This is a genomic window from Nonomuraea sp. NPDC050451, assembly GCF_044458585.1.
Window position 1 is genome coordinate 171791 of record NZ_JBITHZ010000005.1, and the last position, 55543, is coordinate 227333.

A 55543-nucleotide genomic window follows, 5' to 3' on the forward strand; every position below is an offset into this window, starting at 1 on the left:
TTGTTGTTTAACTGTTGTTTTTTTTTGGGGGCGGGGTCCCCGGGCCCCTTTAACACGGGGTGGGTGTGTTAATGGTGGTCCCCCTCCCCCGCCGGGGGGGGGGCCCCCCCCGCCCCGCCACGGCTCCGGCGAGGCTCCGACAAGGCGGGACACCCGCGCACAGGAGGCACGCATGTCGCATGTGGATGAGACGCTGGCCGCCTACGAGAGCATCGCGGCCCGCTACGACGAGCTGAACGCGCGGATGGACACCTCCAGCCTGGTGGCCTGCTTCGTGGAGGCGGTCGATCGGTACGGGTCGGGCGGTCGGCGGCTGCTGGACGCCGGCTGCGGAACCGGCCGCAGCAGCGTGGCCTTCCGCGAGCGCGGGTTCGAGGTGACCGGCTACGACCTGTCCCCCGCGATGGTCACGATGGCCCGCCGCCGGCCCGGGGCCGAGGACCTCCGGTTCCTGGTGGGACGGCTGCAGGAGCCCCCGCCCGGGCTGACCGGCTTCGACGTGGTCGCCTGCGTGGACGTGCCGATGACGTACCTGACCGGCACAGACCAGCTGCGACAGGCGCTGACGGCCGCGCGCGACCAGCTCGCCGAGGACGGGGTGCTGGTCTTCGACCTGAACACCATCGGCTACTACCGCCGCATGTTCAGCGTCCCCACGGTCGCCGACCGGGGCGACCGGTACGTGGCCTGGTTCGCGGAGTCCCCGCGGATCGAGGTGGACGCGGTCGTGGTCACGCAGTTCGACCTGTTCGAACGGAACGGTGCGGGCTGGGAGCGGCTGTCGATGCGTCACGTGCAACAGCACCACTCCGACCGGACGGTGCGCAAGGTGGCCGAGCAGTCCGGACTGCGCATCGTGGCCGCCCACGGGCTGGTGGGGACGTCGACGCGGGACCCGGCCGACGAGGACGACCACGACCGGATCCTGTACGTCGCCGGCCGGGCCGGGTGACGCCACGGCACCCCGGTCACACTTCCGTCTCGTGGGTCAGGTGGGCGCGGGCCGCGATCGGCGTCGGCTGCCCGGGACGCCCGCGCCCGAGCGGGCGATCAAGCCCTGATGGCGGTGCCCTGGGCGGAGACGAGGCGCCAGGCGCCGTGGGCGTCGGCGGCGTAAACGTGGGTGTAGCGGCTTCCGGCACTGAACGTGGCGCCGTCGGGGTTGGTGAAGTTCATGCCGGTACGCCCGACGACGATGCCCACGGTGCCGATGACCCGGACGATCGCCTCGTCCGGGAACGATTGGATGCGGGGGAACCGTAGGGAGCCGGAGGCCACCAGGTCGAGCAGGATCCCCCTCTCGGCGACGGCCCCGTCCTCGACCCCGACCAGGAGGAAGTCGTCCGCCAGTAGCTCCTCCAGAACGGCGAGATCACTTGCCACCAGGGCGTCGAAGAAGCTCTGGTCGTGCTTGAGGAGGGTGTCCCGATCCAAGCTGCTCATGTTGCGACGGTAGACGTTGACGCTGGTGACAAGGTCAAGCCGGCTTCGGGGGTGCGCTGCAAGCGCGATCGAGTCCCCGCCCACTCACGGCCGGTGGACGGGGACGGCTCGCCGTCAGATGGTGTACCCGCCGTCCACGGCGAGGGCGGTGCCGGTGACGTACCGGCCGCCGGAGCCCGCCAGGTAGGCCACCGCGGCGGCGATGTCCTCGGCTTCGCCGTACCGCCCCAGGGCGGTGAGGGAGCGTTGGAAATCGGCAGTTTCGCCGTCGGCCGGGTTCATGTCGGTGTCGATCGGGCCCGGGTCCACGATGGTGGCGGTGATCCCGAGCGGCCCCAGCTCCCGGGCAAGTCCCTTGGTCAGCCCGATGAGCGCGGATTTGGCCATCGCCTGCAACACGAAGTTCGAGCCGGGAACGCGTCCGTTGAAGCACGACCCGATGCTTATGATCCGCCCGCCGTCGCCCATGTGCCGGGCGGCGGCCTGGGCGGCCAGGAACACCGACCGGACGTCCACGTCGAGCACCCGGTCCAGTTCCGTGGCGGACACCTCCGCCAGCGGGCCGTAGGCGAGGAAGCCCGCGTTGTTCACCAGGATGTCGATCCGGCCCAGCTCCCGTACCGTCTGCTCCACCGCCTCCGCCGCGGACTCCGGACGGGCCAGGTCGGCCTGGATGACCGCGGCCCTGCCACCGTCGGCCTCGATCCGCTTGGCTACCTCGCGCGCCTGGTCCACCCCCTGGACGTAGGTCAGCGCAACCGCCGCCCCCGCGTCCGCCAGCTCTTTCGCTATCGCCGCGCCGATCCCGCGGCTGCCGCCGGTCACCAGCGCTACCTTGCCGGCCAGATCATTCATCGCTGCTCCTCCGTAGATGGCTGCTCATCACGCCGGCATGGTAGAAGTTGACATCAATGTCAGATTCAAGTCGTCATCAGGCGAGGCGAGGAATGCGGATCGGCGAGTTGGCCCGGCGCACCGGGGTGAGCGAGCGTTCCCTGCGCCGAAGCTGGTCCGCGAGCTCACCGCGCAACGCGACCGCATCGACCGCATGATCATGGATCTGATTCGCTCCCGCGATGTCCTGGACGAAGTGATCGACACAGCGTCGCAGAGCGCGACCACTGGCCCGGCTTCACTCGGCGGTCTCGGGGCCGCTCGTACTCGGCTGCCCAGCGGCGTGGGGCCGGACGGGCTCGGCCCTGGCCAGCACGGAGGATGACGCTGGAGGCCCGTGCTACTCCAGCTCTTCGACACGGTCGGCGAGGCGTTCGTGGCGTTGCCTGGCGGCTTGCGCGGTGCCGAGCCCGAGCCCGAACGCGATCTCCTGCCAGGTCATGCCGCGACCCCGCGCCATCTGCAGCAGGCCGGCCTCCAGCGCGTCCAGTTCCCCGCGCACCAGCGGGAGGAGGCTCAACGCCGCGGTGATGTCGGCGTGATCGACCTCCGGCTCGCCGTCATCGAGCCGTGCGGCTCCGCTGAGCAGGAACGCCACGAGCCTGACGGCTTCGTGCGGGCCGATGGCCGACGCATGGACCTGCCGACCGCGCTGCTCATCGGTGGCCGCGTGCCGCTCGGCGATCCGGAACAGGGACGCGTGCACGCGTTGCGCGCGCGCCTGCTCCGGATGCGGAGGAGTGAAGGGATCGAGATCGGTGTCTGAAGGCATGGGGCTCACGATGCCGCAGCACTCGAACCGATGTCAACTTCCCGTTTTAAACAGAGTGTTTACATGGCGGGCCGGACGTCAGCGAAGGAATTGTCGGTTGCTCATGACAGTCTGGGCCGATGCCCTCGACGATCTCAGGCTTCGATGAACACACGGTCCGGGTGGACGGGCTTGACCTCCATGTGGCTTCAGGCGGAGAGGGGCCGCCGCTGCTGTTGCTGCACGGCTTCCCGCAGACCCATCTGACCTGGCGGTATGTCGCTCCGGCGCTGGCAGACCGCTTCCGCGTCATTTGCCCCGACCTGCCCGGCTACGGGGCCAGCGCCAAGCCAGCGGGTGGCCACGAGCAATACGCCAAACGTGCGACCGCGGCGACCATGGTGGCGCTGATGCGACAGCTCGGCCACGAGCGTTTCAGTCTGGTCGGCCATGACCGTGGAGCGCTGGTCGCCTTCCGAGCCGCGTTGGACCACCCCGACGCCGTCGCCCACCTCGGCGTGATCGACGTCATCCCCACCGTCGACATGTGGGAGTCGCTGGCGGGCGTGGGTGGCGTCTTCGGGTTCCACCTGTATTTCCTCGCGCAGCTCAACGACCTGCCCGAGCAGATGATCGGGGCCGGACCCGACACGTTCTTCGGCTACTTCCTCGACGCCTGGGCCCCGGCCGGCACGTTCGACGCCGGGGTTCGTGAGGCATACCTGGCCGCGACGCGCGATCCGGAGACGATCCACGCCATCTGCCAGGACTACCGGGCCGGCGCCTTCGTCGATGCGACCCACGACAGCGAGGATCGGCAGGCCGGCCGGCGCGTCAAGGCCCCTACCCTGGCGATCTGGCAGGACCCCGGCGACCTGGTGCTGCCGTTCGACCCCTCGGCGGTCTGGCACGGCTGGGCGCCGGATGTCCGCACCCTGATGTTGCCGGGCGGGCACTTCCTGCCGGAGACTCAACCCGACGCCGTCACGGCGGCGATCAGAAACCTGATCAGTTGATCTCCGACACTCCAGCGACACTTCGCGACCGCACCACCCGGACGCCTCCTGAAGAGGTACGAGGATGCGGCGCGGTCGCGGCTTCCGACCGGCAGGCCCTGCGACACATTCGGCGGCAGCCGAATCCAGAGGACCCCGGGGCATGCTCACGCTGCCGTTCTCCGCGTACGACCTGACCGGCTACCCGCCGGCGCTGCTGGTCACCGCGGCCCTGATGGCGCTCGCCGGCATCCTCATCCCCCGGGCCCGGAGAGCCCCCTCGACCCCTGTGGATGCATGATGACGTGACTCGCCTCGTTTCTGCCCTCGCGGACCTGGGCGGGGACGACGGCGCCCAGACCGAAGCGGCGCGCCGATCTGCGTGCGCCCGCCACAGCTGGGAGAGGCTCAGAGCGCCGTCAGGATGTCGTCGATCCTCGCCGGCGTCAGCGGCCGGTCGAGCATCGCGTGCAACCGGGCGCGGGCCCTGCCGCGATTCTCCTCCGTCTCCTCCGGGGACAGGGCACGCCTGGCGTAGAACTCCAGCAGATGCCCCTGCACCACGATCGCCATCGAGAAGTCGGCCGGCTCGGCCACCTGCGCAGGCCCACCCGCGCCCCGATAGGCGCGGTAGGCCGCGGCCGCGTCCTCCAAGGGCAGATCGACGAGGATTCCCGCCAGCTCCCACGCCGGGCGCGCCGGCCCGCAGTTCTCCCAGTCCAGCACGATCACGCCGCCATCGGCCGCCCTGCGCACGTTCTCTGTGTTGACGTCGCGATGGCAGGTGGTGACGAGGGAGCCGGGCGGGGCAACCAGGGCGTCCAGCGCGACGAGATCGGCGAGCGCCCGCTCCAGCTTCGGCGCCCACTCGCCCCCGGCCGCCGCCAGCTCCTCCCATGCGGCCCGGCCGACCGGCTCGCAGAACCACGGGGCCACCGCCCCCGACGCCGGATGCCCCACCCGGTGCAGCCCGGCCGTCACCATGCCGAGCTCGGCCGCCGTGACCACCTCGCCCGCCACCAGATCCACCCATTCGTAGACCCGCCACCTCCCGTCGAGCAGCACGTCGCCCTCAGCCGTCGTGACGTGCCGCGGCAGGCGCACGCCTGCCTCCCTTGCGGCCAGCTGGAACGCGGCGTCCTGCCGCGCGGCACTCTCCTCGGCGGGTACGAGCAACTCCTTCACGGCCCACGAACCGCGCTCGGTGTCCAGCCGCCAGATCCGGCCCAGCTCGCCGCGCGCCGCGTACGCGGCCGGCCCGATCGGCTGCCCCAGCCCGTACGCCCGCGCCACTGCCCGCATCGCCTCGTCCACGATCCCTCCCCACGGCACCCGGGCCATGGTGTCCTCACTCGCGGCCACCGGCAACCCGGAAGGTGCCGCACGGTGAGACGCACGTCGTACGGGCCGCTGTCCGGCAGGACGCAACAGCGTTGACGATCCGGCGGCGGACGGCGTTCATGCCCCTGCCCCCGCCGTGGCACCCGGCGCCTTCAACCGGGAGCGTTCCGCACGTCGGCCATCGACCGTTGCTGCGAGGGGAAGCAGCGGATCGCGGAGCTGCGTCACCGGCTGACTGCGGCCGCCTCGGCGTGCCGGGCGGGCAGCTGCAGTGCCTGCGCGCAGGTGCCGCCCCGGCCGGATATTCCGTGGCGGACGTCGCGGGGAGCGATCAGACTGAGCGGATGGACAGGACGGTCAGCGCGTGGGTCACATCGGGTGGCGAGCGGCTCGGTGTCATCGGCCCGTTCGCGGTGGATGTGCCGTGGTGGGCCGAGGTGGAGCCGGTCGTCGCGCACCTGCGCCAGGTGCTCGGCGTGGATGTGCTGGTGCTGCGCCTGCTGGACGTGGACGGCGGCGAAGGCGGCCGCGACGGTCATGTGACCTATCACGTCGAAGCGCTGGAGCGGCCCGCGCCGGGGCGGCTGACGGCCCCGCTGCCCACCGATCACGGAGTGCTGGACAGGCCCGAGCGGCTGCGGGCGCCGTGGGCGCGGATCGACGGGCTGCGGGAGCTGTTGAGCTGGGCGGCGGACGTGCTGAGGACGGCCGGGCGACCGCTGACCGGGCCGATCCGGCAACGCAAAACCTGGAATCTGGCCGGACTGTTCCTCCTGCCCACCGCCCAAGGACCGGTATGGCTGAAGGCCACGCCGCACTTCGCCGCCGACGAGGCCACCGTCATCGGCATGTTCGCGGCACTGGACCCGGGGCTGGTTCCCAGGATCGTGGCGTCCGGACCGGGGCGGATACTGCTGGAGCATCTTCCCGGCGAGGACTGCTGGGACGCCCCCGTCGAGATCATCGACAGCGCCGTGACGCGGCTGGTCGCCGCGCAGGCCCGTCTGGCGGGCGCGATCCCTCCCGGGTTGCCGGACCGGCGCGGACCCGTCGTCGCCGACCGGGTCCGCGACCTGCTCGCCGGTGACGTGGGCCGCGAGCTGACCGCCCAGGAGCTGGCGGAAGCGTACGAGCTGGTCGAACAGTGGCCCCTGCTGGCCGAGTGCGGCCTGCCCGACACGATCGTGCACGGCGACTTCCACCCGGGAAACTGGCGCAGCGACGGCGGCCCGCCTGCCGTGGTGGACTTCGCCGACGCGCACCTCGGCAACCCGGTGCTGGACGGAATCCGGGCCCGTGACTGGCTTCCCCCCGCCAGACAACCCGCCGCCGCCGACGCCTGGATCGAGGCCTGGACCACCCACGTCCCCGGCTGCGACCCGGCCCGGGCACTCGCGATCGCCGAACCGCTGTCCCACCTGGACTATGCCGTCCGCTACCAGGAGTTCCTGGACGGCATCGAACCGTCGGAGCGGATCTACCACCACGACGACCCGGTCACCAGCATCCGCGCCGCCCTGCGTTCCGCCATGATCATGGATTGACGATCCCGCCGACGCGACACCGGCACCTTCTCTGACCTCCAGCCGGCCTGGGCAGTGGTCTGGCCCAACCCGGCCATCACCGTCATGGCCAAGCGACTTCAAGACGGCCTCCTGCCATGTTCCACTCGGGTTCGTGGGCAGAAGGGAAGCTCCGCTCGACGCCTCCGACGGTCCGGTGCGGGCGTTCGCCAGTGACCTTCGCGAGTTACGCCGGGCCGCGGGGAATCCGCCGTACCGTTCCCTGGCGACCAGGGCCTACTGCTCGGCGTCCGCGCTGGCGAACGCGGCGAGCGGGAAGGACCTGCCATCCCTCAACGTCACGCTCGCGTACGTCAGGGCCTGCGGCGGCGATGTGGAGGCATGGGAGCGGCGGTGGCATGAGGTGAACGCCGGCCTCACGCGTCCGACCGCCGCCGTCACCGTCCCGAACCGCGCTGTCTCCAAGACCCCGAGATGGCGATGGGTCGCCGGTGTCACCGGGCTCGTGGTGGCGGTCGGCGGGTTCCTCCTTCTGCGCGAGAGTGCGCCGCCCGCGCCCGTCGACCTCATCCAACTGGCGGAGAAGGCGTCCTGGCGGTCCGGCCAGGGAGCCGTGGCCTGGGGTTCGGGTACGCGCGTCCAGGCGGGTTCGGCGAACCTCGCCCTCCAGGCACCCATGGAAAGCGGCGTGAGAGTCGGACGGGTGCTGGCCACGCATCCGCAATGGGTCCCGCAGGGCTACCTGGAGGGCGACTTCCGGCTGCCGCGCCCCGTCGACAGGCGTGACCGGCTGGTGGGCACAGTGGGTTTCTTCGTCGACGAACCCGGTTTCGCCACCGGTCTGCGAGTGGGCGGCGAGGTGGACTTCTCCGTGTACGTCCTGGACGAAGCCGGGCCGCAGCGCGTGCACGTCGTCCGCGATGTGGGCAACGACTGGCGGACCCCGCGTCTCGACGTTGACATGTCCGCGTACGAGGGCGCGACCAAGCTCCGGATCCGGGTCGACGCCGGGGACACCGCCGCCCAGGACTGGGCCGGCTGGTGGGACCTGCGCCTGGAGCCGCGCGAGTGATTGTCCGCGGTTTGTGCAGCCGCCCGCTGGACAACGAAAGCGCAGCTAGAGAGGAGGCATGGACGACCTGTACACGGCCATCGCCGAGACCCTGGCCAGACGCGAGCAATTGATCCCGAGCATCCTCCGCACGCTGTCAGCGGCGCTTCTGCTGGCGGCAGTTCTCGTGGGACTACCCATGCACACGCCGATCGCCCGCGCGGTCGCGCCCGTCGATCCGATCTGCCGGCTGAACTTCTCCATCACCACGGGGAACGACGGACTGGGCGAGGGCTCGGCGGTGTCGATCCTGTTCGGCGGCCAGCGCGTGATCTTCCGAGAAGGCGGCGGAACCATCCACCGGGGCGGCACCGGCGACCATCCGCACACGACGTTCCTCTGGGAGACCCGGCTGGAGGAACCGTGCGTCACCAGCGAGGAACTGCTGGACGGCTTCACCATCGAACACTCCGGCGGTGGTGACGACTGGGACCTGGCCCGCATCGTGGTCACAGACCCGACACGGGAGGAGCCGGGCGTCCGTCTCCCCGTCCCCCAGCCGCATGAGCCCTTCCAGCTTCTCTTCCTGAGCGGGACGCCCCTGCACCACTTCGAGAGCGACGACACCTTCGGCACCGTCGAGCGCTGGACCGCCCGCCAGGACCTGGCGCTCGACACCGACGGTGACGGCCTGACGGACCTGGACGAGCTGCGTGGTTTCGTCACCGGCGCGGGGCCGTCCCTCCGCGTCGACCAGTGGCTCGCGCAGAACAACGCCGATCCGTGCCGCCTGACCATCGCGGTGGAGATCGACTGGTTCGTCGACGATGCCACCGGCGTGAGCGACGAGCCGTCCGACCTGGCCCTGCAGGAGGCCCGGACCATGTTCGACCGGGCGCCGCTTCCGCTGCGGCCGATCCGGTGTCCGTACTATCGCCAGGACCGGCCGGGCGTGCAGTTGCTGACCCACAAGTCGGACGCCATCCGCCTGCCCACGGCCGACCGTACGCAGGCGCTGTCGGCGACGTGGGCCGGCAACCGGACCTATTTCGACTACTACCGCGACGGAGCCGTTCCAGGTTTCGGCCACTTCACCCCGGGCCGGGGTGGGCGCTTCTTCTACAGCCTCTGGGGCTACGCGTGGATGAACGCCAACGACGGCGTCAGCGGCTGGTGCTGCGCGGACCCGAACGACAACAGTTTCGCGATCACCCTCGGCAGCTGGACAAACAGGACCGACCACATGGCGGCCGCGGTCTTCGTTCACGAGCTCGGACACGCCCTCGACCTGTCGCACGGCGGGAGCGGCGAGGAGCCGAACTACAAGCCCAACTACCTGTCCGTGATGAACTACCGGTACGGCGCCATCGGCCTGCCCAGATTCCAGGACTGGGCGAACCTGCTCATGCGCATGCCCGCCGACACCGACTACCAGCCGGACAGCCCCGCCATGAGAGCGGTCCTCGACCAGGTGAGCGATCTGGACTATTCACGCGAGCGGCTGCCGCTCCTGGCGAGGGAGGCCGGCGGCAGATGGCACCTGGACGAGGCTGCCGGCATCGGGACCTCGCGCGGCGCCGCGGTCTTCTGGTACGACCCGTCCGGCACCCTACGCGTCGGCGACTCCACCCAGGGCCTGGACTGGAACATGAACGGCAACCCTCAGGAGTCCGACGTCGACGTCAACATCATGGGCGGCCGGGAGATCTGCGTGACCGACAACGGCGACAACGCCCTGTCGCCGATGACCCGGAGGGCGGGCGACGACCAGGTCGTCGGGACCACGATCATCGCCGGGCAGGACGGCCTCTGCGACACCTCGTTGATCGACGCCACCGACGACAAGATGATCCCGGACTCGTGGGACGCGGGCACGACCACCCGCGTGGCCTCGCCCGGCTTCGACTATCCCGCGAGGTTCGGCTACGCCGGCGGCGTCGCGGGATTCTCGGACTGGGAGGCCGTCCGCTTCCGCATCGGCGTCTCCCCCGACGCCGGCCGCCCCCTGCGCTCGGCCGACAGCATGGGGATCAGCCAGTCGCAGTTCGACCGGAACGTCACCGAGATGATCCGCGCATTCATCACCAGCCGGTTTCCGCAGGGCCTGCCCGCCCAGGGCACGGTCATCGACGCCGGCGCGCTGCAGGCCCCGGCGTTCGCTGTCAGCGGGGTGAGCGGCTGGCTGGACGCACGTAAGCGCCACACCCTGCGGCTCGCCCCCGGCCGGCACACCCTGTCGTCTCCGGGAGCCACACCCATCGCCTTCACCGTTGACGACACCGGCGTGGTCGACTACGCCCCCGATCTGACCGGAGTGTCCGGCCGAGGCACCCACACCCTGACCGTGACCGGACTGCCGATCCGCCTCGACGGCACCGGCCTGAGCTACCCGCACATCGGGCTGAGCGGACTGGGCTGGCTCAGCTCCAGCCAGGTCCAGGACGTGCGATTGCTTCCCGGGGACTACACGCTGGTCGTGGGTGGGGTCGGCGGGTGGCCCTTCCGCGTCACCGCCGAGGGCAAGATCACGTACGGCGAGCCGTACGCGCGGATCCTGTCCGGCGCGGGCACCGGCACGCTCACGATCGCCGGCATCCCGGTCACCCTCGACGCCACCGACCTGTCGTGTCCGTACATCGGCCTGGCCGGGCACGGCTGGCGGAGCACCCGGCAGGTCCAGAACCTCCGCCTGCTGCCCGGCACCCACGCCTACGTGGCGAGCGGCGCCCCTGGCACCCAGGGGTTCCGGGTGACGGGCGCGGGCCTGATCGACTACGACGACCAGGCGGACCCCATCCTGTCCGGCCGCGGCACGGCAACGCTGAGAGCCGCACCCTGAGGAGCTTCGTGAACACCTGTCGTGCGCAGCGGGAAACGGATTCGTGAGGTGCGGCGCTCTCGCTGGTCAGGAGGCAGGGGGAAGAACCCGAACCAGGTAGTCGGCCAGCTCGCCCGGCCGCGACAACATCGCCATATGGCTACCGGACATCTCATCCGGGGTGATGCCGAGCCGCTCCCTGACGTGGCGGCGTACGAATTCGGGGGTGAACAGACGGTCGTCGCGGCAGAGCAGGTATCTCGTCGGAACGTCCGGCCAGGCGGGCAACGGCCAGGGCTCTCGACCCGTCCGGTCCATGCTGATCTTCTCGGCGAGCGCGCCGTCGTGGGCCAGTACCCGCTGGGCCAGTTCGCGGGGGACGTCGTGCAGGTAGAGCTCGTAGTCGTCGTCGCTGCCGGACGAGGGGCGGCCACTGCGTTCCCACCAGTCGTCCGGCGTCTCGCCTGGACTCGGGATCATGGCGGTCACCAGGACAAGCGCGGCGGCTCTGGCACGTACGCAGACGAGAGGGCCGACGAAGCCGCCCCAGGAGTGGGCCACCACCACGAGAGGCCGACGCTCGCCGGCTGCCTGGACGACGGCGTCGGCGTAGTCCCAGAGCCCCGCCTGAGGGTCGGACATCGGCAGGTCCACCGCGACCGTGTCGTGCCCGCGGCTGCGGAGTTCCGCTTCGAGCAGGTGCCAGTCGAAAGCGCTCCCGCCGGCACCGTGGATGAGAGCGAAGGTTGTCATGACGGTTGTGACCGTCGGAGGCGCGGAAATTCATCGGGGGTCGCGGGGCCAGGAGCGGCCCGACCCTGCCGGGGATGTCCACGATGGTCGTAGGCGCCGTCCCAGACCGCTGCGACGGCGTCGGCAAGCTGGAGGGCTTGCGTCATCAAGAGAGGGACGCGCGATGCCAGATCATGCGGCCGGTACGAGGTCGAAGCCCGGCCAATGCGTGGCCGAAGATCGTCGTCACTTATCCCTTCACCTCCGCCGGCGCCAAGAAGTGCGCGATCGACCTCAAGACCGCGCCGTCGGGCTACTTCTGCAAGCACATCTACAACCCCGGCCGCTGGGCTCTCATGACCTACTAGGGAGTACAAAGCTGCTTCGGGGGTTGGCGACGGGTCTCCTTGGCCCGCTCTCGGCGTGGCGTACCTGAGAGAAGGTCGGCAGCACCGGCGCATGCGGGACATCTTCGTGGGGACGTCCCGAAAACGTCTTGGCACCCCTATGCGTCCCCCGTAGTCAACGATGGAGCCTGGGCGCGAGTTCGCGCGCCGATGGCTGCGGCAGCGCCAGGCGTGTGGGAGCCGGCAAGGGGTCTACGGCCTCCCACACGCACCTGGCCCGGCATGGAAAACCGGTACGGGCGGTGGCGGTGGGCCAGCGGCTGCGACGACCAGGTGATGAGGATCGGCTCGCCCGCGCTCGCCGCGCCGGCACGACACCGAGCACTGGCTAAGCTGCGCGCATGGCGCGAATTCTCCTCCTGCACTCGATGTACGGCCTGCGGCCCGGCGTCCACCAGGCCGCTGACCGATTCCGGACGGCCGGCCATGAGGTGCACGTCCCCGATCTGTACGGCGGCCGGATCGTCGACACCCCCGAGGAGGGGACCGCGATCAAGGAGGAGATCGGACGGGATGAGCTGCTGAAGCGGGCCGTGACCGCGGCCGCCCCGCTGTCCGCCGACGGCCTCGTGTATGCGGGCTTCTCGCTCGGCGCGGCGATCGCGCAGAACCTCGCCCTGGGCGACGAGCGGTCTCGAGGGCTGCTGCTGATGCACGGCACCTCCGACATGGCCGACGGTCTCTCGGCCGACGACCTGCCGGTCCAGCTGCACGTGGCCGATCCCGACACCTACGAACCCGCCGACTGGTTGAACGCCTGGTACTTCCGGATGCGCCGGGCGCGGGCCGAGGTGGAGGTCTTCCGCTATCCGGGCGTCGGCCACCTGTTCACCGAACCTGACCTGCCCGACTACAACGCGCAAGCCGCCGAACGCGCCTGGGCCATCGCGCTGGACTTCGTCGCCGACCTGTAACCGATCGCGACAAAACGGGCAGGTGTCGGTTCCGTCGGGTTCTTGCCGTAGCCCTCGAGCAGCCTTCCCACCATGAACGCGATGTACGGTATGCCCGATTCGGGCCCGCGGCTGGAGATCCGGCCCAGGTTCGCGAGCTGGGACGCCGCGGAGCGCCCGAGCCAGGTCCGGCTGGAGAAGTTCCTCTCCGAGGCGTGCCAGGTGTGCGCGCCGCAGCTCGACCAGCTCCCGGACCTGCTCGCGTTGCGGCTGGACGTGGGCCTTCCCGGAGGGACGCCGCTGCTGGAGCACCATGATGCAGGAGATGCAGTCCAAGACCACCGGCTCTTGCAGAGAGCTGACGACATCAGTGACTCGAACGACCTTCATGGCCGTGATGCCGGGCCGTCACCCAAGCACCTCCGACGTCCGGCGGGTGAAGGCGTAGCCGAAGCGGAGGGAAATCGCCGGCCTGCGTGTTGCAACCTGCGCCCGGGCCGGACCCATCTCTTGGGATGTGAAGTCATCTATCGGGGAGACCAATGAGCCTTGACGAGGAGTACACCGCCTATGTGAGTGGCCGGCTGTCCTGGTTGCGGAAGATCGCTTATCCGTTGTGCCAGGACTGGCACCGCGCCGACGATCTGGTGCAGACGGCGATAACGCGGCTCTACGTCAAATGGCGCCAGGCACGGGCCGCCGACGACCTCGACGCGTACGTGCGCACGATGCTGATCCGGGTCTTCCTCGCCGAGCAGCGAGGCGGCTGGTTCTCCCGCGTACGGGTGACGTCCGAGCTGTCGGACCAGCGGGTAGAAGGCGGTGACCGGGACATGGTCATGGACGTCAACCGGGCTCTGGCCGCCGTTCCCGCACGCCAGCGCGCCACTCTCGTGCTGCGTTTCCACTGCGACCTGAGCGTGGAGCAGACCGCGCACGCGCTGGGCTGCTCCACCGGGACCGTCAAGAGCCAGACCGCGCGCGGTCTCGCCACCCTGCGCTCGATGCTCGGCGCGCCGGAGTCCCGTTTCGCACGGACGGAGGAATCTTGATGGATGTCAAGCAGGTGTTCGACTCGCTGGCGCGGCAGGTGGAGCCGCCGAGCACGGTGAACGTGAACCGGGCCATGGCGGCGGGGCGCGCCAGGCGCAGACGCCGTCGTGCCGCCGTTGCCGCGTCCTCGGCGGTGGGGGTGGCCGCGGCCGTTCTCGTGGCCTGGTCGGTTCAGCCGTGGTCGGGGCGGCAGAACGGCGTCGTCGCCACCGTGCCGTCCGTCACGAGCTCGCCGCGGCCCGTCTACAAGGGGTTCGCGGAAATGAAGAAAAAGTATCCACCCAAGGGCAAGGTCGCCTCTGTACCACCGCTGATGATGTGGGTGAGCGACTCGCCCCGCAAGGGTGGTCTCCTCCTTTGCGAGAGCGGGCCGAGCGGTAGCTCCTGCGCCTCATTTCCGCCGCTCACCGGCAAGGAGTTCGCCCGTACGCAGGGCAGGGGTAAGGACATCTGGTTCGGTGTGGCCAAGGGCGAGGTTCACGGAGTGACGGCTGTCACCAAGGGCGGGCGGAAGCTTCCGGCGAACCTCGAGAGGGATGTCGGAGCTGGGCTCGGGCTTTGGGCCATCGAATATCCCCCAAGAACGGACGTGCTGAGGCTCGTCATCACCGACGCCAACGGGAGGACCCTGCAGAGGATCGCCGTGTCACGAGCCTGACGGTCCTCGTCTACTCCCGGCGTCGTAGTCCGGCGGGTCGTTGATCCCTGTGCGGTAGTGGCAGATGACTCCGCCTGTGGGACGCCCTCCGAACGGCAGCCGGGCGACAATTTCCGGTCATGAGGGCGTGGCCGTTGACCGGCTTCGATCCTGCGGAGCTGAGGTCCGCAGGTCGAAAGGGCCGGAGCGACCTGACGACGACGGAGACGGGACAGCGATGACCACCACTGACCTTGCCGAGGCGAGGGAACAGTCCACATCACCACCGGAGGACACCGATCCCAGGGCGGGACAGAGCATGGCAAGGCTGCTGCGCCCGTACGGATGGAGTTTCGCCGCAGTGGTGATCTCGCAGGTCATCGGCGCTGTCGCGGGGCTGGCGCCGTTGCTGGCGGTCGTCGAACTGGGTCGTACGCTGTTGTCGCCCGGCCCGGCCGATCACGGTCACGTCTGGACCGTCGTGATCGCGGGTACTGTCGGCCTGTTCGTCCGGCTGCTGTTCACGGCCGCGTCGTCCGGGATCGGGCACATTCTCGACGGCCAGGTGCAGCTGTCGTTCCGCCGGCAACTGGCCGCGCGGCTGGGGCGCGTACCGATCGGCTGGTTCTCCCGGCGCCGCACCGGCGAGCTGGCGAAGGTGGTCGGGGAGGACGTGAGCGCCGTGCACCCGTTCATCGCCCACACCCCCGGTGAGCTCATCGCCGCGTTCGTGGTGCCGCTGGTGTCGCTGATCTACCTGTTCACCGTCGACTGGCGGCTCACGCTGATCGCGCTGATACCGGTGGTGCTGGCAGTGGCGCTGGTCCCCTTGATGATGACTCCGATCCGGCTGCGCGAGCAGAAGGAGTTCGACGCGGCCATGGGAAGGATCGCGAGTTCGGTCGTCGAGTTCGTGCAGGGCATCTCGGTGGTCAAGGCGTTCGGCGGATCGGAGCGCGCCCACCGTAGGTTCCGCATGGCCACGGACGATTTCGTCGGCGCCTTTTCCCGGTTGGTACACGGTCTGTCCGCGGTCGCCGCGGGGATGCAGCTGGCGCTGTCGCCGCCGTTCGTGCTGCTGGTCGTGCTGATCGGCGGTGTGGCGCTGATCGCGAACGGTGGCATGACCCCGGCCGACCTGCTGCCCTTCCTGCTGCTCGGGCTGGGCCTGACCGCTCCCGTGGCGGCCCTCGGCCACGGCTTCGACGACATGCAGGCCGCCCGGCGGGCGGTCGGCCGGATCCGGGACGTGCTCGCCGTGCGGTCGCTGCCGGAGCCCGCGCGTCCGGTCGCGCCGCGGGGCCACCGGGTGGAGCTGCGTGACGTGCGATTCGGCTACGAAGCCGACCACGAGGTGCTGCGCGGGATCGACCTGGTGCTCGAACCGGGGACGGTCACCGCGGTCGTCGGCCCGTCCGGAAGCGGGAAGTCCACGCTGGTCCAGCTGTTGCCGCGGTTCTTCGACCCGACTCACGGCTCGGTCCTCCTGGGCGGTGTCGATCTGCGCGAGCTCGGCAGCCAGGAGCTGTATCGGAGGGTCTCCTTCGTCTTCCAGGACGTTCGCCTGCTGCGCGCGTCGGTCGCGGACAACATCGCGCTCGCGGTGCCGCACGCCGGCCCCGATGACGTGGTTCGCGCCGCCCGGCTGGCGAACATCCACGAGCGGATTCTCGAGCTGCCGCGCGGGTACGAGACGGTGATCCACGAAGAGGCCGGGCTGTCGGGCGGCGAGGCCCAGCGGATCTCGATCGCACGCGCGCTGCTCGCCGCCACGCCCGTTCTGGTGCTCGACGAGGCGACCGCCTTCGCCGACCCGCACACCGAGCAGGCCGTACGCCGGGCCCTGGCCACGCCGGCGGGCGATCGGACCGTCCTGGTCATCGCCCATCGCCTGGAGACGGTCGCCGACGCCGACACCGTCGTGATGCTGGAGAACGGGTCGATCGTCGAACGCGGCGCGCCCGCCGAGCTGCTGGCACAGAACGGCAAGTTCGCCGCCTTCTGGCGATCCCACCGATCGGCGGTCGCCGACGAGATCGAAACCGTACTGCAGGGAGACGAGCCCCGATGATTCGAATGCTGCTGCGCGTGCTCGGAGACGAGTACGCCCGGCCGGTGCGTCGCACCGTGGCCCTGATGACGACGACCGCGGTGGCCGAGGGGTTGTCCTACGCGCTGCTGGTTCCCGTGCTGCGGGCGCTGTTCGGGAGCACGCCCGCGGAGGCCGGGCCGTGGCTGGTCGCGTTCGGGGCGGCGGTCGCGGTCTACGCCGTGCTGCGCTATCGCAGCGACCTGTCCGGTTTCCGCGTCGGGACCGTGCTGTTGCGTGGCATGTACCACCGGCTCGGCGATCACCTGGCCCGCCTGCCGCTGGGCTGGTACGGCGCCGGCCGGGTCGGCGAGGTGTCCGTTCTGGCCAGCCGCGGCGTGCTGCAGGCGATGAGCGTGATCGCGCATCTGCTGGCGCCGTTCATCTCCGCCTGCGTGACTCCCCTGACGATCATCGTCGTGATGCTCGCCTTCAACGCGCAGTTGGGGCTGGCCGCGCTGGTCGCCGTTCCGGTCGTGGCGGCGGTCCAGATCTGGACGGGACGCTCGATGGCCGCCACCGATGCGGAGCGCCACGAACGCGACCACGAGGCGACCGGGCGGGTCATCGAATATCTCCAGGCCCAGCCGGTGCTGCGTGCCGGCGGCCGGGCCGGCGAACGTTTCGAGCTGCTCGACGACTCGCTGCGGCAGGTCCAGCGCGCCTCTCGCCGTACCGTGATGTCGGCGCTGCCCGGCACCGTGGGCCTGGCACTCACGGTGCAGGCGATCTTCACGGCGCTGCTGGTCCTGGGCGCCTACCTCGCGCTCGGCGGGGGCATCGGCGCGGCGGAGGTCCTGACGATCCTGGTGCTCGCCGCCCGCTGCGCCGATCCGCTGCTGTCGCTGGCCGACATCGGCGGCAAGCTCCGCGGCGCGCGATCCGAGCTGACGAGGCTCGACGCGGTGTTGCGCACCGAGCCGCTGCCCGAACCCCGCGAGCCGATCCAGCCAGTTGGCCATGCCCTCGAGTTCGAGTCCGTCGTGTTCAGGCATGGGGACCGTACGGTGATGGACGGCGTGTCGTTGTCCGTGCCGGAGGGGCAGCGGCTCGCCGTCGTCGGACCGTCGGGCGCGGGCAAGAGCACGTTGCTGCAGTTGCTCGCGCGGTTCTACGACGTGGAGGCGGGCGCGGTGCGCGTGGGAGGCGCGGACGTGCGCGCCATCAGCACCGATGCGTTGATGGCGCGGATCGCCATCGTGTTCCAGGACGTCTATCTCTTCGACGGCACGATCGAGGAGAACGTACGTCTCGGCCGTCCCGACGCCGACGAGGCCGAAGTGCGGGCGGCGGCGACCGCTGCGCGGCTGGACGAGGTGATCGAGCGGCTGCCCGGCGGATGGGCGACGAATGTGGGCGAGGGCGGCACACTGCTGTCCGGCGGCGAACGCCAGCGGGTCTCGATCGCGCGAGCGCTGCTGAAGAACACGCCCATCGTGCTGCTGGACGAGGTGACCTCCGCCCTGGACCCGGTGAACGAGGCGGCCGTCCACGAGGGCATCGAGCGGCTGATGGCGGGCCGGACGGTGGTGATGGTGGCGCACCGGCTGCGCACCGTCCAACGCGCCGACCGCATCGCCTTTCTGGACGGCGGCCGGATCGTGGAGGAAGGCAGCCACGACGAGCTACTGAGCCGCGGCGGTCGCTACACCGATTTCTGGAACACCGCATATGCCTTCACGCCATTCGGCTGAGTCATTATTCTGGAAGACCCTACAACCCGGCCATAAATGCGCCATACGCCCACCATGCAGCCCCTCACCTGCGCAAATGCATCAATAAATTAAACATAAGGCATAGCTCCGTAGGCGATTTGAACACCCTTCCAGGAAATTGTCCAGACCTTGTCGAGCGGTTTGTCAGCCCTTACTCTCCAGGTGATCAAATCACTTTCTCCCTTTACCTGGAGGCACCTCTTGCGCCGATTAGCGCTCCCCGTCGCCGTCTCGGCGATCCTGCTCCCCTTCCTCTCCCCGGAGGTCTCCGCCACCGCGCTCGACGACCCGCCACCGGCCAACGTCCAGGAGATCGGCCCCGGCCAGTACTCCTCCGACACCAAAACCTTCAAGCTCACCGAACTGGACGTGCCCGCGGGCGCGATCAGCCGCAAGCACGGCGTGGTTCTGGCCGCCGACGATCTGGCCCGGCCGCAGTCCGCCCCGGCGACCCGCCCCGAGCTGGGCGTCTTCGGGCCGGGCTGGCAGGCCGAGTTCGCCGGCGGAGAGATCAACCGGAAACTGGAGAACCAGAACGGCACCATCGTCGTCACGGTGCTCGATGAGGGGACGTCGACCAGCTACCCCCTGAAGAGCAGCGTCTCCTTCCCCGACGGCGGCGGCGTCCAGACGTACGAGGCCGCCAGCGGGTCCAAGATCACGCAAACCACCAGGTGGGACGCGAACATCGGAGCGATGCGTACCACGACGACCGAGACGCTCGTGACGGACCCGGGCGCCGTGGAGGCGGGTGACGACACCTTCACCACGAACGACGGCACCCCCATCAGCACCAGCGACCTCCAGCTCACCTACACCTGGGCCCGGCCGGCCGGGGCGCCGAGCGCCGACCCCTGGCGTGTGACCGAGGTGGGCAGCACCGCCCTCGGCAAGTCCACGATCACCTACGACGCCCAGGGCCGTGTCAGCACGGTGAAGGAGCCGGCCGGCACCGCGACCCCGGCGTCCGTCACCAGGTTCACCTACGCCACGACCACCACGGCCACCGGCACCTCCAGCGGCGACTACGCGGGCCGGCTCAAGGAGATCGCGGTCACCTACGGAACCGAGGCACCGCAGACAGAGGCGAGCTACGCCTACGACCTGAGCGGCCTGCTACGCACCGTGAGCGATCCCAGCGTCGGCGCCGTCCAGGGGACCTACGCCTACGACTCGGTGGGGCGCCTGTCGTCGATCGAGTCCGTCACCAGCGGCGGCTGGCAGCTGTCGTTCCCGGCGGGTGCCGCCGCTCCCCAGGTGGTCGCCACCGGCACCGACATGCCGGAGAACGGCGGGACGACCACGGGCGCGGCCGGGCTCGACGACCCCGACGCCACCGAGCCGCCGGCCGGCGACTTCCTGCCGGACGGCGTGGATCCCCCGCAGTCCTACCCGAAGAAGTGCAACACGGCCGTGACCTGGATGTGGTACACGAAGTCGGGCTGCTCGGCCTGGGCATGGCACGGCGGCAAATGGCGGAAGCCCGACTGGAAACGGACCGCCAGCGGCTTCAAGGTCAGGGGTATCTACTACGACCACTGCACGAGTTCTCCGGACAAACCCCACAATTTCGATATGCGGCCGGCCTGTGACTCCCACGACTACGGGTACGGCCTGATAGCCAACCAGAAGAAGCACTACAAGTACTACCTCGACAACACCCGTGCGCGAAAGCTCGACGTGGACAACCGGTTCTACATCACCATGCGCGACAAGGTATGCGGTGGCTACTTCATCCTGTTCCGGCCCGACTGCAGGGCATGGGCATGGACGTATTACCAGTTCGTCAAGAAGTACGGCAACCCCTGAGAACGGCGCTAGCTGAACGACCCCGGCAACCTTCCTAGGGCCGGACGGCGGCACCGGCCGCCGTCCGGCCCTGACCCGGTCAGAGGCGGATGAGCGCCGCGGCCAGCTCGGCATTGCGCCGGGCGAACTCCGCCCATTCGGGCGGCGTGCCGGCGCTCGCCCGGGCGACGGCCGAGCGGCCGCACTCACGCTGTTCCCATCCGTTCAGGCGCCCGCCGCGGATGGCGAACGTGACGGCGAGGCCGTCCGCCCACCCGCACAAGTCCTGGTCGCCGCCGCCTTCGACGGTGACGCGCTGCACGCTCGTCACCCATTCGAACGCGGCCAGCTCTTCCTGGATCCGGGCGGCCAGTTCGAAGTTGAGCGCCGCCGCCGCACGATCGCGCGCCGCGCTCAGCTCTTCCCGCATGGCTCCGGCGTCCGTCCCGTCGAGCGCGGCGATGACAGCCGCGGCCAGCCGCTTCCTGGACTGCGGGCCGATGCCGCGCCTCGCCGCGATGTCGCGTTCGGCGCCGGTGAGCCGCTCACGCGTGTACGACAGCGGGAACGCCCGGTGCAACCCCGAGATCGCCAGCCGTGCTCTCGTCCCGCCGAGGTAGGGCCCGAAGCCGACGACCCCGTCGAACCGTGCGACATGGCTCGTCCGCACCCCGGCGGTGCGCGGGCGCGGGTCGACCACGATGTAGATCGACGTCTCCACGCCGTGCGTGCGGTTCCAGGGGGGCAGGCCGGCCTCCAGCAGGTTGCGTTCGAGCCATGCGGCCTCGTGCACCGAGTCGCACGCCACCGCCTCGACGCGGGCGATCCGGGCGACCATCTTCGTCAAGTGCAGGCGATCGCGCAGGTCACCCCAGTAGGACTGCACCCGGCTCCGTAGGTCGGTGGCGCGCCCCAGATAGAGGATCTGGCCGCGCCGGTCCCGGAACCGATAGACGCCGGGCTCACGAGGCAGCCGCGCGGCCGATGATCTGGCGGACACCCGGCCGAGTCAAACATCCGTCGCCCGCCGGCGGCAAGCGCTCAGGCGAACCGCCAGCGGGTCGCTCCGTGCGGTTCGGCGGTGGCGACACCGAACGCGACTCGCATCGAGAAGCGATAGAGGTGCCACGGCGCCGGGCCCGCGCTGGGTGCGCTGTACGGCGCCGTGATCGCGTCGCCCTCGGCGGTCGCGGGCCAGCCGAGCTCGGCGTACAGCGCGGCCACGCCCCGAACCGCGATGGCGCCGACGCCCGCGGCGTGCGGCCGGCCGTCGGGCCGCACGGTGCCGAAAAACCACGTGATCCCGGCCGGCGGGACGGAACTCATCGCCGCGGTACGGGGGTCACATCGTCGTTCCGCCCGAGACGTCCAGGCGGTGTCCGGTCATGTAACGGCTGTCGTCTCCGGCCAGGAAGGCCACCGCGTCGGCGACGTCCTGCGGCGTGCCCAGCCGGCCCAGCGGTGACTGCGACGACAGCCAGGCCAGGGCCTCGCCGACCAGGCGCCCCTCGTGCATGTCGGTGTCGATGACACCGGGTGCCACGGTGTTGACCGTGATGCCGCGCGGCCCGAGCTGCTTGGCCAGCGCGGTGGTCAGCACGTCGAGCGCCGCCTTGGACATGGCGTAGCCGATCGCCCGGGGCATGGCCGCGCCTCGGGTCAGCATCGTGCCGACGGTGATGATCCGGCCGCCGTCCCGCAGCCGCGGCACGGCGAGCTGGGTGATGAAGAACGGAGCGGTCGTGTTGACCGCGAACAGCCGCTCGAAACCCTCCCTGGTCACGCCGTCGATCTCGCTCTGGTCACCGAGGATGCCCGCGTTGTTGACCAGGATGTCCAGGCCGTCGGCGTGGGCGTCGAAGCCGGCCCACAGCGCCTCGGCGTCTCCAGGCACGCCCAGCTCGGCCCGTACGGCGAAAGCCTGCCCTCCGGCCGCTTCGATGGCCGAGACCGTCTCCTTGGCAGCAGCCTCGTTGCTGCCGTAGTGGACGGCGACCCGGGCGCCCTCCCGGGCGAGCCGGGTGGCGACGGCCCGGCCGATCCCCCTGCTGGCGCCGGTCACGAGCGCCGTCTTGCCGGTCAATGTCGTCATCGCCGATCACGCCTTCCGTATTTCGCGTACTTCGTACTCGAAATGGGACCATAGCCATTCGAGTACTGTGTACGCAAGTTAAGGAGGGGCCGGCGGGATGTCCGACGAGGAACTGATCAGCATCTGGATGCGGCCCGAACGCCTGGAGCGTTCGGGGCCCGGGCGGCGGCCCGGCTACAGCCGCGAGCAGATCACCCAGGCGGCCGTCCGGATCGCCGACGCCGAGGGGGTGGAGGCCGCGACCATGCGCCGGATCGGGGGCGAGCTGGGCACCGGCGCCATGTCGCTCTATCGCTACGTACCGAAACGCGATGATCTGTTCGATCTCATGATCGACCTCGCGATGGGCGAGCTCGACCTCCCCGCCGAGCCGTCCGGCGACTGGCACAGCGACCTCTCCCTGGTCGCCCACGAGACCCGGGCCGCCGGCCTGCGCCATCCCTGGCTGATCCCCCTGCTCAGCGGCCGCCCGACCCTGGGCCCGAACCTGCTGCGCGTGCACGAGTTCGCCCTGGGCGCGCTCGACGGGCTCGGCCTCGACATCGACGAGATGACCGGCTTCGTCAGCATGGTGAACGACTACGTCCACAGCGCGATCCGCCGCGAGATCGGCTGGCTGGAGGAGGCCCGCCGAACCGGCCTGGACCCGGAGCGCTGGAAGCGCGACTACATCGGGCCGTACGTGCGCCAGATCGTCGAGTCGGGCGCCTACCCCCTGTTCAGCCGATCCGTACAGGAATCCAGGACCGCGCACCTTGCCCCGTCCGAGCGCTTCCGGCACGGACTGGATCGTGTGCTCAACGGGATCGGCGCGCAGCTGCCAGCAGGCCGCGCAGGACATAGGGCATGATTCCGCCGTGCCGGTAGTAGTCGGCCTCGCGAGGCGTGTCGAGGCGGAGGCGGGCCCGGAAGGTGACGCTGCCGGCGGTGACGGTCAGGGTGGACGGGAGCCGCGGTCCGTCGAGCGCGGTGAGGCCGGTGACGCCGATGACCTCCCGGCCGGTGAGGCCGAGCTCGTCCGGGCCCTCGCCGGGGAGGAACTGCAGCGGCAGGACGCCCATGCCGACCAGGTTGGAGCGGTGGATGCGTTCGAACGACTTGGCGATGACGGCTCGCACGCCGAGCAGCGCGGGGCCCTTGGCGGCCCAGTCGCGGGAGGAGCCCGCGCCGTAGCCCTCCCCCGCCAGCACCACGACCGGCACGGCGGCCTCCTGGTAGGCGCGGGCGGCCTCGTACACGGTGGTGATCGTGCCGCCGTCCAGGAAGTCGGCGGTGAGGCCGCCCTCGGTGCCGGGGGCGAGCCGGTTGCGCAGGCGGACGTTGGCGAAGGCGCCGCGCATCATGACCTCGTGGTTGCCCCGGCGGGAGGCGTAGGTGTTGAGCTGGTGGCGCGGCACGCCGAGTTCGGTGAGGTAGCGGCCGGCGGGGCTGGACGGGAGGATGGCCCCGGCCGGTGAGATGTGGTCGGTCGTGATGAAGTCGCCCAGCTTGACCAGGACGCGGGCACCGGTGAGGTCGGTGACGGGCGGCGGCTCGGGCGACATGCCGTCGAGGTAGGGGGCGCGGCGCACGTACGTGGAGGCGGGGTCCCAGGGGTAGGTGGCGGAGCTGGAGACCTCCAGGCGCCGCCAGCGTTCGTCGCCGTCGAGGACGTCGACATAGGCGCGGGCGAACATCTCCGGCCTGATCACCCGCTCGATGACCTCGCGCACCTCCTCCGGGTCGGGCCACAGGTCACGCAGGTAGACGGGACGACCGCCGGGGTCGGTGCCGAGAGGTTCGGTCGTGAGATCGAGGTCCATGGTGCCGGCGATCGCGTAGGCGACGACGAGCGGTGGCGAGGCGAGGTAGTTGGAGCGGACCTCGGGCTGGATGCGGCCTTCGAAGTTGCGGTTGCCCGACAGGACCGCGGCCACGTCGAGGTCGTGCTCGGCCACGGCCTTCGACACGTCTTCGACGAGCGGACCGGAGGCGCCGATGCAGGTCATGCAGCCGAACCCGGCCAGGGTGAAGCCGAGCCGCTCCAGGTAGGGGGTCAGGCCCGCTTCGCCGTAGTAGTCCATGACGACGCGCGAGCCGGGTGACAGGGTGGTCTTCACCCATGGTTTGGCGCTCACCCCGCGCTCGGCGGCCTTCTTGGCGAGCAGCCCGGCGGCGACCATGACCGAAGGGTTGGAGGTGTTGGTGCAGGAGGTGATGGCGGCGATGGCGACGGTCCCGTGCGTGATCTCCCGGTCCCCCTCGACGGGAGGCCGCTCCTGCGCGCGGAAGGCGCCCTTCACCCCCTCAAGGGGAATGCGGTCCTGCGGGCGGCGCGGGCCGGCGACGGACGGGACGACGGTGGCCAGGTCGAGGTCAAGATCGGCGGTGTACGCGGGCGGCGCGTCCGGCTCGTGCCACAGGCCCTGCGCCTTGGCGTAGGCCTCGACCAGGTCGGCGTGGTCGCCGTCGCGGCCGGTGAAGCGCAGGTAGCGGATCGTCTCGGCGTCGATGGGGAACAGCGCGGCGGTGGAGCCGAACTCCGGGCTCATGTTGGAGATCGTCACCCGGTCGGTCACCGGCAGCACGGTGACCCCCGGCCCGTGGAACTCGACGATCTTGCCGACCACCCCGTGGTCGCGCAGCAGCTCGGTGAGGGTCAGCACGAGGTCGGTCGCGGTGGCGGCGACCGGCAGCTCGCCGTGCAGGCGCACGCCCACCACGTCGGGCACGAGGATGGACACCGACTGGCCCAGCATGGCCGCCTCGGCCTCGATGCCGCCGATGCCCCAGCCGAGCGTGCCTAGCCCGTTGACCATGGTGGTGTGCGAGTCGGTGCCCAGGCACAGGTCCGGGTACGCCTCATCGCCGCGGGTCATGACCACCCGGGCCAGGTATTCCACGTTGATCTGGTGCATGATCCCCTTGCCCGGCGGCACCACCGTGAAGCCCCGCAGCGACGCCTGGCCCCAGCGCAGGAAGCGGTAGCGCTCGGCGTTGCGCTCGTACTCCCGGTCGGCGTTGCGGGCCAGGGCGTCGGGGCGGCCGAAGACGTCGGCGATGATCGAGTGGTCGACGACCAGCTCCGCGGGTATGGCCGGGTTGACCGAGGCGGGGTCGCCGCCGAGCGCCGCCATGGCGTCCCGCATGGAGGCCAGATCGGCCAGCACGGGCACGCCGTTGGTGTCGTGCAGGAACACCCGGGCGGGATGCAGGTCCACGGCGGCGGTCCGCGCGGCCTGCGGCCGCCATCCGGTCAGGGCCCGCACCTGCTCGGCGGGTGCGGCGTGCCGGAGCAGGTTCTCCAGCATGATGCGCAGGCTGTACGGCAGGCGCGCGGGTGCGTCGGCGGTGTGGATGCGGTAACGGCGAGATCCCACCGTGAGGAAGTCGGTCACGTGGCCTGCCCTTGGAGCGAGACGGGATGGCAGAAGGTGTTGCGGTGCTCGATCACGCACGCCTCGGCCACCTGGCGCCAGGCGGCGTAGTGCGGCGCGGCGCGGGCATTGGCCCGGATGCCGTCGAGGAAGGTCTCCAGGCGGTCGGGCCGCACCTGGAGACGGACGATCACGACGAACATGCGCTCATCCAGGCAGGCCGCGGGATGTCGCACGCCTTGGCGAGCCGGCGCAGGCCCCGCAGGGTTTTGTCCGGCAGGCGCACTCCGGTCATGGCGGCCTCGGCGGCGTTGCGGGCCTCGATCTCGCCCGGATGGAAGATCTCGTCGAAGCCGGGGGCGAGCGGCACGGCCTTGGTGCGGTCGATGAGGTCGTCGAGGCGGCGGGCGTAGTCGGCGGGGTCGGCCACGGCGTCGAGGCGCAGCGCGAGCAGCAGGTGGCCGCAGCCGCTGCGGCGGTCGGGCACGTAGGGGCCGGCCACGTCGGTGGCGTAGGAGCTGCCGGTGAGCACGCCCGACAGCACGTCCATCATGAACGAGATGCCGTACCCCTTGTGCCCGGCCATGGGCAGGATGAGCCCGTCGACGGCCAGGGCGGGGTCGGTGGTGGGGACGCCGTCCGCCGTCTGGGCCCAGCCCTCGGGGATGGGGTGTCCACGTTCCAGGGCGGCGTAGATCTTGCCCCGGGCGACGACGGTGTTGGCGATGTCGAGCACGACCGGGCCGCGCCGGCCGCCGGGCACCGCGATGGACCAGGGGTTGGCGCCCACGCTCTTCTCCCGGCCGCCCCACGGGGCCATGGCGGGGCTGCCGTTGGTGGTCAGCAGGGCGACGCAGCCCTCGTCGGCGATCATGCGGGTGAAGTAGGCGGCGGTGCCGAAATGGTTGCTGTTGCGCACCGCGACCACGCCCACGCCGTGCTCGCCGGCGCGGCGTACGGCGTCGCGGGCCGCGTACGCGGTGACGACTTGGCCGACGCCGTCGCGGCCGTCGAGGACGGCGACGGCGCCGCCGTCGAGCACGGTGGCCACGTCGGTGACCGCGCGCATGGCCCCGGAGCGCAGGCGGTCGGCGTACCACTCCAGGCGCAGCATGCCGTGCGAGGGGTGCCCCCACGCGTCGGCCGTGACCAGGCTGTCGGCCACCAGCCGCGCGTCCGATTCGGGGACGCCGAGCGAGGTCAGGACCTCGATCCCGAAGGAGATCAGCTCGGAGGCAGGGATCACGACAGGCTCCTGATCTGGTCGGGGGTGAGCGGCCGGATGGGACGGTCACGCAACAGCAGCCACAGCCGCGCGGTCTCCTCCAGCTCCTCGACGACGTCCGCGGCGGAGGCGAGGTCGGCGCCGGCGGCGATGGGCCCGTGGTTGGCCAGCAGCAGCGCGTGCGCGGTGCGGGCGGCCCGTTCGGCGATCGGCCCCAGCGCCGGGTCACCGGGCGCGTGGTACGGCAGCATCGGCAGCCGCCCGACGCGCATCACGTAGTAGGCGGTCAGCGGCGGCAGCACGTCGTCCGGGTCGAGGCCGTCGTGGCAGGACACGGCGACGGAGTAGGTGCTGTGCAGGTGGACGACCGCGCCGGCGTCCGGGCGGGCGCGGTAGAAGGCGGCGTGCAGGAAGGCTTCCTTCGACGGGCGCGGCCCGTCCAGGTGCTCGCCCGCCAGGCTGACGAGCGACAGACCATCGGGTGGGACGTCGCCGAGGGAACCGCCGGTGGGGGTGATGAGGAAGGCGTCGCCGGTGCGGGCGCTGAGATTGCCGGTGCGGCCGTGCGTCAGCCGCCGGTGGAACAGGGACGCGCCCAGCTCGGCGATCTGCGAGGAAATGTCGGTCATGGTGCTTCCAGAGCTGTGACGAGCAGGTCGGCGCGACCGAAGTTGCCGGACTTGAGCAGCAGGGCCAGGCTCGGGTGGCCGGTGGTGAGCAGCCAGGGGACGCCCCGGTCGGCTTCGGCGCCCACGACCGCCCCGGTCACGCCGAGCGCGTTGACCACGGCGCCGGAGGTCTCGCCGCCGGCGACGACGATGCGCCTGGCGCCGAGCCGGGCGGCGCGGGCGGCGACGGCCGCCAGTGCGCTCTCCAGCAGCCCGGCCGCGCCGGGTGAGCGCTCCTCGGGAGGGGCGGAGGAGTAGACCATGGCGCGGCCCTGCGCCGCGAGGTTGGCCTCCAGCCAGGCGAGGGCCTCCTCGACCAGCCCGTCCTGCTCGGCGCGCAGGTGGTAGGAAGGCATGTGCCGGCGGGCATGGGCCACCTGCTCCAGCGTGGCGGCCGAGCAGCTGCCCGCGAGCACCACCCCTGGCCCCGTGGGGAGGGCGGGCATGGCCGGGCTGCCCGGTTCGTGCCGGGCGGTCACCAAGGCTCCGGCCAGCCCGGCCGCGCCCGTGATGACGGGCAGGTGCTCGCCGGCGCGGGCGATGACGTCGAGGTCGCGGTCGTCGAGGGCGTCGGTGACCGCGTACCGGACGTCCTGGGCCTGCAGCGTGTCGAGCGCCGCGCGTACCGCGTCGGCTCCGCGCCGGACGGTCTCGTGCGCGACCAGCGCGACGCGGTGCGGGGTCTGCCGTCCCAGGACGCGGACCAGGTCGGGGTCGGTCATCGGCGTGAGCGGGTGGTGGCGCATCGACGACTCCGACAGCAGCCGGTCGCCGACGAACAGGTGCCCCTGGTAGACGGTGCGGCCGTGCTCGGGAGCGGCCGGGCACACCACGGTCAGGCCGGCCCCGCTCGCCTCGGTCAGCGCGTCGGCGACCGGGCCGATGTTGCCCTGGTCGGTGGAGTCGAAGGTGGAGCAGTACTTGAAGTACAGGCGCCGGGCACCTCGCTCGCGAAGCCACCGCTGAACGGCGAGCGACGCGGCGACCGCCTCCCCGGCCGGGATCGAGCGGGTCTTGAGCGCGACGACGACGGCGTCGCTGTCCGGGAGCACCGTCGCGGGCCCGGGGATGCCGAAGATCAGCACCGTGCGCAGGCCGGACCGCCGCAACGCGGCGGCGACGTCGGTGCCGCCGGTGTAGTCGTCGGCCACGCAGCCCAGAAGCAGGCTCATGCCAGCGCCTCGCGCAACGCCCGGGCCGCCGCCAGCGGCGGGCTCAGCACCAGCAGGCCGAACCGGCCGGCCAGCTCGGCGTGCACCGGGCTGATCGAGTACTGCCCGAGCAGGACCAGCTCGACGCCGTCGAGGTGGGGCACGGCGGTCCGCGCGAGCGCGTCGGTCAGGTCCGGCCAGTCGCGGGCGGCGGCCGCGGCCGCGGCTCCCGGCGCCGCGATCGCGCGCACCTCGACGCCGTCCGCCACCTCCTTGAGCCGCCGCGCCGAGTCCGCCGCCGCGGAGCCGAGCGAACCGAGCACGAGCACGGTGCCGGGCCGCCGCCGGGCGACTTCGGCGAACATGGCCTCGTCCGAGCCCGTCACCGGCACCTCGTGCAGCCGCCGGGCGAGCCCGGCGGCCGGGCCGTACATCGAGCAGGACAGCAGCACCGCGTCGGCGCCGCCGCGGACCGCGTAGTCGATGAGGGCGAGCATGCGACGCGTCAGCGCCGGTGTCATGCCGCCGGCCGCGTCGGCCTCGGTGACGAGCCGGTCGTCGAGGAGGTGCCAGGCCCTGGCCTCGGGAAACCCCTCGCCCAGCCCGTCGGCGGCGGGCTGGATGGAGGCCGGGGTGGCGTTGACGACCGCGATCGTCGGGTTCATCGCTTCACACCGGCCGCGACGGCCTCGGCGAACGCCCTGGTGCCCGCCGTGCCGCCCATGTCACGGGTACGGGTGCCGCCCCGGACGGTGTCGGCGACCGCCGCCTCGATCAGGGCGGCGGCCTGGGTCAGGGCGGGGTCCTGGTGGCGGGCGCCGAGCCAGTCGAGCAGCATGGCGCTGGACAGGATCATCGCGATGGGGTTGGCGACGTCCTGGCCGGCGATGTCGGGGGCGGAGCCGTGCGCGGCCTGGGCCATGGCGCGCTCGTGGGAGGCGTTGATGGACGGGGCGATGCCGAGCGACCCGGCGATCTCGCCGGCCAGGTCGGACAGGATGTCGCCGAACATGTTCTCGGTGACGATCACGTCGAAGTCGTTCGCCCGCCGCACCAGGTGCACGGTCATCGCGTCGATGTGGAAGTCGTCCACGGTCACGTCCGGATAGCGTGCGGCGACCTCGCGGCAGACGTCGCGGAACATGCCGGTGGTCAGCTTCAGCACGTTGGCCTTGTGGACGATGGTGAGCTTGCCGCGCCTGCGGGAGGCGAGCTCGAACGCCTCGACGGCGATCCGCTCGACGGCGGGCCGGGTGATGATGCCCATGGCGATGGCCACGTCGGGGGTCGGCATGAACTCGCCGCTGCCCTTGTAGGTGCTGCGGTCGGCGTAGAAGCCCTGGGTGTTCTCCCTGACGATGACCAGGTCGGTGCCGGGGACGACGGCGTCGGCGCCGTCGAAGGACTTGGCCGGGCGGATGTTGGCGAACAGGTCGAAGTGCTTGCGGATGGTGCCGCTGGGGTTGAGCTTGGAGCGGTGCGGCTCGGGGTAGGCGGCGCTGTCGTGCGGGCCGAGCAGCCAGGCGTCCAGCTCGGCGAGGGCGGCGAGCGTCGTTTCCGGTGCGGCGTCGCCGTGGGTGTCGATGGCGGAGGCGCCGAGCGGCAGCTCGACCCACTCGAAGGGGGCGGCGCCGGCGGCGGCGAGCGCGGCGTCCACGACCAGGACGGACGCGGGGACGATCTCGGGGCCGATGCCGTCGCCTTCGAGTACGCCAAGACGGTAGGAAGTCACGAAATTTACGTCCTTACGAGTGCTTCGACGTCCTCGGGCAGGGCGTCGGTGGTCGGGTAGAGCAGGCAGGCGGCGGGCTCGACGACGAGCGTGACCTCGCCGCTCAGCCCCGGGCGGGCGGTCTCGGCCTGGATGACGTGGTCGCCCAGGCGCAGGTCGTACTCGTGGCGGGAGCCGATGTAGGAGCTGGTGAGCACCTCGGCGGTGAGTACGTTCACGCCGTCGGGAGCGCTGCGGCCGGGCGGGAGGATCTCCAGCCGCTCGGGGCGGACGGCCACGGTGACCCGCTGACCCGGCGTGGCCTCCGGAACGGCGATGGTCTGCCCGGTGCAGTCCAGCCGCACCTCCGCCGGGCCGGTCATGGTGCCGGTGAGGAAGTTGCAGCGGCCGACGAACGCGGCCACCTCGGCGGTCGCGGGGGTCTCGTAGATCTCTTTCGGGGTGCCTATCTGCACCATGTCGCCCTTGGACATCACCGCGATGCGGTCGCTCAGGGCCAGGGCCTCCTCCTGGTCGTGGGTGACGTACACGGTGGTGATGCCGAGCTCCTCCTGCAGGCGCTTGAGCCAGGCGCGGGCCTGCTCGCGCAGCTGCGCGTCCAGGTTGGACAGCGGCTCGTCCAGCAGCAGCACGCTGGGCGAGTAGACCAGGGCGCGGGCCAGGGCGACGCGCTGCTGCTGGCCGCCGGACAGCTGGTGCGGGTAGCGGTCCTTCAGCTCGGCCAGTCCCACCTTGCCGAGCGCCTCGGTGATGAGCTCGTCCTGCTTGCGCCGGTCGACCTTGCGGATCTTGAGCGGCATGGCGAGGTTCTGGGCGACCGTCATGTGCGGCCACAGCGCGTACGACTGGAACACCATCCCGAGGTTGCGCCCCTCGGGCGGCACGAACGTGCCGGCGTCGACGAACGTGGCCGGGCCGACCGCGATGCTGCCGGCGGTCGGCCGCTCCAGGCCGGCGATGCACGCCAGGGTGGTGGACTTGCCGCAGCCGCTGGGGCCGAGCAGCGTGAAGAACTCGCCGTCGGCGATGGTGAAGGAGATGTCACGCAGGACGGCGTTGTCACCGAACCGCTTGGACAGGTTGGCGACCTTGACCTCAGGCATCTGTGCCTCCTTTCTGGGGGCGTCCCTTGAGAAGTAGTCCGGCGAGCCCGACGAAGGTCGCCGTGATGGCGATCTGCAGGCTGGCCAGCGCGGCCACGGAGCCGGTGTTGCCCTGTACCCACAGCTCGAGCATGGTCGTGCCGATGATGTTGGAGTCCGCCGAGCCCAGGAACACCGCGGGTGAGTACTCCTTGAGCAGCGTCACGAACGTCAGGATCAGGGCCCCGGCGAAGGCCGGCCGCAGGAGGGCCGCCAGGATGCGGGTGAACGTGCGCACCCAGTCGGCGCCGGAGACCCGGGCGGCGTTGTCGAGCTCCCGGCCGATCTGCATGATCGACGGCGAGATGGAGCCGAACCCGCTGGGCAGCGCGCGCAGCCCGAAACCGATGATCAGCGCCCACAGCGTGCCCTGGATCAGGGTGCCCAGCCCGAACGGGGCGAAGGCCAGCGCCCAGAACAGGCCGATGCCGACGATGATGCCGGGCATCGCCTGCGGGGCGAGCGCCAGATACTCCACCGCGCGGGCGAAGCGGAAGGTCGAGCGCCTGGCCACCATGACCGCCAGCAGCGACAGCGCGCTGACCAGGACCGCGCCGATCGCCGCGACCAGCAGGCTGTTGACGATGGACTGCACGTACACCGGATAGGTGAAGATCCGTTCGTAGTTGTCCCCGGTGAGGGTCTTGAACGGCGACTGCAGCGGCGTGAACACCTGCGTGAAGGAGCGGAAGACCAGCCCGCCGATGGGCACCAGGGCGCCCATCACCACGTAGAAGGCGATGGCGGCCATGCTGATCCACTTCAGCCGGCCGAGATCCAGCGGTCGCGGGCGGGTCGCCTTGCCGCGGACGGAGACGAACCGCTGGGCGTTCTTCAGCAGCTTGGCCTGCAGCGCGACCAGGCTGACGGTGACCAGCAGGATGATCGCCGACGCCGCGCCCAGCACCCCGTAGTCCGGATTGATGGACTGCAGGCCGTTGCGGTAGAGGAAGGTGGAGAAGACGTCGATGCGGACCGGCTGGCCGAACAGCAGCGGCACGCTCAGCGTCTCCACCGACATGCTGACCACCAGGATCGAGCTGTAGACGACGGGCGGGCGCAGCAGCGGCAGGATGACCGAGCGCAGGATGCGCAGCGGCCCGGCCCCGCACACCTGGGCGGCGGCCTCCAGCGAGGCGTCGCTCTGGCGCAGGGCGTTGGCGCAGAAGGTGTAGACGATCGGGGCCAGAGCCACGGCCTCGGTCAGCGCCATGCCGGGGATGGAGTACAGGTTCCACGGCAGGAAGCCGAGCAGGCGGCGTACCTCGACGCTGACGAACCCGGCCGGGCCGTACATGGTGATCCAGCCGAAGCCGAGGATGAGCGAGGAGATGAAGAACGGCCACTGCATGGCGGCGGCGAACACGCGGCCGCCGGGCAGCTTGGTGCGTACCACGACCACGGCCATCGGCACCGCGATGAGCAGGCTGAGCACGGTGGTCAGCCCCGCGAACAGCGCCGTGTTGAGCACGACGCGGCCGAATCCCGCCTCGGTGAACAGCCGCACGTAGTTGCCGGCGCCGAGCACGCCGCCCGCCTCGTACAGGGGACGGTCGAGGAAGGACTGGTACAGCGTCGGGACGACCGGCGCCAGCACCAGGACCGCCAGCAGGAGCAGCACGGCGTACTGCAGCCAGCTCTCCCGGGCCAGCCCCAGCGGCCTGCGGTAGCGCGGCGGAGGATGCGCCGGCGGACGCGGCGGGGAAAGGGTGGTCACTTTCGATCCTTTCGCGGGTCAGCGACCGAGCAGGCCGTTCCACTTGGCGGTGAACGACTTGACCTCGGCGTCGGGGACCTTCGCGTACTTGGCGAGGATGATGTTGGCCTGGCCCACGGCCTTGACCAGTTCCTGGTAGGTGTGCAGGCCGTCGCCGGTCGCGATGCCGTCGCGGTAGGAGGTCAGCCCGCCTTCGGCCACCGCCCGCTGGCCCTCCTGCGACAGCACGAAGTCCACGAACAGCTTGGAGGTCGCCGGATGCGGCGCCTTGGCGGCGATGCCGACACCGCGCGGCAGCACGACCGTGCCGTCGTCGAGGAAGGAGATCGCCAGCAGGCCGCCGCTCTTTTCCACCACCGGGTACGCCGGGGCGGCGCTGACGAAGAAGCCGGCCACGTACTCACCGGACGTGATCTTCTCCAGCTGGGTGCCGGACGACGTCTCCGGCCTGGCCAGCGGCAGCACCGACTGCAGCGAGGTCCAGGAGTCGGGGCGGGCCTCGGCGAAGGCGTGCGAGACGGTGAAGCCGAACGCGCCGCTCACGTCCCGCGTGGTGATCTTGCTCTTGTACTGGGCGGGGTCCTTGCCCAGGATCGCCGCCAGGCTCTTCAGCCCGGTCGGCTTCTCGGGCAGCAGCGAGGTGTTGTACGCGATCGACATGGGGTCGGCCGACATGGCGTACACGTTGGGCAGCAGCTCGCCGAAGTCCGGCAGCTTGCTCTTCTCCGGTGAGGCGTACTCCATCAGGGTCCCCGGCCGGGCGGCGAAGTCGGCCCAGGCCTGGGCGGCGTTCGACACGACCAGGTCGGCGGGCGAGTTGCCGGTGGCCTGCTCGCTGAGCACCCGCTGGAACACCTCGTCGCTGTCCAGGTTGTTGGCCGCGATCTTCGTCACCCAGGGGTACTTCTTCCCGAAGTCCCGGAAGATCGGCGCCCAGTTCTCCTGGTCGGTGTTGGAGTAGATGGTGAGGGTGCCGCCCTCCTTCTTGGACGCCTCGATGAGCTGGGCGTACACGCTCGGGTAGTAGGACGGGGCCTGTCCCGTCGCGATCGAGTTCGGCGGCGGCTGTTTCGCCGCCCCCTCTCCATTACTGCCTCCACCGCCGCAGGCCGTGAGGAGGCCGAGTGCGAGTACGGCGACGCCCAGGGCGCGGAACGTGGGGTGGAAGGTGGTCATGTGCTTCCTCCTAGAACAGGCGCGACCGACCAGCCGTCGCCTGCGATGCCGCACACTCTGCTTCGTTATAACCTATGACGTCAAGCCCTCGTTTCCGGAATGTAACGCGAAGAGCCTCTTAGATGCCTTATAGCGGCTACGGCCTGGCGTACTGGCTCTCTGACAGGGAGTCCGGACTCTTGCCGATAAGGCCGGGCGGCGGTGTACGTTATAACGGTCACCGACGAGACAGGACAGCGATGAGCGAATCAGCGGCCGAGCTCTACACGACGAAGGCGGACTTCGCCTATCTGCGCGTCAAGGAGCTGATCCTGTCCGGGAGGCTGCTCCCCGGCTCCGTCATCGCGCAGGCGCAGCTGGCCCGCGACATCGGCATCAGCACCACTCCCCTGCGCGAGGCGCTGCGCCGGCTCAAGAGCGAGGGGCTGGTCGAGCTGGACGCCCACCGCGACGCGCGCGTGGCTCCCCTGGCCGCCGAGGAGGCCCGCGACCTGCTGGAGCTGCGCCGCTCCCTCGACCCGCTGGCGATCGGGCTGGCGGCCGAACGCCGCACCAAGGCCGACATCGCCGCCATGCGGGCCGCCCACGAGGGCCTCAAGCCGCTGCCCGGCAACCCTGACTACGAGCAGCTGGTCGCCCACCGCAAGTTCCACGCCGCCCTCTACTCCGCCTCCCACAACGATCTGCTCATCCAGACCCTCGACGGCCTGTGGGACAAGGCCGACCGCTACCGCCGCCTGGCTTTGGAGGTGGAGCGCGGCCAGGCGGCCCGCGATCGCAAGGCCGCGGAGCACGAGGCCCTGCTGGAGTACGTGATCGCGGGCGACGCGGAGTCGGCCGCGGCCGTCATGCGCGAGCACATCGACACCAGCCTGGGCGCCCAGGCCGCCTGGCGCCTGCGCAAGCACCACGCCGAGCCCGGTTCAGAAGCTTCGCCCTGATACCCGTACTGCGCTCGAAGGCCGCGCCCGGCTCGTCCGGCTCGCCGACGATCGTCAACCACCGAGATCGCTTCGAGTTCGCCCTCGACGCGCTGCTGAACGGGCTCGCCCCTCGGCACCCCTGACCAAGCCGCGGCTGCCCCTTCGACTCAGACGTCGCCGAACATCCGGTGCTTGTCGCTTTCCGGAGCATCAAGCGCATGAAGTGCGTGGCTCAGGGAGCCTTCCTCATAGCCGAAATGGGCCTTCATCACGGCCTTGATGTCGTTGATCTGCCGGAAAAGCTGCTCCGGCGATGATTCCGGCGGGTCCAGGCCCGTCGCGCAGTTCGGGCTTGAGAGTTTCGGCGCGCTTGCCCGAGCGGATGGCCCTTCGAGCATCCTCCAGGGCCTTCTCCAAGCGGTGATGAACGCTTTGCAACTCGCGGTGCCAGGCGAAAATGCGGTGACGCAGCATGATGAGTTCTTCCTCCCGCAGGTCAGCCGCGTTGATGAGCTTTGCCGTGCTCGAACCGGACACCGCTCCGAGTCTTTCCCTCGGTGATCAGCTCGGGGAGCTGCGATGCCAGCTGTTGATGCCAGGCGATCTCCGCTCGCAACCGCACGACGCGGTGCCGCATCGCGAGTGATTCCGCCAGGGTCAGGTAGCGGGCGATCGACCGCGCATGCGCTTCGTACTCGGTGAGCGTCGCCTCCAGTGACGCGATCCGCGCCTCGATCACAGGGGGCAGGTCATCCAGACGGTCCGGATCGAGCCGGGTGAGGACGAGGTCGAACGGGTCGGGCTTCAGAACGATCTCGCGCAACCCGCGGAGCCGGAGCGACGACAGCGTCTGCCCGCCGGCATCGGTGATCTGCCAGACCTTGCGTTGCGGATATGAGCCGATCTGCTCCGTCCGTACCTCCTCGATCAGCCCTTCGGCGGCGAGGCGCTTGATCGCCCCGTAGAGCCCTCCGATGGTGATGTCGGTCCACAAGTCGAGGTGCTCCTCCTCGGCGAGAAGCCGTAGCTGGTGACCGTGCATCGGGCCGCGCTCGGACAGCGCTCCGAGGATGAAGATACGTATTGATGACACACGACTAGTCTCGCGAGAGTAGTCGCCGTGATCAAGAGCCTGAGGCTGTGCCTTAAGCATCGAGTGCAGGCGGCGGGTGGCGTTCGGGCAGCCAGTCGCAGACGGGGTCGTATTCCAGCCACCGGCTCCGCTCGGCCTCTGCCACGAAGGCGCCCACCAGGGCGTCCAGCAGCGGATGACCGCCGTCGCCGCGCCAGAGCAGCGACCAGGCGTACAGGGGCGTGGGGCTCACCAGCGGCACCGAGCGGATCGCCAGATCAGGCGGAAGGGGCACGTCCGCGGGCAGCAGGCTGAAGCGGCGCGCGTCGGCTGCCAGGTCGGCCAGGAAGTGGTCCAGTCCCAGGTTCGTGCCCTCGGCGCGGTCGCGGATGCCGAAGGACTCCGCGAATCGGTGCAGGAAGTCCAGCCGGTGCAGCGCCCCAGGAGTCCACAGCACGCTGTCGCGCAACTGCGACGGCCGGATCGCCGGCGTGTCCGCCAGCGGGTGGTCCACGCTGAAGATCACGTCCACCGGCTCCAGCCGTACCAGGCGATGCGTCAGCCCGGCGGGCAGCGGCGCGTGGACGCGGCCGAAGGCGGCATCGATGTCGCCGTGCAGCAGCGCGGCGATCACCGAGGGCAGGTCGCGGCCGTGGCCCAGCTCCAGCCGGGGCTCGCCGGTCGTCACCTGCGCCAGCGTGCGCATGGGCGCGTACAGGTGACCCCACACATCGATCCGCAGCGGACGGTGCGCGTCCAGCACCGTCGCCACGGCCAGGTCCGCGGCGGCCAGCGCCTGCCGGGCGGGCTCCAGGAAACGCCGCCCCGCCTCGGTGAGCCGCACCCCCTGGCCGCCGCGGTCGAGCAGGCGCAGGCCGAGCCTCGACTCCAGGCGGGCGATCCGCTTGGAGAGCGCCTGCTGGGAGATGGACAGCTCCTCGGCCGCATGGCCGAAGTGCAGCTCTTCGGCCGCCAGCACGAACGCGCGCACCTGCGCCAGATCGAGGTCCACGCCTGTCACCTTAGGCGACAACCGGTGGTTGTCGGCCTGTCGCGCCCGTTGTTGGATCACGCGACCCGGATGCCAGTTTCATTGCCGCATGCGTAGATTGATCCCCACTGGGGAGGCGACGCGGCCGGTGGAGTTCGCCCAGGACGCCCAGCCCGTGCCCGCCCCGGACGAAGTGCTGGTCAAGGTCGAGGCGTTCGCGCCGAACCGCGGGGAGACGTTCCTGCTGGAAGCGCCGAAACCCGGCCTGACACCGGGGAAGGACGTCGCCGGCCTCGTCGTGCAGGCCGCCGCCGACAGCTCGGGGCCGCCGGCCGGCACCCGAATCGTGGGCCACCCGCCGATGGGCGGCTGGGCCGAGTACGCGACCGTGCCCACCCACTCGATCGCCGTCCTGCCCGACGAGATCACGACGGTCCAGGCGGCCGCCCTGCCGCTGGCCGGGATCACCGCGCTCCGGCTGCTCCGCGCGGCCGGCGCCGTGGCCGGCAGGCGGCTGCTGCTGACCGGCGCCTCCGGCGGGGTGGGGCACTACCTGACCGAGCTCGCCGCGGCGGCCGGGGCGGAGGTGACCGCGGTGACCGCGACGGCGGAGCGCGGCGCGCGCCTGCGCGAGCTGGGCGCCGCGGTGATCGTGCACGACGTGGGCGCGGCGGACGGGCCGTTCGACGTGGTGCTGGAGTCAACGGGTGGCGACGCTCTGGCGGCCGCGCTGGCCAGGCTGGTGCCGGGTGGCACGCTGGTCTGGTTCGGCCAGGCCGGGCGTACGCCGGCGACGGTTGACTTCTTCGACCTGCTCGCCGGGCCTGAGAACGCCGTGATCCGGCACTTCCACTACGCGGGCGCACCGTACGGTCCCGACCTGGCCACCTTGGTACGCCTGGTGGCCGGTGGCCGGCTGCACCCGGAGATCGGCCGTGCCGCTGACTGGAGCCGGACCGCCGAGGTCCTCATCGACCTGCGGGAACGCCGCATCCGCGGCAAGGCCGTACTGACGATCGGAGCATCACGATGAGCGCCGCGGACTTCGCCGCCGCCAACCTGTCGCGCGCGACCGGAGCCGGGCTGGACCCGCACGAGTACCTGCGCGTCACGGGCGAGCTGCCCGACCTGGATCGATGGGGCGAGGCCTTCATGCGCGCCGCGCGCGGCCACCTGGCGCGCGCCGGGCGGGCGGCCACCGCGATCTCGGCAGGCGAGCACTTCCGGGTGGCGGCGCGCTGGTTCCACTTCGCCACGCTGGGGCCGAACCCTGAGCGGGCGCTCGCGGCCGCCGAGGCGGACACCGCCATGGGTCGCGCGCTGGACCTGCTGGAGCCGGTGGCGCGCCGGGTCGAGGGACCGGACTTCGCCGGCTGGCTGCGCGGCCCGGCCGACGCCGCGGCCACGACGGTGGTGGTCCCGGGCCTGGACTCGAGCAAGGAGGAGTTCCACAACGTGATCGACGCCCTGCTACGGCGCGGCATGGCCGTGTTCGCCATGGACGGGCCGGGACAGGGCATGCTCGCGGCCACCACCACCGTGCGCGCCGACTACCACCGCGTCCTCGGCCAGGTCATCGACGCGCTCGGCGCCGAGCACGTGGGACTCGTCGGGCTCAGCCTCGGCGGCTACTACGTCGTGGAAAGCGCCGCCCGCGAACCCCGCGTCGCGGCCGCCGTCACCGTCAGCGGTCCCTTCCGTCTGCACTGGGACGGCCTGCCGCCCCTCGTACGGGACCTGCTCGTCCAACGCGCCGGTGGAGAGGAAGCGGCCCGCCGCTTCGCCGGCCAGGTGGACCTGTCCGCCCTCGCCCGGCGGATCGCCTGCCCGCTGCTGGTGGTGGACGGCGGCCAGGACGTCATCCCCGGCGTGACCAACGGCGAGCCGCTGGCCCGCCTGGCACGGCACGGGCAGTACCTGCACGTCCCGCACGGCGATCACCTGCTCGGCAACGCCCGCCCCGACTGGCTGGCGGCGGCCGCCGACTGGATCTCCGCGGCGCTCAGGGAGCGGGTGGAGTGTGGGGCTCGGGCCGGGGATGTGCCTGCCGCTGTGGCGCCGTCCAGCTGGTGAGGAGCTGGAGGGCCTGGGCGGTCGGGGAGCCCGGTTCGACGTTGTAGACGCACAGGGTCTGGTCGACGTCGCCGGGTGCCTGGAAGGACTCGTAGGCGAAGTGGAGCTCGCCGACGAGCGGGTGGTGGTAGGTCTTGGCGCCGTGGGTGCGGCGCAGCACGCGGTGGTCGTTCCACCAGGTGGAGAACTCGGGTGACTTCAGGGTGAGCTCGCCGACGAGGTCGGCGAGCTGGCGGTCGTGGGGGTAGCGGCCGGCCTCCAGGCGGAGGACGGCGACGGTCTCGGCGGCGATCCGCTCCCAGTCTCCGACTCGTTCGCGGGCCTGCGGGTCCAGCAGGTAGTAGCGGGCCAGGTTGCGCCGGGGCGCGGGCAGGGCGTCGAAGTCGGTCAGCACCTCGCGGGCGAGGCGGTTGGAGGCCAGGACGTCGGTGCGGCGGCCGAGGATGAAGGCGGGCACGTGGTCGAGGGTGTGCAGCATCAGGTGCAGGCCGGGCCTGACCCGCTGCGGGCTGACCGGGGCCCGGCGCCCGGCGGCGGGGCGGATCAGCAGGTTGGTGAGGTGCTCGCGTTCGGACGGGTTGAGCTGCAGGGCCTGGGCGAGGGCCTCGACGACCTCGGGCGATGGGGAGCCGCCGCGGCCCTGCTCGAGCCGGGTGTAGTACTCGGTGCTGACCCCGGCCAGGCGGGCCACCTCGTCGCGGCGCAGCCCGGGCACCCGGCGGGTGCGCCCGTCGGCGGGCAGCCCGGCCCCCTCAGGGGTGATCCCGGCGCGCCGTGAGCGCAGGAAGTCGGCGATCTCGCTGCTTCGGTCCATGTCTCCAGTGTGGCCAAGCCTGGCACGGCCATCCGTCGCCAGGGTGGCCCTGACAGTACCAGTTACGCGGAGACCTGCCTGGTGAGGGCTCATTTTGACGGCCTACGGGGGCCTGGCGGGTGGTGTTCTGGTTGGGGAGCTTGCGGCGATACGAGCCGCGGCCACCTGTAATTCACCCACCTTGGAAGGTACGCAACATGACCACGCAGACTTCTGCCCGTCCCCTCACCGGCCGCGTGGCGGTCGTCACCGGCGCCTCCAGCGGCATCGGCGAGTCGGCGGCCGAGCACCTGGCCGAGCTGGGCGCCCGCGTCGTCGTCCTGGCGAGGCGCGCTGACCGGCTGGACGGCCTGGTCGCCCGGATCGAGAAGAACGGGGGCCGGGCGCTGGCCCTGGCCGTCGACGTCACCGACGCGGCGGCGGTGCGGGCGGCCGCCGACCGGGTGGCGGCCGAGCTGGGCGGCGCCGACCTGCTGTTCAACAACGCGGGCGTCATGCTGCCCGCCCCGATCGAGGAGCTGGCCACCGACCAGTGGCAGCGCCAGATCGACCTCAACATCACCGGTCTGATGAACGCCATCGCCGCGTTCACTCCCCAGCTGGTGAAGGCCGCCGCCGAGCGCGGAGTGGCCGACCTGATCAACACCTCGTCGATCGGGGCCCAGAACATCTTCCCGAACTTCGCCGTCTACTGCGGGACCAAGGCATACGTCACCCATCTCTCCCGCCACCTGCGGGTCGAGCTGGGCGCGAAGAAGGTACGGGTCTCGGCGATCGAGCCGGGCATCGTCGAGACCGAGCTGCAGAGCCACGTCACCGACGAGGGGGCCCGGGCGTGGCTGGAGGGCGCGAAGGGGACGATGGAGTGGCTCACGCCGCAGGACGTCGCCCAGACCGTCGGGTTCCTCGCGAGCCTGCCGCCGCGCGTGAACCTTCAGCAGGTCACCATCATGCCCACCGGCCAGCCCAGCTGACCGTCCGCCCCCTGCTGCTCCTCAGCGGTCGTGAGCCGCGTTCGATCGCTGAGCGGGCCGCCGGTCGAGCGGAGACCTCTCGGTGATCTGCTCGCGGGGCAGCTGGTAGAGGGCCTGCAGGGCGCGGAGGAAGCCGTGACGGTCGGCCGCGGGCAGGCGTGCGAGCAGGCGTTCCTCGTTGGCCTGGATCTCGGCCCGCACCGACCTGCGCACCTCGCGGCCCTCGGCGGTGATCGTGAGGATCCTCGCGCGGCGGTCGTGCGGGTCCGGGTCGCGGGTGATCAGCCCGGCCGCCTGCAGTTTGTCGAGGGTGCCGATGATGCGGGTCTTGTCGGCGCCGATCGCCTCGGCCAGCGCGGCCTGGGTACGTACGGAACCGTCGTCCAGGGCGCCGAGCACGGTGTAGCCCCACATGGAGACACCGTGCGCCGCCAGCACCGGCAGCTCCGCCGCGATGAGCGACTGCAGGAGAGGATGCAGCATCTCGGCGAGATCACGGCGGGCCGTCACAGGTCCAAGATATCCGGTTGACAGATCATAAGCATATGCAGATCATATGCGAATGCATATGAATGAGCATGTGGTCATGCTCGACGCGCAGGCCGTTCGCGCCAGCGTCGAGCTGGCGGAGCGGGTGCGGCCCGCGGACCTGTCCCGTCCGACGCCCTGCCTCGGATGGACCGTGTACGGCCTGCTCGCGCACATGGCCACGCAGCACTACGGCTTCGCCGCGGCATCCAGGGGAGACGGCGATCTCGCCCGGTGGAAGCTGCGTTCCCTCGGCGAGGATCCCGTGGCGAGCTATCGGGCCTCGGCCGAACATGTCATGGCGGCCTTCGCCGCCGACGGCGTGCTGGAGCGCATGTTCCCGCTGCCCGAGTTCGCGAGCGGGAGCCCCTTCCCCGGGTCGCAGGCGATCAGCTTCCACTTCATCGACTACGTGGTGCACTCCTGGGATCTCGCCAAGGCACTGGGCGTCGAGGTCGACTTCCCGCCGGACCTGCTGGACGTCGCCCTCGCTGTGGCGCAGGCCGTACCCGGCGGTGAAGCACGCCTCGCGCCCGGGGCGGCCTTCGCGCCGGCGCTCCCGCGGCCAGGCGGGTCGCGGCTGGATGAGATCGTGGCAATCCTGGGCCGCTCGCCCAGCTGGCCCAGGTGAACTCTTCGGAATGGAGTACGAAATGAGCAGCAGCGTCAGATTGATCCGCAACCACCAGCTCACGCAGCAGGTGGACTACGCCTATGCCGCGGTCGCCGACGCGCCGGTGCGTTCCATCTGGGTGGCCGGCGCGTGCCCCCTTGATCTCAACGGTGAGACCGTCGCGGTCGGCGACTACGCCGGCCAGGCGCACCAGGTGATGCGCAACCTCGTGACCGCGCTGGAAGGGGCGGGCGCGTCGCTGACCGATGTCGTCAAGACCACGGTCTACGTGGCCTCCTCCCGGCAGAGCGACCTGGTCGCGGCGTGGAAGGTGTACCGGGAGTACATGGGCGAGCACGACGTGCCCAGCACTCTGCTCGGCGTGACCGTGCTCGGCTACAAGGACCAGCTCGTCGAGGTCGAAGCCGTCGCCGTGCTCCCATCAGCGCACAACTGATTCCACCGCTCCCCGGACTTCACGGAGCCCGGCGACTCATCTCCTCGCGGGCGCGGCTTGGGGAGGTTGCCGAATTTCCGGTTTTGCACCATCTATACCCTTGCCGACGTGGAATTCCAGAGAGGGTTGGCCTTACTGGTCGCCGGCACGTTCTTCATGGAGATACTCGACGGCACGGTGATCACCCCCGCCGCGCCGCATATCGCCGCGGAGCTCGGGATCGCGCCGATCGACGTCAACATCGCGATCACCGCGTACGTGCTCACCATCGGGGTGCTGATCCCGATCAGCGGCTGGCTGGCCGACCGGTTCGGCCCGCGCCGGGTGTTCACGGTGGCGATCGCGCTGTTCGTGGTGGCCTCGCTCGGCTGCGCACTGGCCCCGACACTGCCCGCGCTCACCGTCGCGCGGGTGGTGCAGGGTGCGGGCGGGGCGCTGATGGTGCCGGTCGGGCGGCTGGTGGTGCTGCGGACGACGGCCAAGGCCGATCTGGTCCGGGCGATCGCGTACCTGACCTGGCCGGGCCTGCTCGCGCCGGTGCTGGCGCCGGTCGTCGGCGGGTTGCTGGCCGACTACGCGTCCTGGCGGTGGATCTTCGTGATCAACGTGCCGCTCGGGCTCGCGGCGTTCGTCGTGGCGCTGCGGATCCTGCCCGACCTGCGCGCCGACGCCCCTGAGCCGCTGGACCGCCCGGGGTTCGTCTTCATGGCGTTGGGCGTCGCGGGGCTGATCGTGGCCTTGGAGGGGCTCGGCTCGGGCTTCGGCCAGGCGACGGCGGTGGCGCTGGTGGTCGCCGGCGCGGGCCTGGGGCTGGCGGTACGGCACCTGCTGCGCACTCCGCGCCCGATCGTCGACCTGCGGATCCTGCGCGTGACGACGTACCGGGTCACGGCGGCGAGCGGGTCGGTCTACCGCGGCGTGATCATCGCGATCCCCTTCGTGCTGCCGCTGCTGTTCCAGGTGGGTTTCGGCTGGTCGGCGGCGCAGGCGGGCCTGGTGGTGATCGCACTGTTCGTGGGGAACGTCGGGATCAAGCCCGCCACCACGCTGCTGATGCGCCGGTTCGGGATCCGCACCGTCCTGCTCTGGTCGATCATCATCGGTGCCGCGTGCCTGGTCGGGATGGCGTTCCTCGAGCCCACGACACCGCTGTCCGAGGTCCTCGTCCTTCTGCTGGTGAGCGGCATCGTACGATCGACGGGGTTCACCGCGTACAACAGCGTGGCCTTCGCCGACGTCGACCAGGACCGGATGAACCACGCCAACACGCTGCTGTCGACGCTGCAGGAGTTGGGCGCGGGCCTCGGCGTGGCGATCGGCGCGCTGCTCGTACGGCTGGGCGAGACGATACCCGGGGTGACGGGCGCCGCCGGGCCGTACCGCGTGGCCTTCGTCCTCCTCTCGATCATCTTGGCGCTCCTGGCGATCCCCACGCTCCTTCTCCCCCGAACCGCAGGCGACGAGGTGACCGGCCGCGCCTAGCCACTCATTTCAGAGCCGGCCGTCCTGCTCAGCAGCCCGCGCGACCGGCTTCATGGTGATGTCAGGCGATGGCACTGGCATTCTGCGGTTGGTGCCGCTTGCTCGGGCTGTCACGGGGCGAACCGCTCCGGACGGAAGTCCGCAAGCATCTCGTCTCTCTTCCCGCCGAGGATCTCCGAAGCAAGCAGCCGGCCGATCACCGGCCCGAGCGTGATGCCGCTGTGGGAAACGGCCTCGTAGTAGCCCGGCACAGACGGCACCGCTCCCACCGAAGGGAATCCGTCGGCGGGGATGGGCCGGTTGGCTACCCGTGTCCGCACGATGCGCGAGTTGCCGAGTTCGGGAACGACGTGCCGCGCCGATTCGTGGAGCAGCCGTGCGAGTTCCGCTGGATCTTCGCCTGTGTCGATGAGTGCGTCTATCTCGCGGCTGTGGAGGACCACCGAAGCGTCTCCGTCAGGCCGGATCTCGATGTGAGGCGCGTGCATGGCCCGGCGAACCGGGACCTGAGCACCGCTGATCCGGGTGACGACGCCGGGTTCCCGGCGCATCGGCAAGTGCCGTGCGATGAGCTCGGCGACGTGGGAGGCGCTGGGGCCTGCCGCGTTCACGACGATGTCGACGTCGAGACGGCTCCCGTCGGACAGAGCAACCGTCCGGATGCTCCCGTCGGCACCGGTGCCGATGCCAGAGACCGCGGTGCCGAACCGGTGCTCGGCGCCGGCTGCGACGGCCTGGCCGACCAGGCGGCCGACGAGATGACGGCCGTGCACCCAGGCTTCGTCGGGGTAGAACACGACTGGAACCTCGCCGGGGATCGTGAGAGCAGGTTCGAGCCGGCGGCGCACCTCGGCCCCCGTGCGCACCTCGACCCGGTAGTCCCAGCCGGCCAGCAGTTCGGCTGTTTTCAGGAGCTTCGCCTCCGCTGCGGGATCGTCCGCCCAGCGCAGGTGGCCGTTGGGATACCACCATGAGTCCGGCCCGATGGTCCCGGCAAGCTCACGGTAGGCTGCCATGCCCGCGACGTTCAGGTCGAAGTAGGACTTGCGCGCGGTCTTGTTGCTGGCATTGACCCACGAGAAAGACCAGTTGGTGACGCCTTCGCCCGGCTGGCCCGCGTCGATGAAGACCACCTTGGCGCCGTGCCGCGACAGGTTCCAGCCCACGCTGGCTCCGAGGATGCCCACTCCGATGACGGCAACACGTTCAGGCCGCTTCCCGGATCCGATCCTCACTGACGCCCCCTTCCCAGATCATGGGCGAACTCCCATTTCTAGCATGCAAGCATGCAAAGGCCGGCAGCGGTCGGGGTCCATCGGCCAGGTGCACCGGATGCGATGAATTCCGACGGACCGGAATGGCCCGCACCTCGGAAGGCGCGGACCATTCCGTTCGGGCCTCAGTAGATTTCGATCTTGTTGGCGTTGATGTCGTCGAGCACCCGGATGATCCCGCTGTAGCGTTCGGCGGTCGAGCTGTCGACGGGGAGCGTCAGCGTCTCCTGGGCGTGGAGCGCGGCGCCGCGCACGGTGCCCAGCGGGTCGCTGATGGCCGTGCCGGCGTTGATCCGCCGGTCGGCCAGGTTGAGGAACGTGCCCAGCAGGTGCTCGGCCAGCACGCTCTTCGGCTCGTTGACGTCACGGAAGGCCGCGGTGATCTCCGCCGCCGACAGCGCGCCGCTGTGGTCGGTGTCGTAGCGCTGGTCGGTGGCCTGGACGCGGGCAAGGAACTCGGCGGACCACAACTCGTCGTGGGTCTTCCAGAATCCCTTGGAACGCGGGTCGCGCGTGGGCGCCACGGCCGTGATCGTGGTGGTGGCCGAATCCGTCACCGGCGCGAAGGTGCAGGCGCCGCTGGAGTTCTTGTAGGCCGCCGACACCTCGGCGGTGTACGTGGTTCCGGCGAGGGCCAGCAGCGTCGGGCGGGCGGTGAACTCGATCGTCCGGTCGCCTGACGTGGCGGGCAGGTTGCCGACCTCCCAGACCAGCGTCCCGTCCGACACCGAGGCCGGCTTGGGGCCGCTGCCCTGGTCGAGGGCGGTGCTGTAGGAGACGCCGGCGGGCAGCTTCACGGTGAGTGCGACGCCGGAGGCCGCGCCGCCGCCGGTGTTGGCGTAGGTGATCCGGTAGGTGATCGCCTCCCCGGCGTCGACCGTGGCCGTGGCGGTCTGGCTCACCGTCAGCACGGGTGCGCGTACGGTGGTCGTGGCCTTGGCCGTGTTGTCGCTGACGTACGGGTCGGGGATGCCCTTGCTGTCGGTGCCGCTGACCGTGACGGTGTTGGTGATCTCCGCTCCGTCGGCCGCGGTGCACGGCACCTGGTAGGTGAACTTCGGTGTGATGACGTGGTCCGCGCCCTCGGCCAGGTCGGGCAGCGTGCGCTGCTGCTTGCCGCCGTCGGGCAGCGTGTCGGTGAGCTCGATGCTCTTGGCGGTCTCCGGGCCGAGGTTGGTCACGGTGACCGCGTAGTCGACGGTGTCGCCGCCGGCGGCCTCGCTCTGGCCTGCGGTCTTGGTGACCTTGAGGTCGGCCCTCTGCGCCATGGCCAGGATCATGTTCTCGGTGAGCTCTTCCGGCAGGCCCTCGCGCGCGCCGTCCTGGTAGAACTTGCCGTTGATCCGCGGGTTGTACTGGAGGCCGGCCCAGTCGTCGAAGCCCTCGTGGGACTGGTTGGGGCTCCCGGCCGCGCAGCCGTACTGGTTGGCCGCGCCGAGGCGCTCGATGAAGTTGATGTCGGCCTGGGCGTTGGTCTCGTTGGGGCCGTTCTTCTCGTTCCAGTCGAGGGCGTTGCTGTCGGCGGGCGCGACCCGGAGCTTGCCGTTGACGCCGTAGACGGTGTTGCGTGCCGGGTTGGGGGTGCCGCGTACCCCGTTGTTCTCGTCGAGGCGGGCCTCGTCCAGCTTGGGCAGGGCGGTGCCTCTGAACGCGCTGGAGTAGTCCAGCGGCCTGCTGGGGTCGCGCAGGGCGAACTGCAGGGTGTAGTTCATCACGCTGAGGTAGTTGGGCTTGCAGTTGATGTAGTCGCCGCCGCCGTGACCCAGGCCGAGGGTGTGCCCGAGCTCGTGCATGAACGTCGCGGCCTCCGCGTTCCTGCGACCGGTGATCATGGACATCGTCGTGCCGCTGAAGCCGCCGAAGGTGACCAGGAAGTCGTTGCCACCGTGGGGGGCGGTCTCCGACCATTCGGCTATGCCCGACGCCTTGTTGTCCTCGTCGGTCGTAGGGTTGTCCTCGAAAGTGTCGCCGAAGATCATGTAACGGTAGACCTGGCGCTTGGCCTCCAGGATGTTCGCGCAGTTCGACGCGTCGGCCCGATCCGCGACCGTGCCGAAGTGCCCGTCGCAGGCGACGTTCTTGTCACCCCGTTTGAGATCGTTGAAGTCGTCCAGGTCGCCGGTGCCCTCCGAGTCGAAGAGCAGCTTGGACACCAGGGGTAAGGCGTTCTCGTCGATGGACACGTGCAGGTTGACGCCGTGGAACTTGGTGTTCGTCGCGTCCATCGGATCGACCGGCGCCTGCTTGAAAGCCTTGATCACCTCGTCGAGCGCGCCCGCCTGCGGCGCCCGCCCGCTCATCGCGTCCGCCTCGACGAACAGGTCTTTCCGGTACGGCAGAGCCCCGTAAGGCGCGTCCCCCAAGGGCAACTCGACCGCGCCACCGCCCACGTTGAGACCCAGGCCGGGTGTCTCCCAGGAGTTCATGAGGCCGTCGCCGTCGCTGTCGGCGTCCTTGTTCACCTCCAGGCAGTGCGGCGTGGTGATGGTGAAGTACCCGCGCGCGCTGTCCTCCCCGGTGGTCTCACTCTCCCCCGCCAGGCCCGGGACCCCGGCGCCCTGCTCCTTGGTCAGCCCGCCGCCGGTGAAGACGCAGGTTTCCAGGTTGAGGTCCAGGTCGAGGTAGTCGCCGGTCTTGACCCAGTGAATGGGGTTGTCGCCACTCAGGTCGTCCTGATCCCAGAGCTCCATGTGGACGCGGACCGGGTTCTGTGAGGTGTCGACGGTGGCCTTGTGCACCCAGTTGGTACGGAAGTCCTTCCCGTGAGCGCAGCAGAAGGCCTCCTTGCCGTCGAACAGCGGCTCATTGCCGATCTTGAACTTCGGGTAGTAGTCGTTCTCGCACGCCTCGAAGACGCCCTCGTCGCACGAGATGCCGAACACGCGGTAGAGGTGGACGGTGACCTCCACGGGCGCCGCCTGCGCCGGTGCGGCGCCGGCGTATGCCAGCACCAGCAGCGCGCCGACCAGCGCGCGGATCAAAAGCCGAACCTTTCGCATGCCGCGTTCCCCCTTCGGAAACGGAAAGGACATGAGGTCAGGAGCAGTTGGGATCATCCGCGGTCACGCTGCCGAACCTGGCGATCGGCAGCTTGGCCCTGATCGTGAAGCAGCCGCCCTGCTCGGCGGCCGCCCGCAGATGCGGCAGCGCCCTGCTGTAGGGGATGGCGATCGCGATCCCGCAGGCGAGCCCGTAGACGGGCGGCAGGCGGAAGCAGACGAGGCTCGCGGCGGCGTCGACGGTCCAGCCGTGCCTGTCCAGGTAGCGCGCGACCGACCGGGTGGTGAGGGGCCGGAGATAGTACGTGCAGTTGATCCTGCTCACGCAGTCCTTGTTGAAGTACACGCCGGCGGCGGTCTGCCCGCTCGTGGCGGCCTGGGCGGGACCCGTCTGGACGGCGGTCAGGAGGGCGGTGCTGACGAGCGCCGCCAGTAAGCGGGCCGATCGGTGCTGGTTCACGGTCGACTCCTTCCTTTGCTTGGCGAGCTCGACGATCGCCGCGCGGCCGGGTGTCCGGCGACCAGGTTCGGACACAAAAGGGGGAAACGCTCCGCAACCGGCTGCTCACGGCCTACGCTTTGCGCGGGGTTCAGTGTCCGGTGCCTCCGGACACCTCCGGCGAGCCGAATGGAGTCTCGTTGACGGAGGACGCCAGGGCGCGTTTCGCCGCCCGACTGCGCGAGCTGAAGGACGCCGCCGGGCTCTCGGTGCGCGGGCTGATGGTGGCCAGCGCGAGGACGCCGCGGCGGCAGCCGGACCAGGAGCCGATCCGGCTCAAACGCAGCACCATCGACGGGATGACGAGCCGCAGCCGTCCCGTCCGGCCGGAGCGGCACAACTTCGAGGTGTTCGTCGACACCTGCCTGCGGGTGGCGGCCCAGTCCGGCCGCGCGCTGCCCGCCGGCCTCGGGGACCGGCGCGCCTGGGACGAGGAGTACCGCGCGCTGCGCGACGAGACGGAGGTCCCCCGTTCGTGGCCGAGACCCGCTGGCACGCCGCCGGTCGCGGTGCCGGTCCTGGTCCCGATCCCGGTGCCGGCGCCCGGGGCTGAGGACGCTCCGCCGTACCGGGGGCTGGAGTCGTACGGCTCGGCCGACGCGCGCTTCTTCTTCGGCCGCGACGACCTGGTCGAGACCCTGATGGACCGGGCGGGGGACGGCGGCCTGCTCGTGGTCACCGGCGCGTCGGGCGCGGGCAAGTCGTCGCTGCTGCGGGCCGGTCTGGTCCCGGCGCTCGCCCGCGCAGGGAGCCGGGGCACCGTGCTCCTCGAACCGGGCGACGAGCCCATCGTGTCGCTGCGCCACCTGCTCGGTACGGCTGACGCCGAACCGCTCGCCGAGCGGGCCCGCCGCCGGTGGAAGGGCGAAGTCGTCATCGTGGACCAGTTCGAGGAGGTCTTCGGCGCCTCGGACGAGCAGCGGCGCGACTACCTCGCCACGCTGGCTGCGCTGGCCGGTGACGGCGGCGCGCAGGCGGTGATCCTGGGCGTGCGGGCCGACTTCTTCGGCCAATGCGCGGCCTGCCCAGAGCTGGTGCCCGCGCTCGAACACCCGGTGGTCGTGGTCCCGATGGACCACGGCAGCCTGCTGGAGGTCATCGAGGGACCCGCCCAGGTGGCCGGGCTCACGCTGGAGGACGGCCTGGCCGACCTGCTGCTGGAGGACCTGCGCAGCGACCGTGACCACGCCGACGCGGTCGGCGTGCTGCCGCTGCTGTCGCACGCCCTGCTCCAGACGTGGAACCACCGCCAGGACACCACGCTCACGTTCGCCGGTTACCGAGCCACCGGCGGCATCACCCGGTCGCTGGCGCAGACCGCCGACGCCGCGGTCGACGGGCTCGGCCTGGGCGGCAGGCGGGCCGCGCGCCGGCTGCTGACGCGCCTGGTCCAGCTGGGCACGGACGCGCCCGACACCGCGCGGCGGCTGCTCCTGGCCGACGTGGTTCCCGCCGGGGCGGACGGCGAGCCCACCCAGCGGGTGCTCGACCACCTCGTACGGGCCAGGCTGCTGACCGTCGATGACCGCAGCGTGCAGATCACCCACGAGGCCCTCATCCGCGGCTGGCCCCGGCTGCGCCTCTGGCTGGAGGAGGACCGCGCGGACCTGCTGACCCGGCAGCAACTCGCGGCCGACGCCTTCGACTGGGAACGCAACGGCCGCAATCCCGCCTATCTCTACTCGGGCACCCGCCTCAGCAACGCCGTCGCCCTGCGGGGCGTCGACGGCGTCGCGGCCGAGTTCCTCGCCGCCGGCCGCCGGGCCGCGGCCCAGCGCACCAGGCGCCGCCGCACCACGACGGCCGTCCTGGCCGTCTCGCTGGTGATCTCGCTGATCGCCGCGATCTCGGCCGTCCTCCTCTTCGGCGACGCCAGGGCGCAGGCGGCCGTCGCCCTGTCGAGGCAGATCTCGGCGCAGAGCAGGAACTCCGTCGAGATCGACCCCGCCACCGCGCTGCGGCTGGCCGTGACGGCCTGGCGGATCGCCCCGACCGAGGAGGCCCGGCAGGCGATGCTCGACACCCTCGCCAATCCGGCTCGGCACGTCCTGGTGGGACACACCTACTGGGTGTACGCCGCCGCCTACGCCCCGAACGGCCGGATCCTGGCCACGGCGGGCGGCGACACCACCGTGCGGCTGTGGAGCACCAGCGGCTACGAACAGCTCGGCGCCTCCCTGATCGGCCACACGGCGCACGTCACCTCGGTCGTCTTCAGCCGCGACGGCGGGACCCTGGCGACCGGAAGCCTGGACGGCACCGCTCGGCTGTGGGACGTCGCGGCTCGCACGCCGATCGGCCGGCCGATCGACCTCCGCCCGGCCCAGATCCAGTCGGTCGCCCTGAGCCCCGACGGTGCGACGCTGGCCACGGCGGCCACCGATGGAACGGTCCGACTCTGGAGCGTCTCCGACCACCGGCAGCTCGCCGCGCTCACCCGCGCGGGCCAGGAATTCTACGGCGTCGCCTTCAGCCCGGACGGAAAACTCCTGGCGGCGGCGGCCTCCGACGGCACGCACCTGTTCGACATGACCACCCGCCACGCCGTCGCCCACCTGCGCATCCCCGCCAAGGAGTGGGTCAGCGCCGTGTCCTTCAGCCCGGACGGCAGGCTGCTGGCCACCGCCCACTCCGACGGCACCGCCCGCCTGTGGAACGCCGGCACCCGCCGCAGGATCGCCGAGCTGCGCGGGCACGACGATGACGTCAGGGCGGTGGCCTTCAGCCCCGGCGGCGAGCTCCTGGTGACCGGCAGCGCTGACCGCAAGGCCCGCCTGTGGGACGTGCGAACGGGCCAGGCGGTCCGCCAGCCGCTCACCGGCCACACCGACAAGATCTTCGGCGTCGCCTTCAGCCCCGACGGGCGCAGCCTGGCCACCGCCGACGCCGACCAGACCGTGCGGGTCTGGGACGTGTCCGCGCGGCGGCAGCTCGGCACGGCGTTCGGCGACCACGAGGCGGAGGTCAACGACCTCGCGTTCACGCCGGACAGCGCGACGCTGGCCAGCGCGGGGGCCGACCGCAGGGTCGGGTTGTGGGACGTGGCCGAGCAGTTGCCGATCGGCCCGCCGTACCGGCTGCCGTGGGAGGCCCTCAGCGTGGACATCAGCCCGGACGGCGGGCTCCTGGCCGTGGGCGCGGGCGAGCGCCAGAGGGCGGAGGGCGGTTTCGCGCCCGGCAACGGCCGCGGCGAGGCCAGGCTGTGGAAGCTGGCCACGCGTGAACAGGTCGGCACGCCCTTGGCCGCGGACGGGCCGGTCATCGCCGCCCTCTCCTTCAGCCCGGACGGGCACCGACTGGCCACCGCGGGCTTCGACAACCAGGCCCACCTGTGGGACGTGGCGACCCGGCACGAGGTCGGCAAGCCGTTCGCGGGTCACCGGACCTGGCTCAAGGCGGTCGCGTTCAGCCCCGACGGCAAGATGCTCGCCACCACCGCGCTCGACAACACGATCCGGCTGTGGGAGGCCGCCACGAGCCGGCAGATCGGGCCGCCCATCAGCGGGCACGCCAACTGGGTGAAGGCTGTGGCGTTCCACCCGGACGGCGCCATCATCGCCACGGTCGCCGACGACCGGACGGCACGGCTGTGGGACGTCGCCGCCCGGCGCCAGGTCGGCCGGACCATGCTCGGCCACGAACACCCCTATCTCGACGGCGTGGCCTTCAGCCCCGACGGCAAGACCCTCGCCACCTCGGGCGAGGACGGCACGGTCCGGCTCTGGGACGTGGCCACCCAGCTCCAGATCGGGCCGCCCCTCTGGCATCCCGTGGCCGTCAGAGCGGTGATCTTCAGTCCCGACGGCACCAAGCTGGCCACCGGCGACAGCGACGGCAGGATCCGGCTGTGGGACGTGACCCCGCCGTCCGACCCGTTCAGGGCGGTTTGCGCCGCCGCGGGCCGCTCGCTGACGGCCGACGAATGGCGGAGACACCTGCCCGAGGGACAGAGCTACCTGAAGGTCTGCTGATGGACGACGCACCGCCCAAGGCCACCTCCGCACCTTTCTGGCCATCCGCCGCCCGTGTCCTGAGCGATGCCCGCCTGCTCGACTCCGGCTGGCCGGCACTCCGGGCACACCTCGCCCACGACGATCCGGATCTTCCCAGGCTGCGGACCCGGTTCCGGCGGGTCAGCGTGGAGGGCGCCGCCGCCCGACTGCGCTACGAGCGGATGCAGCGCGTGTGGGTCCTGGTGGGCTTCGCCGTGCTCGGGGCCGCCTGGACGGTGTTCCTGGTGTGGGCGTTCTGGGGACACGCCGCGCGCGGGCCCGTCGAGATGGCGCTCCTGCTCGCCGCGGCGCTGGCGGTATCGACGCTGATCGCCGTGGTAGTGCTGATCCTGGCCTTCTCGGTGGCGCGCCTGCCGTGGGCGGATCTCGCGGTACTGGTCCTCGCGATGGCGACCGCGGTCGCGGCCGTCGCGGCCGGGGTCCGCCGGCGCGACCAGGTCACCCCGCTGTTCGGCGGCTTCAGCCTGAAATCCCTCCTGATCGTGCTCATGCAGTCGGCGGGGAGCTTCTTTCTGCTGCTCACCGCCGCCGCGGTCCTGTTCGTCGCGGTCACCCTCCTGCTGAGAGCTCAGGTACGGCGAGCCGTCCCCGTGACCATCCTCCTGGCCCTGCTGGCCAGGTCGATCGAGTCGATCCACCGGCCCGCCCGGCACATCGACAGCGAGCAGATCGTGCGGGACCTCAGCGAGGTCGAACGGGTGCTCGCCCGGGGGCTGATCCACACCTTCCCGCCGGTCAACGCGGCCGCCCGCGCGACGGTCCGCGCCAGGCTGGAAGAGGCCGCCGCCGCGGTGGGTGAATACCAGATCTGGGTGGCCCTGCCGAACCACGGCACCTTTCCCGCCCTCGCCGACCGCCTGGGCTACGCACTCACGGGCCCCGGCCGTGACACCGCCCTGGCCGGCGCCATCCTGTGGGCCGCCGCCGTCCTCATGCGCCTGCTCGACCCGAACCTCCATGGCCATCTCACCGTCGCCAAGGATCTGACGTCCTTCTTCAGGTCCGGCCCAGGGGTGAAGTAGCGGCATGAGGTCCTGGACATTTAATCGGGCGCATTCGTGCGCCCGGGTCGCGATGATGGGTGGTGTGACCGACATCGAACTCACCGACGCGCGAGCGCTCGCCGAGAGCCTGCGGCAGGTCTACACCGTGGTAGCCGAGCGGATCGGCGAGGCCAACGCCACCTCTCCGCTGGTCGCCAAGGTGACCGAGCACCTCGGCTGCCCCCTCAGTGACGTGGTCGTCGTGGAGGAGAAGTACCGGCTCTACGAGCACGCCGCGCTGCAGACCGCCGCCGACCTCTACCTGGACGCGCACTCCCACGGCGCGCAGTGGTTCGGCATCGTGGGCGGCGAGCGGCGCTGGGAGAGCATCATCAACATGCTGCTCGCGGCGATGCGTGAGGGCAGCCGCATGCTCGGCCGTCCCGACTACGGCACGGCCCCGATCGGCCCCGACACCACGATCGAGGTCGTGCAGCTCGGCCTGGTCGCCACGGCCGCGCCCGACGGCACCCCGGTGCTCATCGGGCTGAGCAACAAGGACGACTACGACGCGCACAGCCTGCTCACCGTGCTGGCGGCCCGGCGGGACGCGGCGACCGCCGTACGCGACGAGGTCAACCGGCTCAAGCAGGACAACGACCCGTTCCGCGGCCAGGTGCTCAGCTTCGGGTTCAGCGAGCACAGGGAGAACGAGCTGCTGACCTTCCTGCCCCGCCCCCAGCTGGACCCCGAGGAGGTGGTCCTGCCGGAAGGACGGCTGGAGGCCATCGAGGAGCACGTCGTGGGCATCGCCGAGCACGCCGGCCGCCTCACCGAGGCCGGCCAGCACCTGCGCCGGGGCCTGCTGCTGTACGGCCCGCCGGGCACCGGCAAGACCCACACCACGCGCTACCTCATCGGGCGGCTGCGCGAGCACACGGCGGTGCTGATGACCGGGCCCGCCATGCGCAAGATCGACTACGCGGTGGCGATGGCGCGCAAGCTGCAACCGTCCATCGTGGTCGTCGAGGACGTCGACCTGATCGCCGAGGACCGCAGCCACCACGAGACCAGCCCGCTGCTGTTCTCCCTGCTGGACGCCATGGACGGGATCAGCGGCGACGTGGACGTGACGTTCGTCCTGACCACCAACCGGGTGGAGTCCCTGGAGAAGGCCCTGGTGCAGAGGCCCGGCCGGGTGGACCTCGCGGTGGAGGTGCCGCCGCCCGACGCGGCGGCGCGCGAGCGCCTCGTCCGCCTGTACGCCCGCAACCGGCCCATCGTGGCCGACACCGCCAAGGTGGTCGCCGCCACCGAGGGGGTCACGGCGTCGTTCATCAAAGAGCTGCTGCGCCGGGTCATCCTGGTCGCATTGCGCTCCGAGGAGCGGATGCTCACCGACGATCATTTCGACACGGCGCTGCAGGCGATGGCGGGCGACGGCCAGGCACTCACCCGC

Annotated in this window: 51 protein-coding genes (1 of these 51 only partly in view); 25 read left to right on the top strand and 26 right to left on the bottom strand. The window is 70.9% G+C overall.

The genetic code is table 11. The features are described 5' to 3' along the window. Positions 1–172 precede the first annotated feature (172 nt). Entirely contained in the window at positions 173–952 is a 780-nt protein-coding gene (locus ACIBI9_RS19270) for a class I SAM-dependent DNA methyltransferase (protein WP_397223487.1), read from the top strand. 98 nt (positions 953–1050) lie between these two features. Here ACIBI9_RS19270 and ACIBI9_RS19275 read toward each other — a convergent pair whose 3' ends face one another. The 3 genes from ACIBI9_RS19275 to ACIBI9_RS19285 all read right to left on the bottom strand — a co-directional run bounded on the left by ACIBI9_RS19275 (position 1051) and on the right by ACIBI9_RS19285 (position 3109). Further along, positions 1051–1443 carry a nuclear transport factor 2 family protein gene (locus ACIBI9_RS19275; protein ID WP_397223488.1) on the bottom strand — a complete coding sequence of 131 codons (393 nt, stop codon included), beginning with the start codon at positions 1441–1443 and terminating at the stop codon, positions 1051–1053. A gap of 114 nt (positions 1444–1557) precedes the next feature. Further along, complete coding sequence (locus ACIBI9_RS19280; RefSeq protein WP_397223489.1) at positions 1558–2298, bottom strand: SDR family NAD(P)-dependent oxidoreductase; 741 nt, start codon at positions 2296–2298, stop codon at positions 1558–1560. A 379-nt stretch (positions 2299–2677) separates the two neighbouring features. After that, a complete protein-coding gene (locus ACIBI9_RS19285) occupies positions 2678–3109 on the bottom strand; it encodes a DNA-binding protein (RefSeq protein WP_397223490.1) in 432 nt (143 codons plus the stop codon). 119 nt (positions 3110–3228) lie between these two features. Here ACIBI9_RS19285 and ACIBI9_RS19290 point away from each other — a divergent pair, with 119 nt between their 5' ends. Next, positions 3229–4104: an alpha/beta fold hydrolase gene (locus ACIBI9_RS19290; protein ID WP_397223491.1), complete on the top strand. Its 876-nt coding sequence runs from the start codon at positions 3229–3231 to the stop codon at positions 4102–4104. 142 nt (positions 4105–4246) lie between these two features. Next, positions 4247–4384 (top strand): hypothetical protein, encoded by a 138-nt coding sequence (locus ACIBI9_RS19295; RefSeq protein ID WP_397223492.1) that lies wholly within the window; start codon positions 4247–4249, stop codon positions 4382–4384. A 107-nt stretch (positions 4385–4491) separates the two neighbouring features. On the opposite strand, the gene ACIBI9_RS19300 is transcribed toward ACIBI9_RS19295, so the two are convergent. After that, positions 4492–5445, bottom strand: a complete 954-nt coding sequence (locus ACIBI9_RS19300; RefSeq protein ID WP_397223493.1) for a phosphotransferase — start codon at positions 5443–5445, stop codon at positions 4492–4494. 323 nt (positions 5446–5768) lie between these two features. Between ACIBI9_RS19300 and ACIBI9_RS19305 the strand changes: the two genes are divergently transcribed. From ACIBI9_RS19305 to ACIBI9_RS19315, 3 genes are all read left to right on the top strand, one after another. After that, positions 5769–6968 (top strand): aminoglycoside phosphotransferase family protein, encoded by a 1200-nt coding sequence (locus ACIBI9_RS19305; RefSeq protein WP_397223494.1) that lies wholly within the window; start codon positions 5769–5771, stop codon positions 6966–6968. Positions 6969–7101: 133 nt separating this feature from the next. Then, positions 7102–8019 (top strand): hypothetical protein, encoded by a 918-nt coding sequence (locus tag ACIBI9_RS19310; RefSeq protein WP_397223495.1) that lies wholly within the window; start codon positions 7102–7104, stop codon positions 8017–8019. Between the two features lie 58 nt (positions 8020–8077). Further along, positions 8078–10837: a hypothetical protein gene (locus ACIBI9_RS19315; RefSeq protein WP_397223496.1), complete on the top strand. Its 2760-nt coding sequence runs from the start codon at positions 8078–8080 to the stop codon at positions 10835–10837. 66 nt (positions 10838–10903) lie between these two features. Here ACIBI9_RS19315 and ACIBI9_RS19320 read toward each other — a convergent pair whose 3' ends face one another. Beyond that, positions 10904–11569: an alpha/beta fold hydrolase gene (locus ACIBI9_RS19320; protein WP_397223497.1), complete on the bottom strand. Its 666-nt coding sequence runs from the start codon at positions 11567–11569 to the stop codon at positions 10904–10906. 74 nt (positions 11570–11643) lie between these two features. On the opposite strand from ACIBI9_RS19320, the gene ACIBI9_RS19325 reads away from it, so the two are divergent. The 8 genes from ACIBI9_RS19325 to ACIBI9_RS19360 all read left to right on the top strand — a co-directional run bounded on the left by ACIBI9_RS19325 (position 11644) and on the right by ACIBI9_RS19360 (position 20151). Further along, on the top strand, positions 11644–11916 hold the full coding sequence (locus ACIBI9_RS19325; RefSeq protein WP_397223498.1) for a hypothetical protein: 273 nt from the start codon (positions 11644–11646) through the stop codon (positions 11914–11916). Positions 11917–12296: 380 nt separating this feature from the next. Beyond that, positions 12297–12869, top strand: a complete 573-nt coding sequence (locus ACIBI9_RS19330) for a dienelactone hydrolase family protein (RefSeq protein WP_397223499.1) — start codon at positions 12297–12299, stop codon at positions 12867–12869. Between the two features lie 72 nt (positions 12870–12941). Then, complete coding sequence (locus ACIBI9_RS19335) at positions 12942–13394, top strand: hypothetical protein (RefSeq protein WP_397223500.1); 453 nt, start codon at positions 12942–12944, stop codon at positions 13392–13394. Continuing rightward, positions 13391–13900, top strand: coding sequence for a SigE family RNA polymerase sigma factor (locus ACIBI9_RS19340; protein WP_397223501.1), 510 nt, complete (start codon positions 13391–13393; stop codon positions 13898–13900). Before ACIBI9_RS19335 ends, ACIBI9_RS19340 begins: the two co-directional genes overlap by 4 nt. After that, positions 13900–14559, top strand: coding sequence for a hypothetical protein (locus ACIBI9_RS19345; protein ID WP_397223502.1), 660 nt, complete (start codon positions 13900–13902; stop codon positions 14557–14559). Before ACIBI9_RS19340 ends, ACIBI9_RS19345 begins: the two co-directional genes overlap by 1 nt. A 298-nt stretch (positions 14560–14857) precedes the next feature. Continuing rightward, positions 14858–16609 (top strand): ABC transporter ATP-binding protein, encoded by a 1752-nt coding sequence (locus ACIBI9_RS19350; protein ID WP_397223503.1) that lies wholly within the window; start codon positions 14858–14860, stop codon positions 16607–16609. Beyond that, on the top strand, positions 16606–18321 hold the full coding sequence (locus ACIBI9_RS19355; protein ID WP_397223504.1) for an ABC transporter ATP-binding protein: 1716 nt from the start codon (positions 16606–16608) through the stop codon (positions 18319–18321). The genes ACIBI9_RS19350 and ACIBI9_RS19355 overlap by 4 nt, the downstream gene beginning before the upstream one ends. Before the next feature lie 222 nt (positions 18322–18543). Then, a complete protein-coding gene (locus tag ACIBI9_RS19360) occupies positions 18544–20151 on the top strand; it encodes a phospholipase A2 (RefSeq protein ID WP_397223505.1) in 1608 nt (535 codons plus the stop codon). A gap of 79 nt (positions 20152–20230) precedes the next feature. Here the strand turns inward: ACIBI9_RS19360 and ACIBI9_RS19365 are convergent, their stop codons facing one another. The 3 genes from ACIBI9_RS19365 to ACIBI9_RS19375 are packed head-to-tail and all read right to left on the bottom strand — an operon-like array spanning position 20231 to position 22222. Next, on the bottom strand, positions 20231–21130 hold the full coding sequence (locus ACIBI9_RS19365; RefSeq protein WP_397223506.1) for a hypothetical protein: 900 nt from the start codon (positions 21128–21130) through the stop codon (positions 20231–20233). A 41-nt stretch (positions 21131–21171) separates the two neighbouring features. Next, positions 21172–21456, bottom strand: coding sequence for a hypothetical protein (locus tag ACIBI9_RS19370; RefSeq protein ID WP_397223507.1), 285 nt, complete (start codon positions 21454–21456; stop codon positions 21172–21174). A 16-nt stretch (positions 21457–21472) separates the two neighbouring features. Next, positions 21473–22222: an SDR family NAD(P)-dependent oxidoreductase gene (locus ACIBI9_RS19375; RefSeq protein ID WP_397223508.1), complete on the bottom strand. Its 750-nt coding sequence runs from the start codon at positions 22220–22222 to the stop codon at positions 21473–21475. 97 nt (positions 22223–22319) lie between these two features. Between ACIBI9_RS19375 and ACIBI9_RS19380 the strand changes: the two genes are divergently transcribed. Beyond that, positions 22320–23072: a TetR/AcrR family transcriptional regulator gene (locus ACIBI9_RS19380; protein WP_397223509.1), complete on the top strand. Its 753-nt coding sequence runs from the start codon at positions 22320–22322 to the stop codon at positions 23070–23072. Here the strand turns inward: ACIBI9_RS19380 and acnA are convergent. From acnA to ACIBI9_RS19430, 10 genes are read right to left on the bottom strand one after another with little or no spacing between them, the layout of a single operon-like run. Beyond that, positions 23020–25599 carry an aconitate hydratase AcnA gene (acnA, locus tag ACIBI9_RS19385; protein ID WP_397223510.1) on the bottom strand — a complete coding sequence of 860 codons (2580 nt, stop codon included), beginning with the start codon at positions 25597–25599 and terminating at the stop codon, positions 23020–23022. The genes ACIBI9_RS19380 and acnA overlap by 53 nt on opposite strands. After that, positions 25596–25781, bottom strand: coding sequence for a hypothetical protein (locus tag ACIBI9_RS19390; RefSeq protein WP_397223511.1), 186 nt, complete (start codon positions 25779–25781; stop codon positions 25596–25598). The genes acnA and ACIBI9_RS19390 overlap by 4 nt, the downstream gene beginning before the upstream one ends. Then, the gene (locus tag ACIBI9_RS19395; protein ID WP_397223512.1) at positions 25769–26824 is read right to left on the bottom strand and encodes an Ldh family oxidoreductase; all 1056 of its coding nucleotides are present in this window, start codon (positions 26822–26824) and stop codon (positions 25769–25771) included. The genes ACIBI9_RS19390 and ACIBI9_RS19395 overlap by 13 nt, the downstream gene beginning before the upstream one ends. Continuing rightward, positions 26821–27432: a 3-oxo-tetronate 4-phosphate decarboxylase gene (gene otnC, locus ACIBI9_RS19400; protein ID WP_397223513.1), complete on the bottom strand. Its 612-nt coding sequence runs from the start codon at positions 27430–27432 to the stop codon at positions 26821–26823. Before otnC ends, ACIBI9_RS19395 begins: the two co-directional genes overlap by 4 nt. Further along, a complete protein-coding gene (gene otnK / locus ACIBI9_RS19405; RefSeq protein ID WP_397223514.1) occupies positions 27429–28643 on the bottom strand; it encodes a 3-oxo-tetronate kinase in 1215 nt (404 codons plus the stop codon). The genes otnC and otnK overlap by 4 nt, the downstream gene beginning before the upstream one ends. Continuing rightward, on the bottom strand, positions 28640–29287 hold the full coding sequence (locus tag ACIBI9_RS19410; protein ID WP_397223515.1) for an aspartate/glutamate racemase family protein: 648 nt from the start codon (positions 29285–29287) through the stop codon (positions 28640–28642). The genes otnK and ACIBI9_RS19410 overlap by 4 nt, the downstream gene beginning before the upstream one ends. Further along, on the bottom strand, positions 29284–30354 hold the full coding sequence (locus ACIBI9_RS19415) for an isocitrate/isopropylmalate dehydrogenase family protein (RefSeq protein ID WP_397223516.1): 1071 nt from the start codon (positions 30352–30354) through the stop codon (positions 29284–29286). Before ACIBI9_RS19415 ends, ACIBI9_RS19410 begins: the two co-directional genes overlap by 4 nt. Positions 30355–30359: 5 nt before the next feature. Next, complete coding sequence (locus ACIBI9_RS19420) at positions 30360–31457, bottom strand: ABC transporter ATP-binding protein (RefSeq protein WP_397223517.1); 1098 nt, start codon at positions 31455–31457, stop codon at positions 30360–30362. Further along, complete coding sequence (locus ACIBI9_RS19425) at positions 31450–33213, bottom strand: ABC transporter permease (RefSeq protein WP_397223518.1); 1764 nt, start codon at positions 33211–33213, stop codon at positions 31450–31452. Before ACIBI9_RS19425 ends, ACIBI9_RS19420 begins: the two co-directional genes overlap by 8 nt. Positions 33214–33231: 18 nt before the next feature. Next, positions 33232–34389: an ABC transporter substrate-binding protein gene (locus ACIBI9_RS19430; RefSeq protein ID WP_397223519.1), complete on the bottom strand. Its 1158-nt coding sequence runs from the start codon at positions 34387–34389 to the stop codon at positions 33232–33234. A 239-nt stretch (positions 34390–34628) separates the two neighbouring features. Here ACIBI9_RS19430 and ACIBI9_RS19435 point away from each other — a divergent pair, with 239 nt between their 5' ends. After that, on the top strand, positions 34629–35330 hold the full coding sequence (locus ACIBI9_RS19435) for a GntR family transcriptional regulator (protein WP_397223520.1): 702 nt from the start codon (positions 34629–34631) through the stop codon (positions 35328–35330). A gap of 149 nt (positions 35331–35479) precedes the next feature. On the opposite strand, the gene ACIBI9_RS19440 is transcribed toward ACIBI9_RS19435, so the two are convergent. The 3 genes from ACIBI9_RS19440 to ACIBI9_RS19450 all read right to left on the bottom strand — a co-directional run bounded on the left by ACIBI9_RS19440 (position 35480) and on the right by ACIBI9_RS19450 (position 37396). Further along, complete coding sequence (locus ACIBI9_RS19440) at positions 35480–35710, bottom strand: hypothetical protein (RefSeq protein ID WP_397223521.1); 231 nt, start codon at positions 35708–35710, stop codon at positions 35480–35482. 98 nt (positions 35711–35808) lie between these two features. Then, positions 35809–36465 carry a PadR family transcriptional regulator gene (locus tag ACIBI9_RS19445; RefSeq protein ID WP_397223522.1) on the bottom strand — a complete coding sequence of 219 codons (657 nt, stop codon included), beginning with the start codon at positions 36463–36465 and terminating at the stop codon, positions 35809–35811. After that, positions 36458–37396: a LysR family transcriptional regulator gene (locus ACIBI9_RS19450; protein WP_397223523.1), complete on the bottom strand. Its 939-nt coding sequence runs from the start codon at positions 37394–37396 to the stop codon at positions 36458–36460. Before ACIBI9_RS19450 ends, ACIBI9_RS19445 begins: the two co-directional genes overlap by 8 nt. 88 nt (positions 37397–37484) lie before the next feature. Between ACIBI9_RS19450 and ACIBI9_RS19455 the strand changes: the two genes are divergently transcribed. Next, positions 37485–38408 (top strand): zinc-binding dehydrogenase, encoded by a 924-nt coding sequence (locus ACIBI9_RS19455; RefSeq protein ID WP_397223524.1) that lies wholly within the window; start codon positions 37485–37487, stop codon positions 38406–38408. Then, positions 38405–39448 (top strand): alpha/beta hydrolase, encoded by a 1044-nt coding sequence (locus ACIBI9_RS19460; RefSeq protein ID WP_397223525.1) that lies wholly within the window; start codon positions 38405–38407, stop codon positions 39446–39448. The genes ACIBI9_RS19455 and ACIBI9_RS19460 overlap by 4 nt, the downstream gene beginning before the upstream one ends. Here the strand turns inward: ACIBI9_RS19460 and ACIBI9_RS19465 are convergent. Next, the gene (locus ACIBI9_RS19465) at positions 39378–40262 is read right to left on the bottom strand and encodes a helix-turn-helix transcriptional regulator (protein WP_397223526.1); all 885 of its coding nucleotides are present in this window, start codon (positions 40260–40262) and stop codon (positions 39378–39380) included. The genes ACIBI9_RS19460 and ACIBI9_RS19465 overlap by 71 nt on opposite strands. Before the next feature lie 197 nt (positions 40263–40459). Here ACIBI9_RS19465 and ACIBI9_RS19470 point away from each other — a divergent pair, with 197 nt between their 5' ends. After that, positions 40460–41236, top strand: coding sequence for an SDR family oxidoreductase (locus tag ACIBI9_RS19470; protein ID WP_397223527.1), 777 nt, complete (start codon positions 40460–40462; stop codon positions 41234–41236). A gap of 21 nt (positions 41237–41257) precedes the next feature. Here the strand turns inward: ACIBI9_RS19470 and ACIBI9_RS19475 are convergent, their stop codons facing one another. Beyond that, positions 41258–41746 (bottom strand): MarR family winged helix-turn-helix transcriptional regulator, encoded by a 489-nt coding sequence (locus tag ACIBI9_RS19475; protein WP_397223528.1) that lies wholly within the window; start codon positions 41744–41746, stop codon positions 41258–41260. Between the two features lie 58 nt (positions 41747–41804). On the opposite strand from ACIBI9_RS19475, the gene ACIBI9_RS19480 reads away from it, so the two are divergent. The 3 genes from ACIBI9_RS19480 (at position 41805) to ACIBI9_RS19490 (ending at position 44316) form a co-directional block, all read left to right on the top strand. Beyond that, positions 41805–42395 carry a TIGR03086 family metal-binding protein gene (locus ACIBI9_RS19480; RefSeq protein ID WP_397223529.1) on the top strand — a complete coding sequence of 197 codons (591 nt, stop codon included), beginning with the start codon at positions 41805–41807 and terminating at the stop codon, positions 42393–42395. 22 nt (positions 42396–42417) lie between these two features. After that, positions 42418–42834 (top strand): RidA family protein, encoded by a 417-nt coding sequence (locus ACIBI9_RS19485; protein ID WP_397223530.1) that lies wholly within the window; start codon positions 42418–42420, stop codon positions 42832–42834. Between the two features lie 108 nt (positions 42835–42942). Beyond that, positions 42943–44316, top strand: coding sequence for an MFS transporter (locus tag ACIBI9_RS19490; protein ID WP_397223531.1), 1374 nt, complete (start codon positions 42943–42945; stop codon positions 44314–44316). Positions 44317–44426: 110 nt separating this feature from the next. Here the strand turns inward: ACIBI9_RS19490 and ACIBI9_RS19495 are convergent, their stop codons facing one another. The 3 genes from ACIBI9_RS19495 to ACIBI9_RS19505 all read right to left on the bottom strand — a co-directional run bounded on the left by ACIBI9_RS19495 (position 44427) and on the right by ACIBI9_RS19505 (position 49049). Further along, positions 44427–45551, bottom strand: coding sequence for an NAD(P)/FAD-dependent oxidoreductase (locus ACIBI9_RS19495; RefSeq protein ID WP_397223532.1), 1125 nt, complete (start codon positions 45549–45551; stop codon positions 44427–44429). Positions 45552–45715: 164 nt separating this feature from the next. Continuing rightward, entirely contained in the window at positions 45716–48589 is a 2874-nt protein-coding gene (locus ACIBI9_RS19500) for a hypothetical protein (RefSeq protein ID WP_397223533.1), read from the bottom strand. A gap of 37 nt (positions 48590–48626) precedes the next feature. Next, positions 48627–49049, bottom strand: coding sequence for a hypothetical protein (locus ACIBI9_RS19505; RefSeq protein WP_397223534.1), 423 nt, complete (start codon positions 49047–49049; stop codon positions 48627–48629). Positions 49050–49228: 179 nt separating this feature from the next. On the opposite strand from ACIBI9_RS19505, the gene ACIBI9_RS19510 reads away from it, so the two are divergent. From ACIBI9_RS19510 to ACIBI9_RS19520, 3 genes are all read left to right on the top strand, one after another. Beyond that, positions 49229–53059: a hypothetical protein gene (locus ACIBI9_RS19510; RefSeq protein ID WP_397223535.1), complete on the top strand. Its 3831-nt coding sequence runs from the start codon at positions 49229–49231 to the stop codon at positions 53057–53059. Next, positions 53059–54123: a hypothetical protein gene (locus tag ACIBI9_RS19515; RefSeq protein WP_397223536.1), complete on the top strand. Its 1065-nt coding sequence runs from the start codon at positions 53059–53061 to the stop codon at positions 54121–54123. Before ACIBI9_RS19510 ends, ACIBI9_RS19515 begins: the two co-directional genes overlap by 1 nt. A gap of 64 nt (positions 54124–54187) precedes the next feature. After that, on the top strand, positions 54188–55543 hold the 5' portion of the coding sequence (locus ACIBI9_RS19520; protein ID WP_397223537.1) for an AAA family ATPase. The gene runs 84 nt beyond the window's last position; only the first 1356 of its 1440 coding nucleotides appear in the window; the start codon lies at positions 54188–54190; its stop codon lies off the right edge, out of view.

Excerpts from the sequence above, each read along its gene's own strand:
- ACIBI9_RS19330 (WP_397223499.1), top strand. The coding sequence starts at position 12,297 with ATGGCGCGAATTCTCCTCCTGCACTCGATGTACGGCCTGCGGCCCGGC.
- ACIBI9_RS19275 (WP_397223488.1), bottom strand. The coding sequence starts at position 1,443 with ATGAGCAGCTTGGATCGGGACACCCTCCTCAAGCACGACCAGAGCTTC.
- ACIBI9_RS19285 (WP_397223490.1), bottom strand. The coding sequence starts at position 3,109 with ATGCCTTCAGACACCGATCTCGATCCCTTCACTCCTCCGCATCCGGAG.
- ACIBI9_RS19320 (WP_397223497.1), bottom strand. The coding sequence starts at position 11,569 with ATGACAACCTTCGCTCTCATCCACGGTGCCGGCGGGAGCGCTTTCGAC.
- ACIBI9_RS19280 (WP_397223489.1), bottom strand. The coding sequence starts at position 2,298 with ATGAATGATCTGGCCGGCAAGGTAGCGCTGGTGACCGGCGGCAGCCGC.
- ACIBI9_RS19445 (WP_397223522.1), bottom strand. The coding sequence starts at position 36,465 with ATGCTTAAGGCACAGCCTCAGGCTCTTGATCACGGCGACTACTCTCGC.
- ACIBI9_RS19270 (WP_397223487.1), top strand. The coding sequence starts at position 173 with ATGTCGCATGTGGATGAGACGCTGGCCGCCTACGAGAGCATCGCGGCC.
- ACIBI9_RS19435 (WP_397223520.1), top strand. The coding sequence starts at position 34,629 with ATGAGCGAATCAGCGGCCGAGCTCTACACGACGAAGGCGGACTTCGCC.
- ACIBI9_RS19430 (WP_397223519.1), bottom strand. The coding sequence starts at position 34,389 with ATGACCACCTTCCACCCCACGTTCCGCGCCCTGGGCGTCGCCGTACTC.
- ACIBI9_RS19305 (WP_397223494.1), top strand. The coding sequence starts at position 5,769 with ATGGACAGGACGGTCAGCGCGTGGGTCACATCGGGTGGCGAGCGGCTC.
- otnC (WP_397223513.1), bottom strand. The coding sequence starts at position 27,432 with ATGACCGACATTTCCTCGCAGATCGCCGAGCTGGGCGCGTCCCTGTTC.
- ACIBI9_RS19340 (WP_397223501.1), top strand. The coding sequence starts at position 13,391 with ATGAGCCTTGACGAGGAGTACACCGCCTATGTGAGTGGCCGGCTGTCC.
- ACIBI9_RS19420 (WP_397223517.1), bottom strand. The coding sequence starts at position 31,457 with ATGCCTGAGGTCAAGGTCGCCAACCTGTCCAAGCGGTTCGGTGACAAC.
- ACIBI9_RS19500 (WP_397223533.1), bottom strand. The coding sequence starts at position 48,589 with ATGCGAAAGGTTCGGCTTTTGATCCGCGCGCTGGTCGGCGCGCTGCTG.
- ACIBI9_RS19350 (WP_397223503.1), top strand. The coding sequence starts at position 14,858 with ATGGCAAGGCTGCTGCGCCCGTACGGATGGAGTTTCGCCGCAGTGGTG.
- ACIBI9_RS19325 (WP_397223498.1), top strand. The coding sequence starts at position 11,644 with ATGTCCACGATGGTCGTAGGCGCCGTCCCAGACCGCTGCGACGGCGTC.
- ACIBI9_RS19515 (WP_397223536.1), top strand. The coding sequence starts at position 53,059 with ATGGACGACGCACCGCCCAAGGCCACCTCCGCACCTTTCTGGCCATCC.
- otnK (WP_397223514.1), bottom strand. The coding sequence starts at position 28,643 with ATGAGCCTGCTTCTGGGCTGCGTGGCCGACGACTACACCGGCGGCACC.
- ACIBI9_RS19335 (WP_397223500.1), top strand. The coding sequence starts at position 12,942 with ATGAACGCGATGTACGGTATGCCCGATTCGGGCCCGCGGCTGGAGATC.
- ACIBI9_RS19375 (WP_397223508.1), bottom strand. The coding sequence starts at position 22,222 with ATGACGACATTGACCGGCAAGACGGCGCTCGTGACCGGCGCCAGCAGG.
- ACIBI9_RS19370 (WP_397223507.1), bottom strand. The coding sequence starts at position 21,456 with ATGAGTTCCGTCCCGCCGGCCGGGATCACGTGGTTTTTCGGCACCGTG.
- ACIBI9_RS19295 (WP_397223492.1), top strand. The coding sequence starts at position 4,247 with ATGCTCACGCTGCCGTTCTCCGCGTACGACCTGACCGGCTACCCGCCG.
- ACIBI9_RS19485 (WP_397223530.1), top strand. The coding sequence starts at position 42,418 with ATGAGCAGCAGCGTCAGATTGATCCGCAACCACCAGCTCACGCAGCAG.
- ACIBI9_RS19480 (WP_397223529.1), top strand. The coding sequence starts at position 41,805 with ATGAATGAGCATGTGGTCATGCTCGACGCGCAGGCCGTTCGCGCCAGC.
- ACIBI9_RS19440 (WP_397223521.1), bottom strand. The coding sequence starts at position 35,710 with ATGCTCGAAGGGCCATCCGCTCGGGCAAGCGCGCCGAAACTCTCAAGC.
- ACIBI9_RS19345 (WP_397223502.1), top strand. The coding sequence starts at position 13,900 with ATGGATGTCAAGCAGGTGTTCGACTCGCTGGCGCGGCAGGTGGAGCCG.
- ACIBI9_RS19470 (WP_397223527.1), top strand. The coding sequence starts at position 40,460 with ATGACCACGCAGACTTCTGCCCGTCCCCTCACCGGCCGCGTGGCGGTC.
- ACIBI9_RS19315 (WP_397223496.1), top strand. The coding sequence starts at position 8,078 with ATGGACGACCTGTACACGGCCATCGCCGAGACCCTGGCCAGACGCGAG.
- ACIBI9_RS19465 (WP_397223526.1), bottom strand. The coding sequence starts at position 40,262 with ATGGACCGAAGCAGCGAGATCGCCGACTTCCTGCGCTCACGGCGCGCC.
- ACIBI9_RS19390 (WP_397223511.1), bottom strand. The coding sequence starts at position 25,781 with ATGTTCGTCGTGATCGTCCGTCTCCAGGTGCGGCCCGACCGCCTGGAG.
- ACIBI9_RS19410 (WP_397223515.1), bottom strand. The coding sequence starts at position 29,287 with ATGAACCCGACGATCGCGGTCGTCAACGCCACCCCGGCCTCCATCCAG.
- ACIBI9_RS19455 (WP_397223524.1), top strand. The coding sequence starts at position 37,485 with ATGCGTAGATTGATCCCCACTGGGGAGGCGACGCGGCCGGTGGAGTTC.
- ACIBI9_RS19380 (WP_397223509.1), top strand. The coding sequence starts at position 22,320 with ATGTCCGACGAGGAACTGATCAGCATCTGGATGCGGCCCGAACGCCTG.
- ACIBI9_RS19290 (WP_397223491.1), top strand. The coding sequence starts at position 3,229 with ATGCCCTCGACGATCTCAGGCTTCGATGAACACACGGTCCGGGTGGAC.
- ACIBI9_RS19355 (WP_397223504.1), top strand. The coding sequence starts at position 16,606 with ATGATTCGAATGCTGCTGCGCGTGCTCGGAGACGAGTACGCCCGGCCG.
- ACIBI9_RS19460 (WP_397223525.1), top strand. The coding sequence starts at position 38,405 with ATGAGCGCCGCGGACTTCGCCGCCGCCAACCTGTCGCGCGCGACCGGA.